The organism is Pannonibacter sp. I15F10I1, from assembly GCF_900185665.1.
GTDB classification, from domain to species: Bacteria; Pseudomonadota; Alphaproteobacteria; order Rhizobiales; family Stappiaceae; genus Pannonibacter; species Pannonibacter indicus.
Genome location: NZ_FYAN01000021.1, coordinates 1 through 57,671, shown reverse-complemented (window position 1 = coordinate 57,671; position 57,671 = coordinate 1). Strand labels below are relative to the sequence as shown.

The 57,671-nt window shown below is 63.4% G+C and carries 46 protein-coding genes (1 of these 46 running past the window's edge); 24 read left to right on the top strand and 22 right to left on the bottom strand.

Going from position 1 to position 57,671, the window contains the following annotated elements; translation table 11 throughout:
* The 7 genes from IF10I1_RS13175 to IF10I1_RS13145 all read left to right on the top strand — a co-directional run.
* Positions 1–412, top strand: the 3' portion of a protein-coding gene (locus IF10I1_RS13175) for an RNA polymerase sigma factor (RefSeq protein WP_208977146.1). The gene continues 89 nt to the left of window position 1, outside the view; 412 of the gene's 501 nt are visible here — the last part of the coding sequence; its start codon lies off the left edge, out of view; it ends in the stop codon at positions 410–412.
* A 20-nt stretch (positions 413–432) separates the two neighbouring features.
* Positions 433–1,443, top strand: coding sequence for a FecR domain-containing protein (locus IF10I1_RS13170; RefSeq protein WP_186393008.1), 1,011 nt, complete (start codon positions 433–435; stop codon positions 1,441–1,443).
* Positions 1,444–2,690: 1,247 nt separating this feature from the next.
* A complete protein-coding gene (locus tag IF10I1_RS13165; protein ID WP_208977642.1) occupies positions 2,691–5,090 on the top strand; it encodes a TonB-dependent siderophore receptor in 2,400 nt (799 codons plus the stop codon).
* 44 nt (positions 5,091–5,134) lie between these two features.
* Positions 5,135–6,040: an ABC transporter substrate-binding protein gene (locus IF10I1_RS13160; protein WP_186393009.1), complete on the top strand. Its 906-nt coding sequence runs from the start codon at positions 5,135–5,137 to the stop codon at positions 6,038–6,040.
* Positions 6,040–7,998: a Fe(3+)-hydroxamate ABC transporter permease FhuB gene (gene fhuB / locus IF10I1_RS13155; RefSeq protein WP_186393010.1), complete on the top strand. Its 1,959-nt coding sequence runs from the start codon at positions 6,040–6,042 to the stop codon at positions 7,996–7,998. Before IF10I1_RS13160 ends, fhuB begins: the two co-directional genes overlap by 1 nt.
* A gap of 72 nt (positions 7,999–8,070) precedes the next feature.
* Positions 8,071–8,691 carry a TetR/AcrR family transcriptional regulator gene (locus IF10I1_RS13150; RefSeq protein ID WP_186393011.1) on the top strand — a complete coding sequence of 207 codons (621 nt, stop codon included), beginning with the start codon at positions 8,071–8,073 and terminating at the stop codon, positions 8,689–8,691.
* A 5-nt stretch (positions 8,692–8,696) separates the two neighbouring features.
* Complete coding sequence (locus IF10I1_RS13145; protein ID WP_186393012.1) at positions 8,697–8,942, top strand: hypothetical protein; 246 nt, start codon at positions 8,697–8,699, stop codon at positions 8,940–8,942.
* A 107-nt stretch (positions 8,943–9,049) separates the two neighbouring features.
* Here the strand turns inward: IF10I1_RS13145 and IF10I1_RS13140 are convergent, their stop codons facing one another.
* From IF10I1_RS13140 to IF10I1_RS13120, 5 genes are all read right to left on the bottom strand, one after another.
* Positions 9,050–9,901, bottom strand: coding sequence for a fumarylacetoacetate hydrolase family protein (locus IF10I1_RS13140; protein WP_186393013.1), 852 nt, complete (start codon positions 9,899–9,901; stop codon positions 9,050–9,052).
* Between the two features lie 142 nt (positions 9,902–10,043).
* A complete protein-coding gene (locus IF10I1_RS13135; RefSeq protein WP_186424530.1) occupies positions 10,044–11,024 on the bottom strand; it encodes a VOC family protein in 981 nt (326 codons plus the stop codon).
* A 58-nt stretch (positions 11,025–11,082) separates the two neighbouring features.
* Entirely contained in the window at positions 11,083–12,087 is a 1,005-nt protein-coding gene (locus tag IF10I1_RS13130; protein WP_186393015.1) for a TRAP transporter substrate-binding protein, read from the bottom strand.
* Between the two features lie 105 nt (positions 12,088–12,192).
* A complete protein-coding gene (locus IF10I1_RS13125) occupies positions 12,193–13,494 on the bottom strand; it encodes a TRAP transporter large permease (RefSeq protein WP_186393016.1) in 1,302 nt (433 codons plus the stop codon).
* Between the two features lie 63 nt (positions 13,495–13,557).
* The gene (locus IF10I1_RS13120; RefSeq protein WP_050473799.1) at positions 13,558–14,067 is read right to left on the bottom strand and encodes a TRAP transporter small permease; all 510 of its coding nucleotides are present in this window, start codon (positions 14,065–14,067) and stop codon (positions 13,558–13,560) included.
* A gap of 121 nt (positions 14,068–14,188) precedes the next feature.
* On the opposite strand from IF10I1_RS13120, the gene IF10I1_RS13115 reads away from it, so the two are divergent.
* A complete protein-coding gene (locus IF10I1_RS13115; protein ID WP_371341222.1) occupies positions 14,189–14,977 on the top strand; it encodes a helix-turn-helix domain-containing protein in 789 nt (262 codons plus the stop codon).
* Here IF10I1_RS13115 and IF10I1_RS13110 read toward each other — a convergent pair.
* The 3 genes from IF10I1_RS13110 to IF10I1_RS13100 all read right to left on the bottom strand — a co-directional run bounded on the left by IF10I1_RS13110 (position 14,881) and on the right by IF10I1_RS13100 (position 18,245).
* Positions 14,881–16,554 (bottom strand): bifunctional 3-(3-hydroxy-phenyl)propionate/3-hydroxycinnamic acid hydroxylase, encoded by a 1,674-nt coding sequence (locus IF10I1_RS13110; RefSeq protein WP_186393017.1) that lies wholly within the window; start codon positions 16,552–16,554, stop codon positions 14,881–14,883. The genes IF10I1_RS13115 and IF10I1_RS13110 overlap by 97 nt on opposite strands.
* Positions 16,555–16,686: 132 nt before the next feature.
* Positions 16,687–17,925 (bottom strand): NAD(P)/FAD-dependent oxidoreductase, encoded by a 1,239-nt coding sequence (locus IF10I1_RS13105; RefSeq protein WP_186414939.1) that lies wholly within the window; start codon positions 17,923–17,925, stop codon positions 16,687–16,689.
* Positions 17,922–18,245 carry a 2Fe-2S iron-sulfur cluster-binding protein gene (locus IF10I1_RS13100; RefSeq protein WP_058901135.1) on the bottom strand — a complete coding sequence of 108 codons (324 nt, stop codon included), beginning with the start codon at positions 18,243–18,245 and terminating at the stop codon, positions 17,922–17,924. The genes IF10I1_RS13105 and IF10I1_RS13100 overlap by 4 nt, the downstream gene beginning before the upstream one ends.
* A 256-nt stretch (positions 18,246–18,501) precedes the next feature.
* On the opposite strand from IF10I1_RS13100, the gene IF10I1_RS13095 reads away from it, so the two are divergent.
* Together IF10I1_RS13095 and IF10I1_RS13090 are read left to right on the top strand one after the other, a co-directional pair.
* The gene (locus IF10I1_RS13095; RefSeq protein ID WP_186393018.1) at positions 18,502–19,686 is read left to right on the top strand and encodes a cytochrome P450; all 1,185 of its coding nucleotides are present in this window, start codon (positions 18,502–18,504) and stop codon (positions 19,684–19,686) included.
* Positions 19,687–19,701: 15 nt separating this feature from the next.
* Positions 19,702–20,262, top strand: coding sequence for a carboxymuconolactone decarboxylase family protein (locus tag IF10I1_RS13090; protein ID WP_244284706.1), 561 nt, complete (start codon positions 19,702–19,704; stop codon positions 20,260–20,262).
* Positions 20,263–20,351: 89 nt separating this feature from the next.
* On the opposite strand, the gene IF10I1_RS13085 is transcribed toward IF10I1_RS13090, so the two are convergent.
* The 6 genes from IF10I1_RS13085 to IF10I1_RS13060 form a co-directional block, all read right to left on the bottom strand.
* A complete protein-coding gene (locus IF10I1_RS13085) occupies positions 20,352–22,769 on the bottom strand; it encodes an aminotransferase class III-fold pyridoxal phosphate-dependent enzyme (protein ID WP_186414938.1) in 2,418 nt (805 codons plus the stop codon).
* Positions 22,770–22,953: 184 nt separating this feature from the next.
* Positions 22,954–23,757 (bottom strand): ABC transporter permease, encoded by an 804-nt coding sequence (locus IF10I1_RS13080; protein WP_186393020.1) that lies wholly within the window; start codon positions 23,755–23,757, stop codon positions 22,954–22,956.
* Positions 23,758–23,759: 2 nt separating this feature from the next.
* On the bottom strand, positions 23,760–24,650 hold the full coding sequence (locus tag IF10I1_RS13075; RefSeq protein WP_244284707.1) for an ABC transporter permease: 891 nt from the start codon (positions 24,648–24,650) through the stop codon (positions 23,760–23,762).
* A 5-nt stretch (positions 24,651–24,655) separates the two neighbouring features.
* The gene (locus IF10I1_RS13070; RefSeq protein WP_186393021.1) at positions 24,656–25,735 is read right to left on the bottom strand and encodes an ABC transporter ATP-binding protein; all 1,080 of its coding nucleotides are present in this window, start codon (positions 25,733–25,735) and stop codon (positions 24,656–24,658) included.
* Positions 25,736–25,757: 22 nt separating this feature from the next.
* On the bottom strand, positions 25,758–26,861 hold the full coding sequence (locus tag IF10I1_RS13065; protein ID WP_208977143.1) for a polyamine ABC transporter substrate-binding protein: 1,104 nt from the start codon (positions 26,859–26,861) through the stop codon (positions 25,758–25,760).
* A gap of 279 nt (positions 26,862–27,140) precedes the next feature.
* The gene (locus IF10I1_RS13060) at positions 27,141–28,040 is read right to left on the bottom strand and encodes a LysR family transcriptional regulator (protein WP_186393022.1); all 900 of its coding nucleotides are present in this window, start codon (positions 28,038–28,040) and stop codon (positions 27,141–27,143) included.
* Between the two features lie 234 nt (positions 28,041–28,274).
* Here IF10I1_RS13060 and IF10I1_RS13055 point away from each other — a divergent pair, with 234 nt between their 5' ends.
* The 3 genes from IF10I1_RS13055 (at position 28,275) to IF10I1_RS13045 (ending at position 32,209) form a co-directional block, all read left to right on the top strand.
* Positions 28,275–29,381 (top strand): PotD/PotF family extracellular solute-binding protein, encoded by a 1,107-nt coding sequence (locus IF10I1_RS13055; RefSeq protein WP_186393023.1) that lies wholly within the window; start codon positions 28,275–28,277, stop codon positions 29,379–29,381.
* A gap of 150 nt (positions 29,382–29,531) precedes the next feature.
* On the top strand, positions 29,532–31,202 hold the full coding sequence (locus IF10I1_RS13050; protein WP_186393024.1) for an amidohydrolase: 1,671 nt from the start codon (positions 29,532–29,534) through the stop codon (positions 31,200–31,202).
* Positions 31,203–31,360: 158 nt separating this feature from the next.
* Positions 31,361–32,209, top strand: a complete 849-nt coding sequence (locus tag IF10I1_RS13045; RefSeq protein WP_186393025.1) for a transporter substrate-binding domain-containing protein — start codon at positions 31,361–31,363, stop codon at positions 32,207–32,209.
* A gap of 66 nt (positions 32,210–32,275) precedes the next feature.
* Here IF10I1_RS13045 and ggt read toward each other — a convergent pair whose 3' ends face one another.
* The 4 genes from ggt to IF10I1_RS13025 form a co-directional block, all read right to left on the bottom strand.
* Positions 32,276–33,871, bottom strand: a complete 1,596-nt coding sequence (ggt, locus tag IF10I1_RS13040) for a gamma-glutamyltransferase (protein WP_186393026.1) — start codon at positions 33,869–33,871, stop codon at positions 32,276–32,278.
* Positions 33,872–33,940: 69 nt separating this feature from the next.
* Positions 33,941–34,633: an ABC transporter permease gene (locus IF10I1_RS13035; protein ID WP_186393027.1), complete on the bottom strand. Its 693-nt coding sequence runs from the start codon at positions 34,631–34,633 to the stop codon at positions 33,941–33,943.
* Complete coding sequence (locus tag IF10I1_RS13030; protein ID WP_186393028.1) at positions 34,630–35,343, bottom strand: ABC transporter permease; 714 nt, start codon at positions 35,341–35,343, stop codon at positions 34,630–34,632. The genes IF10I1_RS13035 and IF10I1_RS13030 overlap by 4 nt, the downstream gene beginning before the upstream one ends.
* A 236-nt stretch (positions 35,344–35,579) precedes the next feature.
* Positions 35,580–36,254 carry a GntR family transcriptional regulator gene (locus IF10I1_RS13025; protein ID WP_058901000.1) on the bottom strand — a complete coding sequence of 225 codons (675 nt, stop codon included), beginning with the start codon at positions 36,252–36,254 and terminating at the stop codon, positions 35,580–35,582.
* A 200-nt stretch (positions 36,255–36,454) separates the two neighbouring features.
* Between IF10I1_RS13025 and IF10I1_RS13020 the strand changes: the two genes are divergently transcribed.
* Positions 36,455–37,471, top strand: a complete 1,017-nt coding sequence (locus tag IF10I1_RS13020) for a sensor domain-containing diguanylate cyclase (RefSeq protein WP_186393029.1) — start codon at positions 36,455–36,457, stop codon at positions 37,469–37,471.
* Positions 37,472–38,499: 1,028 nt separating this feature from the next.
* Here the strand turns inward: IF10I1_RS13020 and IF10I1_RS13015 are convergent.
* Complete coding sequence (locus IF10I1_RS13015) at positions 38,500–40,602, bottom strand: TonB-dependent receptor (protein WP_186393030.1); 2,103 nt, start codon at positions 40,600–40,602, stop codon at positions 38,500–38,502.
* A gap of 341 nt (positions 40,603–40,943) precedes the next feature.
* Here IF10I1_RS13015 and IF10I1_RS13010 point away from each other — a divergent pair, with 341 nt between their 5' ends.
* Positions 40,944–41,729 carry an IclR family transcriptional regulator gene (locus tag IF10I1_RS13010; protein WP_186393031.1) on the top strand — a complete coding sequence of 262 codons (786 nt, stop codon included), beginning with the start codon at positions 40,944–40,946 and terminating at the stop codon, positions 41,727–41,729.
* Positions 41,730–42,083: 354 nt separating this feature from the next.
* On the opposite strand, the gene IF10I1_RS13005 is transcribed toward IF10I1_RS13010, so the two are convergent.
* Both IF10I1_RS13005 and IF10I1_RS13000 read right to left on the bottom strand, forming a co-directional pair.
* Positions 42,084–43,355: an NtaA/DmoA family FMN-dependent monooxygenase gene (locus IF10I1_RS13005; RefSeq protein WP_186393032.1), complete on the bottom strand. Its 1,272-nt coding sequence runs from the start codon at positions 43,353–43,355 to the stop codon at positions 42,084–42,086.
* Between the two features lie 26 nt (positions 43,356–43,381).
* Positions 43,382–44,173, bottom strand: coding sequence for an ABC transporter ATP-binding protein (locus tag IF10I1_RS13000; RefSeq protein ID WP_186393033.1), 792 nt, complete (start codon positions 44,171–44,173; stop codon positions 43,382–43,384).
* Positions 44,174–44,345: 172 nt separating this feature from the next.
* On the opposite strand from IF10I1_RS13000, the gene fepB reads away from it, so the two are divergent.
* From fepB to IF10I1_RS12960, 8 genes are all read left to right on the top strand, one after another.
* Entirely contained in the window at positions 44,346–45,326 is a 981-nt protein-coding gene (fepB, locus tag IF10I1_RS12995; protein ID WP_186393034.1) for a Fe2+-enterobactin ABC transporter substrate-binding protein, read from the top strand.
* 89 nt (positions 45,327–45,415) lie between these two features.
* Positions 45,416–46,375 (top strand): FecCD family ABC transporter permease, encoded by a 960-nt coding sequence (locus IF10I1_RS12990; protein ID WP_371328528.1) that lies wholly within the window; start codon positions 45,416–45,418, stop codon positions 46,373–46,375.
* 7 nt (positions 46,376–46,382) lie between these two features.
* Positions 46,383–47,420, top strand: a complete 1,038-nt coding sequence (locus IF10I1_RS12985; RefSeq protein WP_186393036.1) for an iron chelate uptake ABC transporter family permease subunit — start codon at positions 46,383–46,385, stop codon at positions 47,418–47,420.
* A gap of 75 nt (positions 47,421–47,495) precedes the next feature.
* On the top strand, positions 47,496–48,674 hold the full coding sequence (locus IF10I1_RS12980) for a PLP-dependent aspartate aminotransferase family protein (RefSeq protein ID WP_186414936.1): 1,179 nt from the start codon (positions 47,496–47,498) through the stop codon (positions 48,672–48,674).
* Between the two features lie 115 nt (positions 48,675–48,789).
* Positions 48,790–49,890, top strand: a complete 1,101-nt coding sequence (locus IF10I1_RS12975) for an IS481 family transposase (RefSeq protein ID WP_244293744.1) — start codon at positions 48,790–48,792, stop codon at positions 49,888–49,890.
* Positions 49,891–50,283: 393 nt separating this feature from the next.
* The gene (locus tag IF10I1_RS12970; protein WP_186414935.1) at positions 50,284–51,051 is read left to right on the top strand and encodes a hypothetical protein; all 768 of its coding nucleotides are present in this window, start codon (positions 50,284–50,286) and stop codon (positions 51,049–51,051) included.
* A gap of 71 nt (positions 51,052–51,122) precedes the next feature.
* The gene (locus IF10I1_RS12965) at positions 51,123–52,820 is read left to right on the top strand and encodes a PQQ-like beta-propeller repeat protein (protein ID WP_186414934.1); all 1,698 of its coding nucleotides are present in this window, start codon (positions 51,123–51,125) and stop codon (positions 52,818–52,820) included.
* The gene (locus tag IF10I1_RS12960; RefSeq protein ID WP_186393040.1) at positions 52,820–54,496 is read left to right on the top strand and encodes an ABC transporter ATP-binding protein; all 1,677 of its coding nucleotides are present in this window, start codon (positions 52,820–52,822) and stop codon (positions 54,494–54,496) included. Before IF10I1_RS12965 ends, IF10I1_RS12960 begins: the two co-directional genes overlap by 1 nt.
* Positions 54,497–54,505: 9 nt before the next feature.
* On the opposite strand, the gene IF10I1_RS12955 is transcribed toward IF10I1_RS12960, so the two are convergent.
* Positions 54,506–55,162, bottom strand: a complete 657-nt coding sequence (locus IF10I1_RS12955) for a TetR/AcrR family transcriptional regulator (RefSeq protein WP_186393041.1) — start codon at positions 55,160–55,162, stop codon at positions 54,506–54,508.
* Between the two features lie 124 nt (positions 55,163–55,286).
* Between IF10I1_RS12955 and IF10I1_RS12950 the strand changes: the two genes are divergently transcribed.
* Positions 55,287–57,323 (top strand): NADH:flavin oxidoreductase, encoded by a 2,037-nt coding sequence (locus IF10I1_RS12950; protein ID WP_186393042.1) that lies wholly within the window; start codon positions 55,287–55,289, stop codon positions 57,321–57,323.
* Positions 57,324–57,671 lie beyond the last annotated feature (348 nt).

The following is a 57,671-nucleotide window of genomic DNA, read 5'->3' as shown; positions in this document are numbered from 1 at the left end:
GGCGGCGGCATGCGATCTGGTGCAGGACATCTTCATGCGCCTGTGGGAGCGCATGCCCCTGCGCTGCTGCGGCGACCCGGCCTATCTCACCCGCTGCGCCCGCAATGCGGCGGTGGATCATCTGCGCGCCGAAAAGACCCGCCGCAGCTTCGTGGAGGGCCTGCTGCCGGACCAGTATGCCGCCGCCCCCGCCACGCCTCAGGACATTTTGCAGGCGCGTCAGGGGCTGGCGGGCGTTGATGCGGCGCTGGCCGCCCTGCCGGAGCGCACACGCCACGTCTTCCTGCTCAACCGCATTCATGGCAGAACCTTTGCCGAGATCGCCGCAGTGATGGAGATTTCCGAGCGCATGGTGGCAAAGCACATGGCCCGCGCCATGGCCGCCTGCCAGAGCTGCCTTTCTGCCGAGTGAGCGGACGCGAAAGAACGCCGATGAGCCCTGCCCCATCCACTCCGCCCGGCGAAGGCCCGGCCCATCGCACGGCACGGGACATCGAGGCCGAGGCCCGCGCCTGGTTTGTCGATCTGCTGCAGACGCCGACTGCCCGCAAACGCGCCGAATTTGAAGCCTGGCGGCAGGCCGACAGCGCCCATGCCGAGGCCTTCCGCACCATCGCGCTGGCCTGGGAAGCGGCCGAAGCGCCGGGGCGGCGGCTGGCGGAGGCCGAAGGCGAGGCGCTGGAGCGCTATCTGCAGGCGATGGATGCCCGCAAGGCGCGGCGCCGTACAACCCAGCGACTGACGGGGCTGACGCTGGCCCTGCTGGCGGTTCTGGGCGGGGCCATCTGGCTGGAGCGGCCGGAGTTGTTCGAGGACATGCGCGCCGATTACGTCAGCCCGCGCGGCAGCCGCACCACCATCACGCTTGCCGATGGCTCTGCCGTGCTGCTGGATGCCGGCAGCGCGCTGGCCGAGGATTTCACCCCCGGCGAAAGGCACGTGCGGCTGCTGCGCGGCACGGCCTTTTTCGATGTGGTGCGGGACGAGACCCGCCCCTTCACGGTGGCAGCGGCCGGCGGCAGCATCACGGTTCTGGGCACCCGTTTCGACGTGCGCCTGCAGGAGGACGGCGGCACCGTCACGCTGGATCATGGCAGCGTTTCCGTCACAGCCGAAGGCGCTGAGGCCGTGCTGAAGCCGGGCGAGCAGGTGGATTTCGGCGGCAAGGGCGTGTCCGCCCCCCGGCCGGTGGACCTTGACGAAACGCTGGCCTGGCGGAACGGGCGTTTCGTCTTCTACCGCGCCAGCCTCGGTTCGGTGCTGCAGGAAATCGGCCGCTACCGCAAGGGCCGCATTCTCGTCACCTCCGATGCGCTGGCCAGCGAAATGGTCAGCGGCAGCTTCCCGCTGGACGATACGGACGCCGCCCTCGCCGCCCTGCAATCCTCCGTCGGCTTTCGCATCACTTTAGTCGCGGGCCGGCTGACAGTGATCTCGCGGTAGATTGGTTTCGTTGAAAACAGAACCGCGAGCACAGCGCTGCCAACCGGCACTGAGTCACCCCGGCCAAGCGTGAGCCGGGGGCTACTCGTTTGCAGAGAAATGCCGTTGGCCCGAGCGCTGCGGCAGATGCCCACCCGCTGCAGAAGCTCCACACCCTCCGCGCCGTCCCGGCCTTGTGCCGGGACCTGTGAGGGACGCAGTGTGGCCCGCCGCCGCTGCAAGTGCTCGAGGAGAGAGGCCGCACCAGCCTTACAGGCCCCGGCGCAGGGCCGGGGCGGCGCGGTGGGTGGAATTGACGAAACGGCAAACCACCGGCGAGAGCAAACCTCTCCGCCGCAAACACATTTCACCGCTCTGGAAACGAGTGGTTCCCGGATCTCCGCTTCGCTCCGTCCGGGACGACTCAGAGTGTGTGGCGGGGCAGCGCCCTCTCATCTGCCGCTGATCCGCCCCAACGCCAGGCACAGTGCTGCCAACCCGCACTGAGTCACCCCGGCCAAGCGCAGCGCGAGCCGGGGGCTACTCGTTTGCAGAGAAATGCCGTTGGCCCGAGCGCTGCGGCAGAGGCCCACCCGCTGCAGAAGCTCCACACCCTCCGCGCCGTCCCGGCCTTGTGCCGGGACCTGTCAGGGACGCAGTGTGGCCCGCCGCCACTGCAAGTGCTCGAGGAGAGAGGCCGCACCAGCCTTACAGGCCCCGGCGCAAGGCCGGGGCGGCGCGGTGGGTGTAACTGACGACACGGCAAACGGCCGGCGAGAGCAAATCTCTCCGCCGCAAACACATTTCACCGCTCTGGAAACGAGTGGTTCCCGGATCTCCGCTTCGCTCCGTCCGGGACGACGCGGAGTGTGTGGCACGGCGTTTCAGCCCCCCTCCCCCTCGTGGGGAGGGGTTAGGGGTGGGGGGAAAGGCCTTTCCGTCTGGCAGAGTATCCATTGATTGCGGGCAGCTGCTCCTCGTGAGGCCTCAACAGGAAAAGTTTATTTTTCAAATCCTTGCAGGCGCAGAGCCCCCCACCCCTTACCCCCTCCCCCTCGTGGGGAGGGGGGCGGAGATGCACCGCCACAAATCCGATGCATCACTGCGGGGCAGCACCCGCTCATCTGCCGCCGGCCCGCACCAACGCCCCCTCAAAAAAAATCAAGAAAACCGCATCCGCCCGGTTCATGAAGCGCAGCTCTCATCCGTGAAGAGGATAGAGACACGGCAGGAAGGGGGCTTCCGCCGTGCGAAAGAGGACAGGTAACATGGCGTTGAACGGGTTGGGCAAATCGGGCGGACTGCGGCGGACGGGACTTCTTCTGGCGGCAACGCTGCTGACGCCGGTGGCCATCATGACGGCTGGAACCGGCGAAGCCAGGGCGCAGGCGGCAAGCCAGCAGTTCAGCTTCAACATCGCTGCCAAGCCGGTGCCGCAGGCCGTCAATGACATTGGCCGCATCACCGGCCTTGCCGTTGTGGTGCGCGAGAACCAGGCCATCACCCGCGCGGGCAACCCGGTGCGCGGCTCCATGACGGCGGCCGAAGCCCTGTCGCGCCTGTTGCAGGGCACCGGCCTTGCCTACCGCTTCAGCAACCCCGGCACGGTGCAGGTCTATGATCCCGCCGCAGCAGACGCGGGCACCAGCGCCACGGCCACCAGCGGCACCACGCTGGACAAGATCCAGCTGCAGGGCGACACCAACGGCGCCACCACCTTCGTTGCCACCAACGTGACCGGCGCCACCAAGATGGACGCCCCGCTCATCGAGGTGCCGCAGTCCGTGTCCGTCGTCGGCCGCAAGCAGATGGAAACCCAGAACGCCCAGAGCGTCACCGAAGTTCTGCGCTATGTGCCGGGCGTCGCCATCGAAACCTACGGCCCGGACCCCAAGGGCTATGACTGGATCATGATGCGCGGCTTCAATGCGCAGGCCACCAGCTCCTACATGGACGGGCTGCGGCAGGTCTCCAGCAGCTACAGCTTCTTCCGCACCGATCCCTACCAGCTCGACTCCGTTGAAGTGCTGCGCGGCCCCTCCTCCGCGCTCTTCGGCCAGAGCGATGCAGGCGGCGTGGTCAACAAGACCAGCAAGAAGCCGACGGAAGAAGTCATCCGCCAGATCGCCTTCGACTATGGCAGCCATGACCGCAAACAGGCGCAGTTCGACCTGAGCGGCCCGCTCAACGAAGACAAGACGGTGCTTTACCGCGTCATCGGCACGGCGCGCGATGCCAACACCCAGTTCAAGTATTCAGACGGCTCGAAGATCGGCGATGACCGGCTGATGATCGCCCCGGCGATCACGTGGAAGCCCAGCACGGACACCAGCCTGACCCTGAGCGGGCAGGTGCTGCGGGACGAGAGCGGCGGCACCATCATGCTGTTCACGCCGACGAACATCCTGCTGGGTGACCCGAACTTCAACCAGAGCGAACAGCAGCAGCAGACCATCGGCTACGAATTCGCGCATCGCTTCAACGACACATGGTCGGTGAAGCAGAACCTGCGCTATGGCCACACGGACTTCCTGCTCGACAACCTGTTCCTCTCGGGCATGAATTCCTCGGGCGTCACCCGCATCGCCCGCCGCTTTGACGAAAGCTTCGATGCCTTCACCGCCGACAATCAGGTGCTGGCGAAGTTCGACACCGGCCCTGCCTCCCATCAGGCGCTGATGGGCATCGACTACAGCTGGTCCGATGCGGATGTGAAGCGTTTCCAGGGGCTTGCACCCACGCTCAACCCCTTCAACCCGGTCTATGGCGTGAATGTGCCGGTGCCCACGGCGGCCTTCATCAACTATTCCGAGCGCTACCACCAGACCGGCCTTTACGCGCAGGACCAGATCAAGTTCGGTAACGGCTTCATCGCCACGCTTGGCGGGCGCTATGACTGGCTGAGCATGGACACGCACAACCGGCTGACCAGCACCACCACGAAGCTGGATGTGGGCCAGTTCTCGGGCCGGGCAGGCCTCAGCTATGTCACCGCCTTCGGTCTGGTGCCCTATGTCAGCTTCTCGCAGTCCTTTGTGCCGAATGGCGGCGTCGATGCGCTCGGCAACACCTTCGATCCTTCGCAGGGCAACCAGTGGGAAGCGGGTATCAAGTACCAGCCGCAGGGCTTTGACGGCCTCTTCACCGCCGCCTATTTCGACATCACCAAGAACAACGTGCTGAACTATCTTTCCAACGGCACGGCGGTCGCCACCGGCGAGATCCAGTCGCGCGGCGTCGAGCTGGAAGCGCGGTTCAACGTCACCCGCAACTGGGATTTCACCGCCTCCTACACCTACACCAAGGCGGAAATCACCAAGGATGCCGCTTCGGGCAACGTCGGCAACCGGCCGATGCTGGTGCCCGAGCATCAGGCCTCCGGCTGGCTGAACTACACCTTCACCTCCGGCGTGCTGGAAGGCGCATCGCTGGGCGCGGGCATCCGCCACGTGGGCGATGTGTTCGGCAACAACGCCAACACCTTCAGCGTGCCGAGCCGCACCCTGTTTGATGCCGGAGCCAGCTACCGCGTCAACGAGCACGCCAAGCTGCAGATCAACGCCACCAACCTGTTCGACAAGAAGTACTACACCACCTGCGACGCCAGCTACTCCTGCTATCAGGGCGACCGGCGCACGGTGATGGGCCGTCTGACCGTCGACTTCTGAGAAAGGCGCCCCTGCCGGATCACCGTCCGGCGGGGGCTCATTGCATGACGGACAGACGCACGCTCCTTGCCGCCGCCCTGAAGGGCACCCTCGCCGCTGCCATGCTGCACCTTGGCGGAGCGCCCTTGCGCGCCGATGGCAGGCGGCGGATTGCGGCCATTGACTGGGCAGCAGCGGAATCCCTCATGGCCCTTGGCCTGCCGCCGCTGGCGGTGGCCGACACCGGCTATTTCAACCAGCGCATGCCGCAGGCCCTGCCGCCGCAAACGCAGGACATCGGCCCCTTCTGGGCGGTCAATCTGGAGCTTCTCGACCGGCTGCGGCCCGATCTGATCTTTCTGGGCGCGCCGAGCCTGTTCATGACGCCGCTTCTCAAGGACATTGCGCCGGTGGAAGTGGTGGCCGAAGGAGACAGCGGCGGGCGCTCCGCCGCCATCCTGCTCCAATGCGCCGCAGCCGCCGGCCTGCCGGACACCGCCGCAACCGCCCTGCTGGCCGGGATTGCCAAAGAAACCGCCGCCCTTGCCGCCCGCCTTGCGCAGAGCCTTGCCGAGGCCCCGCCGGTCTGCATCCTCCTGCCGGACCAGAGCGGCGGGCGCGCCACGATCTACGGCAAGGGCAGCATGCCGGACACGGTGCTGACGCGCCTCGGGCTCAGCAACGGCTGGACCGGGCCGGTCAATGCCAGCGGCTTTACGCAGGCCGGGATGGACCGGCTGATGCCGCTGGAAGATGCCATCCTCATCCAGATCACCATTCCCTCGCTGGAGGCCCAGACGGAGCGGGCGCTCGGCAACAGCCAGATCTGGCAGCAGCTTCCCGCCGTGCAGCGGGGGCGGCTGGCGCGGATCAGCCAGTTCTATCCCTTCGGCGGCTGCCTGTCGGAGCTGCATCTTGCCCGCTCCGTTGCCAAAGCCGTGCTGGACCTGACGCGGGAGAGAAAATCCTGATGCCCACCGCCGGTCTTCCCGCTGATCCGCCGCCCCATGCGGCCCTTCGTGCTTCTCTCCTCACCGGCCTGCTGGCGGTGCCCGCACTGGCGCTGGCCGTTCTGGCCATCACCGGCACGCCCGATCCGCTGATCCTCACCTACAGCCTGCTGCCGCGCATTCTGGCGGCGCTGGTGGCCGGGGCGCTGCTGGGGCTGGGCGGAGCCGTGTTCCAGCGCGTCTTCAACAATCCCCTGGCCGAACCCTCGCTGCTGGGCATCACCGGCGGGGCGGCGCTGTGCATGGCCGCAACGCTGGTGCTGGCGCCCGTCCTGTGGTCGCAGGGCTATCAGATCGTGGCGCTGGCCGGGGCGGGGCTTGCCCTTGCCGCCGTGCTCGCCATCGCCTGGGGGCCGCATCTCAATTCGCAGAAGCTGGTGCTCGCCGGGGTGATGGTCAACCTGCTGTGCAATGCGGCCTATTCGCTGCTGGTGCTGTTCAACCACGATTTTCTCAGCAACCTCCTGACCTGGCAGGCCGGATCGCTGCAACAGAACGGCTGGGCCGCGCCGCTGCGGCTCACGGTTCTGGCGCTCTTTGCCATCATCCCCCTGTGGCTGCTGGAACGGCCGCTGCGGCTGCTGGCTCTGGGCGATGCCGGGGCCACAAGCCTTGGCCTGCCGGTGCGCGTGGTCAAGCTGCTGATGCTGGGCCTCGTTTCCTGCCTCGCCGCCTGCGTGACGGCGGAATTCGGCCAGATCGGCCTCATCGGTCTGGCCGCCCCGGCCCTTGCCCGGGCCATCGGCCAGCGGGCAAACTCCGGCCTTGCCACCGCCGCCCTCACCGGCGCGCTGCTGCTGCTCACCGCCGACCAGTGCATGCGGCTGCTGGCGCCCTTTGCCGGGGATCTGCCGGTGGGTGCGGCGGCGGGGCTCTTTGCTGGCCCCCTGCTCATCCTTCTCGCCCGCCGCGCTTCCGGCAGCGCGCCGCTGAATTTTCAGCTGCAGGCACCGCAGCGCAAGGCCGGGGCGCGCCTCCTGCTGCTTCTGGGCTTTGCCCTGACACTGGCCTTTGCCGCCGCCCTCATCGTGGGCCGCGTGCCCGGCGGCTGGTCCCTTGCGCTGGACGGCGGGGAGCTCGCCCGCATTTGGCAGTGGCGCCTGCCGCCGCTGCTCGGCTCGGCCAGCGCGGGCCTCTGCCTTGCCCTTGCGGGCCTGCTGCTGCAACGCCTGCTGCGCAATCCGCTGGCAAGCCCGGACCTGCTCGGCATCGGCCATGGCGCGGGCCTTGCGCTGGCGCTGGCGCTCGTCATCCTGCCCGCCGCCAGCGCCCCGGCGAAGCTGGCCGTGACGCTGACCGGCGCCGGGCTCGCCATGCTGGCGGTGACGCTGCTTGCCCTGCGCAGCCGCTTTGATCCGGCGCGCATGCTGCTGATTGGAGCGGGCATCGCCAGCACCGCCAATGCCCTGCTTGTGCTGGTAATGGCCGGCGGCGGCCAGCGGGGGGCGGCGCTGCTCGGCTGGTTCTCCGGCATCACCTCCTCCACCAGCCTGCCGGTGGCCGTGGCTGCCGCCCTCACCGGCTGTGCCTGCCTTGCAGGCAGTCTTCTCCTCAGCCGCAGGGTTGATCTTGTGGCCCTGGGAGAGCCTGCCGCCATCAGCCTCGGCGTCTCCGTGCGCCGCACCCGCATTCTGGGCCTGACGCTCGCCGCCCTTGCCACCGCCGCCGGAACGCTCGTCACCGGCCCCGTCAGCTTCATCGGCATCCTCGTGCCGCATCTCGTCACGCGCCTCGGCTTCCGCGGCACGGCCAGCGCCAGCATCGCCTGCGGCCTCAGCGGCGCGCTGCTGATGACGCTGGCCGAATGGGCGAGCCAGACCCTCGCCTGGCCCTGGCCCCTCTCCCCCGGCCTCCTCGCCGCCCTCCTCGGCGGCCCCTGTTTCCTCTGGCTCCTGCGGCGGCAGACGGCGCAGGGGTGAGAGGCTTCAGCCCTCTTGCACAGGCATCGGAAGTTGAATATAAAACGTTTGTCCGTTTTATATGAGTGAGCCATGCCCCGCATCAGCCCGGAAAAACTTGAGGAGCGCCGCCAGCAGATCCGTGCGGCGGCGGCGCGGTGTTTTGCGCGCAAGGGCATTCAGGCCACCACCATGCGCGAGATTTTTGCCGAAGCGGGCCTCAGCGCCGGGGCGGTCTACAATTACTACAAGACCAAGGATGAGCTGATCGCCGACGGCATCACCGCCAGCACGGCGGAAAGCGCGGAGGCGATCACGGCGGCCGCAGAAGTGTTGAGCTTTGATGAGGTCATCGGCCGGTTCCTTGCCGATCTGAAGGCTGCCGCCAGCGATGGCCGCGCCCGGGCGACGCCGATGATCCATGCCGAGGTGGCGGTGCGGCCGGATCTGCTGAAGGTGTTTCAGGAGGGGCGCAGCCGGATCCGCGATGCGCTGCGCGCGCAGCTCGCCCGCACAAGGCCGGACCTCTCGCCGCAAGAAACCGCAAGGCTCGCCGGTTTCGTCCTCGCCTTCTATCAGGGCCTCGTGTCGGAAGCCGCCCTCGGCAGCTTGCCGGATCTGGAGGCTATGCACGGCATCATCCGGCTGGTGCTGAGCCAGTATGGCAAGGCCCCTGACGCACCCCGCTCCCCTCACCTCTCACCGGAAGGATGAAGACCATGAACCCCGTTCACATCACCAAGCACACGGAAGCCGGGCCGGACCGGCACATCCGCATTCCCGGCCGCCTTGCCCTGCTGGCCACGCGCCTGATGCCCGGCCCGGCGGTGCGTGCCCTGACGGAGAAAGGCCTCAACCTGCCCGCGCTCGGCGCCGCCCTGCGCCAGAATGCGGCCTTCGAATGCGTTCTGGAAGTGCACGAGCACAAGGTGCCCACCACCGTGCGCATCAGCACCGGCGGGTGACGGGCACCCGGACGGCCCTCCCCTGGACAGCCGTCCCCCACCATGCCGGCAGCACAGCCCGGCGCTGGTGCCTGCCAGACGGCAAGCACCAGCGAGCCTCCCGCTTCTCAGTCTTCCGCCTGGATCATGTTGGCCAGCGTGCCGATGCCGGTGATCTCGACTTCGATCCGGTCGCCGGGCTTCATGAAGAGCTTCGGCTCCCGGAACAGGCCAACTCCGCTCGGCGTTCCCGTTGCGATCACGTCTCCCGGCAGCAGTTCCGTGACGGTGGACAGATATTCGATCAGCGCCGGTATGCTGAAAGCCAGATCGGAGATCGGCGTCGACTGGACAACCTCGCCATTGAGGCGCGTCGTCATGTGCTGCGCTTCAGGGTCGGCAAGCTCGTCAGCGGTCACAAGCCACGGCCCCATGGAGCCGCTGCGGTCGAAATTCTTCCCGGCCCAGAACTGGGTCGTATGACGCTGGAAGTCGCGGATCGACCCGTCGTTGAAGCAGGTGTATCCGGCGATGTGACCGGCCGCATCTGCGGCGCTGATCGCCCGCCCCGCTTTGCCGATCACCACGGCAAGCTCGCCCTCGAAGTCGAACCAGTCGGAAACCCTGGGGCGGATCAGCGGCACTCCGTGCCCGACGAGCGAGGACGGATAGCGCGTGAAGATCGAAGGCTTGGCCGGACGCTCGCGGCCCGTTTCCTGAATATGTGTCATGTAATTCAGGCCGATGCAGAGGATCTTGTCCGGCCGCGGAACCGGCGGCAGCAAGGTCACGCTGGCCGGATCAAGCGGTGAAGACGCCGCGGCCGCTGTTTCAAGGGACTGAAGCGCACCAGCCTCCAGAACAGACCGCAGATCGGGATAGCGTGCCCGGAAGGGGGCGCCGGCGTCAAAGATCCGGCCGTCCTTGATCAAGCCGTATGATGGCTGCCCGCCAGCGGTCTCATAGGAACAAACTCGCATGTGTCATTCTCTCCAGTCGGTAGGGTATGGGTGACGAAACGGCTCATGCCCGGTCTTGCGATGCGGGCGCATTCAGCCCCGTACCGGCTCAGCCGCCGCCGGGGTTTGGCCAGTATTTGAGGAGGCCGTCCGGGCGCTGGCATCATTCCTGGCGGATGATGCTGTCCAGCCAGGCACAGTTGCTGCCGGGATTGGGCGCGCGCAGACCCTTTTCCGCCGCGGCGAAGCGCATCTCGCGCAGGCGTGTACGGTCTGCGGATCCTTCGGGCATGTACAGGCGCTCATGGCCCCAGAAACTCGGCCCGTCGAAGGTCTCGTGCGGTGTCCAGCTTTCCGGTTCGATGACCGTCGCGCCCCAGCCGTATTCCACGAAGAAGCCGGAGGGCGAGTGAGCGTAAAAGCTCAGCATGTGATCGTTGGAATGGCGCCCGAGCGTATAGGCAAGGCGGTCCTGCTCCGCCTGCGCCAGATCATAGCCCTGCCCCACATCATCGAGCGAAAGCAGTTCGACCATGAAATGATGCAGGCCCTGACGTCCGGAGCCCACCATGGCAAAGCTGTGATGGCGCCCGTTCACATGGAAGAAATAGAGCTTGTAGGGCGTAACGCCGTAGTCGGTGACGCTGAACCCCAGCAGGTCGCGATAAAAGGGCAGCAGAATATCGGTATTCTGCGCATGCAGCACCGCATGCCCCATGCCGAGGGCGCCGGTCTTGAACCCGGAAATGGGCCGGCCGGGCCGGAAAGGATCGGTGGCAATCTCCGGGCCGCAGAAGACTTCGATCCTGTTGCCTTCCGGATCGTGAAACGAGATCAGCGCGCGCACGTAGCGCTGAGCGGCAAGGGCGGCAGGTTCGCGCTTGACCGCAACGCCTGCATTGTCGAGACGGCCGGCGAGCGTATCCAGGTCTTCAAGCGTAGCTGTTTCCCAGCCAAGGAAATCCAGCCCCTCCGGCGCTTCGCCCGAAACGATGAGCCGCTGCTTGCGGTCGTCCATGCGATAGGCCCGGACCGAGGCTGCTGCGTCGATCTTCTGCATGCCCAGAAGCTGTGTCGAAAAGTGATCCCAGGCTTCGGTCTGGCGCGAGCCGATACCGATATAGCCCAACCCTATGAGCGTCATGCCGATTGCCTTCCGGGGTGGGGCCGTCCGGCGGAGCGCCGGCCGGCCCGGTTGCGGTTCAGTTGGTGCCTGCGGCCTTCAGGGCGGCGGTGAAGGCGTCATAGATCTTCTGTCCGTCCGGGGTCCTGGCGAGCCAGTCGGTGGTTGCGACCTCGACCATCTGCTGCCAGGCGGCTGCCTGCGCCTCGTCCGGCGTAAAGATCTCGGGCTTGTTCTTTGCGGCGATGCGGTCCCTCGCCTCGGTCATGTAGGCATCAAAGGACGTGCCGAACCTTTCCGAAAAAGCCTCGCCTGCAAACTGGTCAATCGCAGCTTTGGCCTGCGGCGGCAGGCTCTCGTATTTCTGCTTGTTCATGATGACCAGCATCGGCGTGGCACCCAGCGGCACCTCGTTGTAGAAGGGCAGCACCTCGCCAAGCCGGAAGCTTTCGACCACGCCCCATTGCAGGAACGTGCCCTGGATCAGGTCGCGGCTCAGCGACTCGGCAAGCGCGGGCGCCGTAATCCCGCCCACGGGCACAGCGCCAAGAGCACTGATGGCCGACAGCATGGTCGGTCCGGGCGCCCGCATCTTCAGGCCCTTCATGTCGCCCGGCTCCCGGACCGGCCGCGTCGCGCCGATGAAGTTTGCCGGCGAAGAGCAGATGCAGAGCATTTTGAACTTGTCGTAATCGCCCTTGAACAGCCCCTCCTCATACATCTTCCACATGGCGGCCGAACCGGCCCTGGAGCTTCTGACGAGGAAGGGCAACTCGCCGACGGTGCCCTCGGCGAAACGGCCGGGGGTGTAGCCGGGGATGACCCAGGCAATATCGGCAACGCCCTGCTCGACCATCTGGATCTGCTGAGCCGGATCACGGCCCATCGTCCCGCCGGGGAACATCTGAATGGTTATTTCACCACCGGACGCCTCGCTGACGTCCTTTGCCCAGGGCGTCAGCACTTCCGCGGTGATGAAGGCGTTGGGCGGCTCGAAGCTCGAAAACCGGAGCGTCTCCGCCTGCGCCGGGGCAAGGTTCAGTATTGCCGCGCATCCGGCGGCGAGAATGACATTGAGTTTCATGATTCCTCCCTCTGTGTTTGTTCGTCTTGAGTTTCGATTTTAGGAGCGCCTGCACCCCCAGGCCCGCAGCCTGTTGCAACTGTCCGCGCTGCGGACAGCCACCCCCTATTGCAGGACGGACGGAAGCCAGAGGCTGAGCTGGGGAAAGGCGATGAGAATGACGAGCATGAAGATGCCGGCGCAGATGAAGGGCACGACACCCCGTATGATCACGCCCATCGGGATCTCCCGGTACATCGTGTTCAGGAGCATCACGTTGATGCCGATCGGCGGCGTCAGCATGCCGAGGCCGATCAGGATGATGTTGATCACGCCCCACCAGATCAGGTCGTATCCGAGATGCTGCATCAGCGGGATCACGAACGGCAGGGTGATCACCAGCGCGGCGACCTCGTCGAAGAATGCCCCCAGGAAGATGTAGACGCCGACCAGGCCGAAGATGATCACGACCGGGGGCACGGGCAGCACGGCGATGGCGTTGATGATGAAAGCGGCGGCGCCCGTGATCGAGATGAAATAGGAGAAGATGTTCGCGCCGAACACCATGATGTAAATCATCGCCGAAGCAGAGCTGGCATCGGCCAAAATGCGCACAAAGGTCTGCCGCGTGAGTTTGCCGCGCATCACGAGGAAGAGGAAGGCGATGAAGACGCCGACCGAAGCGGCCTCGTTCACTGTGAAGATGCCCGAATAGATGCCGCCCAGCACGGCGGTTGCGAGCACGATGACGCTCCAGGCCTTCCTTGCCGCGCGCAGTCTTGCAGACAGCGGCAGCATCTCGCCGGGAGGTGCGGCGTCCGGATCGCGCCTCACGGAGATCTGGATCGCGATGAGATAGGAGAGGACCGCAAGACCCGCAGGAATGATGCAGGCAGCAAAGAGCTGCAGGATCGATTGCTCGCTGAGAACGGAATAGAGGATCGCGATGCCTGAAGGCGGCACGATGATCCCGAGGGTGCCCCCCGCAGCGACCGCACCGGCCGCAAGACCCGGCTTGTATCCACGCGCAAGCATTTCAGGCATCGCGACGCGCCCAAAGGTTGCCGTGGTGGCAACTGCCGAGCCGCAGACCGAGCCGAAACCTGCGCTGGCCAAGATGGTCGTCGTCGCCAGCCCGCCCCGCCGGTGACCGATCAGGGCTTCCGCCACATCGTAGATGTCGGTTGCAAGCCCGCCTGCCACCGCCAGGCTGCCCATCAGCATGAACAGGGGAATGACCGAGAGATCCAGATTGGACATTGCCGATGCCGGTTCGCTGGCAATGAGGGAGACGGCCGCGCCCCAGCCGGCAATCTGAGCAAATCCGGTGACACCGCAAAGGGCCATGGAGACGCCGATCGGCACCCTGAGAGCTATCAGGGCAAGCATGATGCAGAACCCGGCCAGGGCAAGAATTAGCGGATCCATATGGATGCTCCGTCACAAGTCGCGTTGGTTTTCTTTTGAAAGTCCGGCATGTCCGTTCCACGCTCACTGGCTGGCGGACCGTGGCCGGGCCTTGAAGACGGAAAGCAGGTCGTCAACGGTGACGACGGCCTGAACGAGCGCTGCAAAGCTCAGCATGCCCGTCGCGGCGAGCCACCAGGGCCAGAGCGGCCAGTACAGCACCCACGTGGTATTGCCCGCCTCCTTCAGACCCCAGGTGTAGGGAATGAACTGCCAGGCGATCAGGCCGATGAAGACGAGCGTGAGAACGCTGGCAAAGGCCTCGAGGATCCGTTCGACGAAAGGGCCGGCCGCCGCCCCGAGCATTTCCACGCGGATATTCTGCTTGAATGCCAGATTGGCCGGGACACAGGAGGAGATGACGACGGCCATGACGACGGCGCTGACGTCGTTGACCCCCTGCAGCGGCATCGCCAGGACCCAGCGCATCAGGATGTCCAGGGACGTCATGCTGGCCAGAATGAAGAGGCCGAAGAAACCCACCAGCGCCAGCATCCGCGATAGGGTCTCCGAAAAATTGCGCAATCGGATCATCTGCTCCTCCGTGGCGGCGCCTCCTCGCGCTTCGCCACCCGCAGCATTGACATGGGTCAAATCAGGTGCAATTTCTCTGCCGGGAGTGTCCACTGCGTGGACGGACGAGGAGGGGCAGGCCATTTCAACCTTTAGCAGCGTCCGCTCGCTGGAGCGGGGCCTGGCTGTTCTCCAGGCCGTCAATCATCGCAATGGCATGAAGGCGGCAGACGTCGCCAAGGCGGCCGGCATCCCGCGGCCGACAGCTTACCGGCTGCTCGAAACCCTGGAATCGCTTGGCTTCGTCGTCCGGGGCTCTTCTGACGACACATGGCGCCCGACCCTGACAACCCGCACGCTGAGCTCCGGTTTCCGTGATGACTACTGGGTGTCGCAGATTGCCGTTCCGCAGATGATGAAGACGGCGCGGCGCGTGCTTTGGCCGCTCGATCTCGTCGTGTTCCGCGATTTCAAGATGGAGATCCGGGAGTCCACCCATTTCCTGAGCCCGTTCTCGGTGGATCACGGCATGGTGGGGCGGTGTCTTCCCGTGCTGGACACGTCCGGAGGACGCGCCCATATCGCCTTTTGCCCGGACGAAGAGCGCCTTCACATCCTGTCCGGGCTCGAAGCCGAGACCGGCATTTCCAAGCCCTACTACCTGCAGGACGGACCGCTCGACCATATCATCGAGCAGTCCCGCCGTCTGGGGCTCGGCTACCGGACCAAGGGCTTCAACGACAAGACGATGAGCATTTCCGCGCCGGTCCTGAAGGACGGGCGGCCGATTGCCTGTCTCACGCTGATCTGGATCGCCTCCGCCATGAGTTTCGATCAGGCGGTGGAGACCTGCCGCGAGGAACTGCTGAGCTGCGCGCAGGCCATTGTGGGGGAACTGTCCTCGTCCGCAGCGGCCGTGAGCGAGAGATAGCGGTCCAGTCCCGCCTGCAGCTCCGCGGGCGGGAAGACGGCGGCACAATAACGGTCGGGCCGTATCAGCATGACCTGATCGCGATGGGTGAGGAGCGGCCGGGCAATGGCGGCGGCCTCCGGCCCGGCCTGCCACGCCCCGGTCTGCCACGCCCCGGCCGAAGCGTTCAGGAAACCCGAAGAAAGGATGACCTTTGACAGGGGCAGGCCGAGCAGTTCCGTCCGGTCCAGCTGCTGCAAGGCTCCGGCGCCCGCATCGCTTTGGGCCAGAAGTGCAAAACCGGTGCCCAGGAGCCTGTCGAGCCTGACGGACCGCCCGTCACGGTGAACGGTGGGCTGCGGGATCATTTCCCCCACCAGAGAGGCTTCGAGCATCTGCGCGCCAAGGTCGAGATAAAGCCCGGCCTCATGCCGCGGCTTCGGCTTGAACCGCATCGTCATGAGGTAATCCTTGACCGCCGGAAACGGCCCGAGCGCCTTCAGGAGGTGATCCCGGAAGCGGATATCCTCTTCCCCCAGCGGCATGACGAAATTGCCCATGGAAACCGCGAGCAGGATCATGTCCCACGCCGGTTTGCGGCGTTCTGAATCGTAAGTGTCGAGGATCGACGGGCTGGCGCCGCCAAGAAGGCTGGCAGCCAGCTTCCACGCAACGTTGTGAGCATCGCGCAGGCCCGCATTCATGCCCTGCCCCGCAAAGGGCGGGGTCAGGTGGGCGGCGTCTCCCATCAGCAGGATCCGCTTGTCGCGGAACCTGTCCGCAATGCGCGCGTGGAATGTATAGACGGTCTTGCGCAGGACATGCGCCTCGTCATAGCTGCGGAAGGGCTTCAGCAGGTCAGTCAGGAAGCCGGTTTCCAGGACCTCCTCGCGCGTTTCGCCCGGAAGAAGCATGAACTCGTAGCGGCGCCCTCCGTTAGGTGCGGGCACGCTGACCGCCGGGCGCACGTTGCTGCAGAAGAATTTGGACAAGAGGGAGTGGTCGGGATCGTCCGTCATGTCGAGAACGATCCAGTCCTGCTTGTAGGTGTTGCCGGACATGGCGATGCCCAGCCTTTCCCGCATCGGGCTGCGGCCGCCGTCACAGGCTGCAACCCAGCTGGCGGAAATCGTATGCAGGCTGCCGCCGGGTGCCTTGACCGTAACGGCCGCCTCCCCGTCCCCGCAGGCGATGTCCACCACTTCCGAAGAATAGAACAGGGTGCCTGGCCGCTGCTGCTCCAGCCTTTCGCGCAGCGCCGCCTCCAGCTCGGGCTGGTAGATATATTGCCGCTTGGCGAAGCCGTATGTCAGCGGACCCGGCCCCGTTTCCGCAAAACACTCCCCCTTGTCGGTGAAGTAGCGCGAGCCGGCAGCTGCGACAGTCGACTGGAGGTAGCTGTCATCAAGGCCGAAAACCTGCATCGTTCTCGCGCCCTCGTCATCGAGAACAATGGCGCGCGGCAGGTCGAGGGGGCCGGGCTCCCTGTCCACGATGATGAAATCGACACCATATGCCGCAAGAAGATTGGCGAGCGTCAAACCGGTCGGGCCAGCGCCGATGATGACCACCGGGACCATGTGAGGATATTGTGTCATTTCAAACCTCGGCAACTGTCAAAGCGATTGGATAAACCCTTGGTATGCGCGGCCTCACCCTGGGGCCAGCCGAAGAGCAGCTGCGTTCGCAGTATGGACAAATGCGCGCTCAGGACGTTGCGGGCCATCCGCTCAGCCCTCCTTCGCGAGGGTCTGGGCAAGCCCCTTCAGGTCAAAGTCCCGCTCTTCGAGGTCCTTGCGCGACAGGGAGACCGGCGCCTGCAGGATCTTCCGTGCGGCCATGTGCTCCGCAGGCCCGTTCACGGTCTCAAGCGCCACGAACCTGCCGGACCTGAAGCGGAAAACAGAGAGCGGCCGGCCATCCCGTTCGATCAGAACCTCATCGTCACCGGGCAGCGAAAGACCTGCAATTTGCAGTTTCCATCCGCCCTGATCGCTCCAGAACCAGGGCAAGGCGCCATAGACCGACGCCTCCTGCTTCGCGATGTTTTTCGCGACCAGCCGCGCATGATCCACCGCCGCCTGAACGGACTCCAGCCGGACACGCCGCCCGGTGAAGGGATCTGGAAACGAAGCGCAGTCCCCAAGGGCAAAAATCTGCGGATCGGAGGTCTGCAGCGTCCTGCCGGCGCTGACACCGTTTTCAATCACCAGTCCAGCCGATGCGGCCAGTGAAACATTGGGGCGAACCCCGGTCGCCATCAGCACCAGGTCGCATTCGATCTGATCGCTGCCGAGCGCAACGCAGTAACCGCCTTGCGCTCCGGCCGTGATCTCCGTGACGCTCTCCGACAACCTCAGCGTCAGACCGGAAGCCTGATGGAAGCGTGCAAATGCGCTGGACAGGCTGGCAGATACCGCGCGCGCCATCAGCCGCGGCAGCGCTTCAACCAGGGTGACCGCGTGCCCGGCCTGCAGCGCCACCGACGCAAATTCGAGACCGATGAAACCGCCGCCGATCACCACGATGCGTCTGGCTGTCTTCAGCGCCTCGCGCAGTCTGTCCGCGTCCTTCAGCGAACGCAATTCGCAGATGCCGGGCAGTCCGGCGCCCGGAACCGGCGGCCGGAAGCAGGCGCTGCCTGTCGCCAGAACAAGGCTGTCATATGGATGACGCGCGCCATCTGCCGTGTGCAGGGTCTGGTTTTGCCGGTCGATCTCCAGCGCCGCATTCGGCATGCCGAGTTCAATGCCAAGCCGCTCGTAGAAGGCGCGGGGGCGCAATTCCAGCCGGGCCGCATCCCCCTCCTTGAGATAGGCCTTGGAAAGGGGCGGCCGCTGATAGGGCAGGCCGGGCTCGTCTCCGATCATCAGGATCGATCCTGCGAACCCCTCCTGTCTCAGACAGGCTGCGGTCTGGAACCCTCCCTGCCCCGCTCCAACAATGACCACCCGCCGGCCGGCGCTCATAGCTGGGCCTCGGGCAGGTGAATGACGAGACCCTCCAGTTCCGGCCCCACGGTAATCTGGCAGGAGAGCCTGCTTGTTGCCCTGACCGCGCTTGCGGCAGAGGCAAGCATACCGGCCTCCGGCTCCGATGGCGGCGTGACCCTGTCCTGCCAGGCCGGATCGACGTAGCAGTGACAGGTTGCGCACATCATCGAACCGCCGCACTCGGCCAGGATTCCCTCCACATCGTTGAGGATCGCCGCATGCATGACGCTGTCCCCGTCGCGGGCGTCGATGACGGTTTCAATGCCAGTTGCGGATATGAAATGGATCTTTGTCATTGGGTCCATCTTTGGCTGTTCGGCTTGAAGGAGGTTGCCGGCCTGCGGGCGGCGCAGGGCGCTGTCCGGCCCTGATCAAGCCCTGATATAATTCTTCAGGACTGCGCCCATCCTCATTCAGCGATGCGTCCACCCAGTGGACAATTGCGCCGCACGGGGTGTCCACTCCTTGGACACAGCCGGAATGGCCGTTGTTCCTGACCGGGTTTAGGCCCTAGCTGAAGAGGGCACCTTGAGCGAAACCGGGAGAAAACGCGTGAGAGCTGAAGACGTTAGACCCGAGTATGACGTGGACCTCTATGACGGGGACGTCTTGCGCGATCCCTATCCGCATTACGCGCGCATCCGCGATCTGGGCGCGGCGGTCTGGTTGCCCCGCAATGATCTCTGGGCGGTCGGGCGGCACGCCGATGTCCGCAAATGCCTGGCTGACCATGAGGTGTTTCAGTCCGGCAAGGGCGTTGCCGCCAACCGCCGGGCAAATGAGATGGCGCCCGGCAACCTGCTTGCCTCCGATCCGCCCTTGCATGACAAGCTGCGCAAGATCGTCGGCGCGCCCCTGACGGTGCAGGCCTTGCAGGAGGTGAAGGACAGGATAGCGTCCTCTGCCGAGGACCTGATCGACAGGCTGATCGCACGGGACACGTTCGACGGCATGCTCGATCTTGCGCAATATCTCCCGCTGTCGATCGTCACCGAGCTGGTGGGGATGCCCGACTTCGGCCGAGAGAACCAGTTGAAATGGGCCGCCGCGGTGTTCGACATGCTGGGGGGCGATAACGAGCGCGCGCAAAAGGCGCTTCCGGTTGTCCACGAAATGCGCGCATATACGAACGCAGGCGCCACGCAGGACAAGGTCCGGCCGGGCAGCTGGGTCGCAAAGCTGTATGATGCCGCCCGGGACGGGCTGATCGAAAGCAGCCGCGTGCAGGTGCTGATGCGCGACTATCTCGGCCCGAGTCTGGATACGACGATCTTCGCAACCGGTCATCTGATGTATCAGCTGGGCAAGAACCCGGAGCAATGGGCTCTTCTGCGGGAAACGCCGTCCCTGATTTCAAACGCCATCAACGAGGCCGTCCGGCTGGAATCGCCAATCCGGGGCTTCACCCGCATCGTGTCACGGGATACCGAACTGGACGGCATCCCTTTGCAGAAGGACGCGCGCGTTCTCATTCTCTATGCATCGGCCAACCGCGACGAAAGGCGCTGGACCAATCCGCAGGTCTTCGATGTGAAACGGCCCCTGCCGGATCATGTCGGCTTTGGACACGGCATTCACGCCTGCGCCGGAATGCAATTGGCACGCCTCGAAATGAAATCGATCCTGGCGGCGATGCTGAAGAAAGTTGCACGTATCGAGACCGGCGAGCCCACGCTCGCCATGAACAACGTTCTACGGGGCTTCTCGCGGCTGCCGATGCGGTTTGTGCCTGTCTGAAACGGGAGGAAGATCTTGGAATTGCATCCGATCGAGGATAAGGACTGGCCGGCATCGCTGGAAGAGGTGAGAGACACCTTCGCCGGGCGGCTCAACGTTTACCGCGTCATGGCCCATCATCCCGCGCTGCTTGCGGCCTGGGCGCCGCTGCGGGAGCATGTCGTCCTGAAAGGAGCCCTCGGCAAGCAGCGCAGTGAGATCGTCATCCTGCGCACGGGCGTCAGGACAGGCTCCTCCTATGAATGGGCGCATCACGTCAGCCGCGGCCGGGCCTGCGGCATCTCAGATGCGCGCCTTGCGTCCATCGCAGGCCCATTGGACGAAATGGAGCCCGGCGACCGGATCCTTTGCGCCGCCGTCGACGAGCTTTTCGCCCGTCACCGCCTCCCGCCCGCCCTTCAGGAAGAGGTTGTCCAGCTGGCCGGAACAGATGGCCTTCTGGACCTGATGGCGACAGTGGGTTTCTACACGGTGCTCGGCTTCATTCTGGGCAGCTTCAATGTCCCGCTTGAACCCGAAATCACGGAGGAACTTGCCAAAAACCCGCTCCCGGCCGGTGTCTCCCGAACGCCGTGAGGCTGGCGCCTTCCGCCCGTTACCGGGCCGGGCTGCAGAACGCCCCGAAATCATAGGGCATGGAGACAGCGCACGCGCCGCAGACGGGTTCAGTCAGCCTTGCGCAGTCCGGCGGGCACCTGTTGCAGCGCGCTGTCCAGCGCCTGCAGGCAGATCGCGGCATCGGCGGCGCTGAACACCAGCGGCGGCCTGATCTTGATGATGTTGCCGAGCGGCCCCGTCGAGGACACCAGAACGCCGGATGATTTCATGTGCTCGCGCACCCAGCGTGCCGCCAGCTTTGCGGGCGCCTTCGTCTCCCGGCTGGTGACCAGCTCCACACCGAGGAAAAGGCCGCGCCCCTGAATGTGGCCGATCAACTCATGGCGCGCCTGCATCTCCTCAAGGCCCGCCTTGAGGATCTCCCCGCTCCGCCTTGCGTTGCCTTGCAGGTCCTCGCCCCACAGCACGTCGAGACAGGCATTGGCCACCACGGAGGAAACGGTGTTGCCGCCGAAGGTGTTGAAGTAGCCCCCTGCCGTCTGCAGCCTTGCGGCAATCTCGCGCCGGGTGACAAGGGCTGCGACCGGGTGGCCGTTGCCCATGGGCTTGCCCATGGTGACGATGTCCGGCTCCACATCAAAGGCCTGGAAGCCCCACATGTGGGTGCCGGAGCGGGCAAAGCCCATCTGCACCTCGTCGGCAATCGTCAGCGCGCCTTGGCGGCGGGCGGCGGCATAGACCTGCTGCATGTAGCCATCCGGCGGCACGAGGGCCCCGTTCGCATCGAAGATCGAGTCGATCATCAGCCCGGCCAGCCCCTTGCCGTTCTGCGCCAGCCTGTCCGCCGCATCATCGAGATGAGCGGCATATTTCGCTGCGGCATCGTTGTCGCCCTGGCGGTAGAGGCCCCGGTAGAGGCCCCTGTAAAGGTTTGGCGGCGGCACGGTTTCCACCCACGCCGGGCGGCTTTCCGTGTCATAGTCGATCAGCGACAGCGGCGCGCTGACAGAGGTGTTGCCGTGATAGCTGTTTTCGGTGACGGCGATGCCTTCCTTGCCCGTCACCGCCCGTGCCATGCGCACGGCAAGGTCATTGGCTTCCGATCCGGTGCAGACGAAGATCCACGTGTCCAGATGCGGCGGCAGGGTCTGCGACAGGCGCTCGCCCAGCCGCACGACTTCCTTGTGCAGGTAGCGCGAGTTGGTGTTGAGCGTCGCCGCCTGCCGCGCCAGAGCCTCCACCACATAGGGGTGGCAGTGCCCGAGATTGGCGACATTGTTGTAGCAGTCGAGATATTCCTTGCCCGCCGCATCATAGACCCGGGAGCCCCGGCCCCGCACCAGTTCCAGTGGCTCGTTGTAGAAGGTGTAGGTCTTGCCGAGCACGGCCTCACGCTGTTGCAGCAGGGCCGGCGCCGGGCTTGCGCCGGTGGCGGCGGCAGGCAGGCTGACCGGCACGACGGAGGGCAGGATGCCGGCGGCAAAATCCGCCGCGCTCACCTTGGACAAGCGCTCGATCGCGCTCATGTAAAGCGGCTGCAGATCATCCAGCGGCACGCCGGAGCCGCTGGCGGCGGACTGATAGGAGACGATGCCCACCTGCAGCAGCAGCCGGGCCAGCACCAGATCGCGCAGCAGGGCCAGATCTTCGGCGGCCAGCGGCATGTGGCGCTGATAGCCGCGCGCCAGGCAGCTTGCGGCGAACACCGGGTCAGCACTCCAGTGGATCAGCGAGGCAATGGTCACCGCCAGATCCTGGGCCACAGGCCCGTAGACCATGTCTCCGAAGTCGATGATGCCCGCAACACGGAACGCCGGTTCAAACGCGGCGAGAATGTTGGACTCGTGAAAGTCGTTGTAGATCACCTGCCCGCGCAGCCGTGGCAGGGCCCCGCTCAGGCTGGCCTCCAGCTCCGGCAGAAGCGCGGCCGCCGTGGGGCGGATGCGGGCGGGCATGTGGTCCAGCAGGCCGGCGGCCAGAACCGCCGCGCTTCTGAGGTCCCAGGGCATGCGGTCCGGCGCGCCCCGGCCATGGAAGCCCTGCAACGCGCGCGCCAGGCGCCCGCTCATGGCGCCGAGGGCGATCAGCTCCGGCGCGCCAAGCGTCCGCTGCTCCGCCGCAATGGCGTCGAGCAGGATCTGCCCCGGCAGGAAGGTGAGGACGCGCAGCACATGGTCTTTTCCGCCCGCCCCGGCAATCGTGGCCATGGGCGCGCCCGCAAGGGTCCGCACCACGCGCGGCACGGGCAGGTCCGGGTCCATCCGGGCAATATGGTCCAGCGCCTCGATCTGGAACGCAAGGCTCCCGGCCGGCTCCTGCAGAGAGGCAATCTTGATCACGAACTGCACCCCCTCCGCGCTGGTCAGGCGGAAATTCTGCTCCCGCTCGCCGCCCAGCCGGCGCCATTCGCCGGTAAGGCCATAGACCGCCGCCACCCGCGCGCTGACAAGGTCAAGGGGAAGCTCCGGTGCGCCGATGCTGGCGAGCAGAGCATCAAGGGAGGTCTGCGTGGGCTGTGTCTGCATATGCACCGGACTACCTCGCGTTCTGGACGGAAAGACCCCTGACAGGCGGAGGCCGTTTCAACGTGAGCCTTGGGATGGCCGCCGCAGGCCGGAGCATGGGCGGAATATTCTAATGCGGAACAGGCGCGGATGGGAGCAGGGCCGGAATATCTCACTCCGGCCCCCGGAACAACCGCGCCCGGCGTCAGCGCCCGCCGGCCCCTGCCCCACCCCACCGCGAGACGGCAGCAGCAGCCAGAAGCCCGGAGGCGACGATGCCGAGGATCATCGTCGAAACGGCGTTGATCTCGGGTGTGACGCCGAACTTGATCTGGGAATAGATCTTCATCGGCAATGTGGAGGCGCCCGGCCCGGTCGTGAAGGTCGAGATGACGAGGTCATCCAGCGACAGGGTGAAGGACAGCAGCCAGGCCGATGCCAGGGCCGGAATGATGTTCGGCAGCGCCACCTTGATGAAGGCGGTGACGGGCGGGCAGCCCAGATCCCGCGCCGCTTCCTCCAGCGACGGATCCAGGCTGCCAAGGCGCGATTGCAGCACCACGGCCGCAAAACACATGGTGAAGGTGGCATGGGCCAGCGTGATCGTCAGCGGCCCGCGGTCGATGCCAAGGGCGACGAACATCAGCAGCATCGACACACCCAGCACCACCTCCGGCATCACCATCGGGGCGGTCAGGAGGCCGGTGAAGACCTTTCTGCCGCGAAACCGCCGGACGCGCACCATGACCAGCGCCGCAAGCAGCCCCAGAAAGGTTGCCAGCGTGGCCGAGACAGCCGCCACCGTGAAGCTGACACGGGCACCGTCAAGCAGGGCTGCGTTGGACAGGGCAGCGCCATACCATTGGGTTGAGAACCCTCCCCAGACGGTCACGAGCTTCGACTTGTTGAAGCTGAACACGATGAGGATCAGGATCGGCACATAGAGGAACGCCATGACCGCAAGGATCGACAGCCGGTTGAACCAGCTAGGACCGGGTGACTGACTCATGGTTAAACCCTCACCTTGGAAATCCGGGACTGCAACAGGGTGACCGGGATCACGAGCAGCAGCACCAGCAGCACGGTGACAGCCGCAGCGACGGGCCAGTCGCGGTTGTTGAAGAACTCGATCCAGATCGTCCGGCCGATCATCTGCGTGTCAGCGCCGCCAAGAAGATCGGGCACGACGAACTCGCCCACCACCGGAATGAAGACCAGCGCGCAGCCGGCCGCAACGCCCGGCAGGCTGAGCGGAAAGGTGACACGCCAGAAGGAGGAGAAGCGGCTGCAGCCAAGGTCGCGCGCTGCCTCGAGCAGCGACGGGTCGCGGTCCGAAAGGCTGGAGTAGACCGGCAGAACCATGAAGGGCAGATAGGTGTAGATGATGCCGATGTAGACGGCCGTCTGGGTGTGCAGGATCTGCAGCGGGTGCGAGATCAGCCCGAGCGCGAGAAGTCCGCTGTTCAGCAGGCCGTCATTGCTGAGGATGGCCATCCACGCATAGACGCGGATCAGCAGCGAACTCCAGAACGGCACGATCACCAGAAACAGCAGAACCGAGCGCCACGGACGCCTGCAGCAGGAGATGCCATAGGCCAGCGGGTAGGCGAGCAGGAACGTGAGGAAGGTCGCAACCGCTGCCGTCTTGAGACTGTTCAGATAGGCTCTCGCATAGAGCCCGTCCCGCAGGACAAACTGGAAATTCTCGAAGTTGAGGCTGATCGACAGCAGGGCGCCATCCCAGGTGAAGAGCGGCTCGTAGGGCGGCATGCCGGCGCGGGTCGAGGACAGCGCAATGGCCAGCACGAGAAGGGCCGGCAGCAGAAACATGATGCCGAGCCAGACGAAGGGCGGGAGGACCAGAAGCCTCTCGCCGGGACGGAACATTTGCCTTGCGATCATCCCGGTCACTCCGCAAGAAGATGGGCGGCACCGTCCGCCCACCGGGCAACGACCGCCTCACCGGTGGCGAAATCATCGCTTCCGCTGTTCACCCGCAGCGCGTCGAGCGTGCCGTTCGTGGCCAGCCGGACGCGGTAACGCCGCTGGGCGCCCATGCAGGTGATGTCCTCGACGACGCCGGGCACACCGGGACCGGAGGACGCAAGTTCGACGCGCTCCGGCCGGACCGACAGCCACAGGGGGCCGTCCAGGGGCACGCCTGCCGGAAGCCTTGCGCGGAAATGCCCCTCGAACCCGGCAAGCGTCAGGTCTGCCTGCCCGCTGGCGGCGCCGTGGGCCGCACTGGCGCCGGCCACCTCGAAGATGTTGGCCTCCCCGAGGAACTTCGCCACATAGCGCGAGACCGGGTCTTCATAGACCGTTCCCGGCGTTCCAATCTGAAGCACGCGGCCCGCCTGCATGATGGCGATGCGGGACGACATCGTCATGGCTTCCTGCTGGTCGTGGGTGACGATGATGAAGGTCAGCCCCAGTTCCTTCTGCAGGCGGACCAGCTCGTCCTGGGTCTCGGTTCGCAGGTTCTTGTCGAGCGCGCCCAGCGGTTCGTCGAGCAGCAGGATCTTCGGCCGCTTGACGAGGGCACGCGCCAGCGCCACGCGCTGCCTCTGGCCGCCGGACAGCTGCGACGGCTTTCTCCCCAGCAGCGGTTCCAGCTGCAGCTTGCGGACGGCATCGTCCAGACGGCGGGCGATTTCGGCCCCCGGCAGACGGTCCTGCACCAGACCGAAAACGATGTTCCTGGCCACGGTGAGATGCGGGAACAGCGCGTAGGACTGGAACATCATGTTCGTCGGGCGCTTTTCCGGCGCAAGCCCGGTCACATCGGCATCGTCCAGCGTCACGGTTCCAGATGTCGGGGTTTCGAATCCCGCGATCATGCGCAGAAGCGTCGATTTCCCGCAGCCGGACGGGCCCAGCAGGGAGAAGAACTCCCCCTGGCCCACGTCCAGCGACACACCATTGACGGCGAAGAAATTGCCGAAGGCCTTGCTGAGGCCTTCGACTTTCAGAAACGGCTTTTCCATATCGTGCCCCTCACCGGGATCTTCAGTTGCCAGCGCGGAAGGCGGTCCAGATCCGGGTCCGCTCCCGGTTCTGGCGGGGCGGCAGGGATCTGTCGCCGAACAGCTTTTCCTGAACTTCCGAGGGCGGATAGATGTTGGGGTCCTGCGTGATCGCCTCGTCCACCAGCGGCGTTGCCTGGGCGTTCGCATTGGCGAGGAACACGGCGTTGCTGATTTCGGCAACCACCTTGGGATCGAGAATGTAGTCGATGAACTCCAGCGCCTGATCCACATTGGCCGCACCGGCCGGAATGGCCATCGTGTCGAAGGAGACGATCGTGCCTTCCCTGGGCAGCGCGTAGCGGATGTCCTGTCCCGTCCCGGCTTCCACCGCACGGGCGGCGGCAATCCCCGTGTCACCGCTCCACATCACCGCGAGGCAGAGCTGCCCCGAGGCCATGTCGGCGATCAGCTTGCCGCTCTGCATGTGGCGGATGTTGGGACGCAGCGCCATCAGCAGATCCTGCGCTTTCTGCAGGTCTTCCGGCTTGGAGGAATAGGGATCAAGACCGAGGTAGTTCAGCGCCATCGGGATGATCTCGTTCGGCGCATCGACGATGCCGATGCCGCAATCCGCGAACTTTGCGGCCACCTCGGGATCAAAGACCATGGCCAGACTGCCGACAGGCGCATCTGGAAGGCGCTCCTCGATCATGGCCTTGTTGTAGGCCACCCCTGTGGTCAGCCACATGTAGGGCACCAGATAGGTGTTGCCCGCGTCATGTTCGCCCAGCAGCTTCAGCAGCTCGGGGTCCAGCGCGCCGTAGTTCTTCAGCTTGCTCTTGTCGATGGGCTGCAGGGCACCAGCCGTGATCAGCCGCTCCCCCACCGTCGCGCTGGGGAACACCACATCAAACCCGCTGCCGCCCGCCAGAAGCCGGGTTTCGAGGATTTCGAGCGAGTCGAAGTAGTCCACGCGGGTATCAATCCCCGTCGTTGCAGCGAAGCCGGAGATCGTGTCCGGCGCAAAATAGTCCGAAAAATTGTATACGAAGACCTGTCTGGTCTGCGCCATGGCCATGGATGGCAGCAGACAGCCCGCAAGAAGCAGGGCCCGGCCCAGATTTCCGGTCGTGTTCTTTCCCATAGGTGCGTTCCCCTCACCTTTGATTGCAGGATTTCCGCTTCCGGACGTGCCGGCAGCTGCCCCGGCCAAACCGGACGCTTGCCTCCCCTGCTCTGCGGCAGGGTGAGATGTGCGGCATCATCAAAAACGGGGAGAGGCCCGGCCTGTGCGGCACAGCGGACAGGACGCCTGCGGAAGGCTTGAAGCAGCCCGCAACCGGCCATGTCCCCTCTTTGCAACGGACGGTAGGACCGCCGCGCCTATGGGAAAATACCAATCGGGGAACCGGTACATTGAGATTTACAAATGTAAGCCGTGCGCATTCAGGATTGCTTCGGCAACATAGTTCACGTTGGCGGCCTGCTCGCCCGAACGCCTGGCGAGCTCGATATCCGCGAAATAGGTCTCTTCCTGCAGCGGTAGACGCCGCAGCCGCTGCTGGCTGGCAAATGTCTGGGCGTAGTGGACCGGCAGCACACCCAGATAGGCGCCTGACAGCACCAGAAGCATTTCGGCCTCGATGTCATAGGCCACACGGTGCTTCACCGGATCGCCGAAACGCTGCCCCCTGAGCCCGTTCCAGTAGCCGCGATGCACCCACGGATAGTCATAGCAGTCGGCAATCGTGAAGGCATCGCCGGGCAGCGCGAACAGGGGATGGCCCACCCCGCAATAGAGGGCATTTTCCTCCCGGTAGAGCAGCCGGCAGGTGAGGCCCGCGACCTTGATGTCCGAGCCGCCTATGCCAAGATCAATCTCGTTCGAGGCAACGGCCTTTGTAATATCGTTCGGCCGCATGATCCTGAGATTGAGCTCGATCTCGGGCGCCGCACGGGAAATGGCCGCGATGGCCCCGGCCATCTGCAGGGAAGGGTCGGTCGAAAGGCAGTCCACGACGCCGACGCTGACCTTGCCGGCAAGAGCACTGCGCAGGCAGGACAGGCGCGCGGAGCCTGCATCGAGCATCCCCGTCATTTCCACGCTGATCTCGTAGACCCGCCGCCCCTCATGGGTGAGCGAAAAGCCGCGCCGTCCGCGCTCGCACAGCTTGACGCCGATGCGCTGCTCCAGAGCCGTCAGATGGTTCGAGATCGTGGGCTGGCTGAGGGACAGCTCCATCTGGGCAGCCGAAATGCCGCCGTTGCGGACCACGCATTCAAACACGCGAAGCAGGTGAAGGTCTGAACCCGATATCTTCATGGACACAGAATGCACCAAATGCTCGCGGCGGCAAACTGCCATGCCCGGGCGCCACGGCCGGGCACCCTGCCCCAAGGATGGGGATGGGGATGGGGATGGGCAAGACCTTAACTGAGCACCGCAGCGGTGGAAGTTCGGGAATTGCCGAAGTGACCCTCCCCATATTCTTGTGTAATGACCCGGCCCGATCCGCCAGCATCCCCTTTAATCAAGCCTAAAAAAGAGGGGAACTTCATGACAAACGACAGCAATTCTGGCCTTTCCTTCCGCCGGCGCACCCTGCTGAAAGGCCTTTCGGGCCTCGCTCTGGCGCCCATGATCACCGGCTTCCCCAACATCTTGCGCGCCCAGGAAAAGAAGCTGCGCATCGGCGTTTATGGGGGCTATTTCAAGGACACGTTTGACGCCGAGATCTTCCCGGACTTTACGGCAGACACGGGCATCGCGGTCGAAAGCGTCGGCGAGCCGACCGGAGAAGTGTGGCTCATCCAGCTTGAGCAGGCCGCACGGGCCGGGCGCTCGCCGGTGGACATCTCGATGATGGCGGGCGTGCCCGTCATCCGCGGCGCCAACAGCGGCCTGTGGGCGCCGCTCGACCCGGCCAGGATGCCCAACCTCAAACACATCAAGCCGGAGCTGGTGCAGCGCGACGCGAAGGAGCAGATCGCCGCCATCGGCGCCGTGGGCTGGTACATCACGCTGGTCACCAACACGGATGTCTATCCGGAAGAGCCCAAGTCCTGGGCGGACATGTGGGACCCGAAATACAAGGACAGCCTCGGCCTCCTTGCCAATGTCGGCAACTCCTATCTGCTGGAAGTGGCGGCCAAGGTCTATTTCGGCGGCATCAGCCATCTGGACACGGACGAGGGCATCCGCGAGGCCTGCGCCAAGGTGGCCGAGCTGAAGCCCAACGTGCGGCTGTGGTACCGCGACGAGGCCCAGTTCGAGCAGGCGCTGAAGTCCGGCGAAATCCCGATGGGCCAGTATTTCCATGACGTCACGCGCCTTGCCGTGCGGGACGGCTTCCCCGTGCGCTCGACCATGCCGGTCGAAGGCGGCATCTATGACTACGGCAGCTGGGCCGTGACCAAGGCGGCGGCCTCATCGCTCGACCTTGCCTATGTCTACATGGATTACATGTCCCAGCCCTCGATCCAGTCCAAGCTCGCCCGCAAACTCGGCAGCGCGCCGGTCGTGGACCGGTCGGTCACGGACCTCACCGACGAGGAATTCGATGCCGTCTCCTCGACCATCGATCCGGTGCGGCCGCATTACGAGATGCAGGCTCTCAAGACCGACTTCATCAACCAGATCTGGACCGAGATGCAGCAGAGCTGAAGGCCCTGACGGGCAAGGCGAAGCAGCCGCCGGAGGGGGCAGGCGCGCAACAGGCGCCTGCCCCGAAACGGTGTCTGGCCCCATCTTTGGCCCCACTCTCTGTACCAGTCTCTCTCCGGGCACTTTTCATCATCCTTTCAGAGGACCAGCATGACCGCTTCTGCAGAAATGATCGTCACCAACGGGCGTATCCTGTCGATGAACCCGGACCAGCCCGAGGCTGAGGCGGTTGCCATTGCCGGCGGGCGCGTGCTGGCCATCGGCAGCGCCAGCGGGATCGCCGCCTACAGAACCCCGGCCACGCAGGTGATCGACGCGGGCGGCGCTTCCGTGACGCCCGGCATGAACGAAAGCCACATCCACATTTTCGGCGGATCGGGCGAGCTGGACCAGCTCTCGCTGTTCGCCATCAAGGGCTTTGACGCGGTGAAGGCGGCCATTCAGGCCTATGCCGCCGCACGGCCGGACGATCCGCTGCTGCTTGCCAATGGCTGCGATTACACCATTCTGGGGGAAGACCGGAACGTTGACCGGCATGCGCTGGACGCGATGATTGCTGACCGGCCTCTGGCCGTGATGGCGCCCGATCACCACACGGTCTGGGCGAACACCCTCGCCCTCACCAGGGCCGGGCTTCTGCAAGGGCGGGCGCTGCCCCCCGGCAACGAGATCGTGATGGGCAGCGATGGTCTGGCCACCGGCGAGCTGCGCGAGCATTATGCCTTTGATGACGTGATTGCCCTTGGCGCCATCGGCGGGCGCGACATGCTGGGCCTCAGCACCGGGGACGAACCCCATCCGGCGCCGGGCCCTGCCGAACGGGCCTATGACCGCGAGCTTCTCAAGCGCGGGCTGCAGCATCTGGCCGCCCATGGCATCACCAGCTTCCAGAACATGGATGGCAACCGCTATCAGCTGGAGCTTCTCGCCGAGATCGAGGCCGAGGGCGGCCTCATCTGCCGCGGGCGCATCCCGCTGCACTACACCGGCGGGGACATTGCCGCGCAGATGGACAAGGCCGCGCAGATGAATGCGGATTTCCAGGGCGAGTGGCTGAACTCGGGCACCGTCAAGATGTTCATGGACGGCGTGCTGGATTCCCACACGGCGCTGATGTGGGATGACTATGCCGACCGTCCGGGCTGGAAGGGCGAGCCCCGCTTCGATCAGGAGACCTTCGACCGCGTCTGCGTGGAAGCGGACAAGCGGGGGCTTCAGATCGCCGTTCACGCCATCGGCGACGGCGCCGTCGCCAGGACCATCGATGGCTATGCCGCCGCCGTGTCCAGCAACGGCCGCCGCGACAGCCGCCACAGGATCGAGCATCTGGAAGTCATCCGCGCCTCCGATCTGAAGCGGATGGCCGACATGAAGCTCATTGCCTCCATGCAGCCGACCGTGCCGCCCGGACAGATGGGCCTGCCGCTGGAGCCGACCCTGTCGCGCATCGGCCGCGGCAACTGGGCCCGGTCCTTTGCCTGGCGGGCGGTGCGCGATGCGGGCATCGACCTGATCCTCTCGACGGACTGGCCGGTTTCGCCCGTGTCTCCCATGCTGTCGATGCACTCGGCCATGACGCGCAAGCCCTGGAGCGATGATCTTCCGGACAACCGGCAGACGCTGATGGAGGTTCTGGATGCCTACACGGTGCGCGCGGCCTATGCCGAGTTCGCCGAGGGCTGGAAAGGCATGCTGAAGCCGGGCTTCGTTGCCGATCTCGTCATCTGGGACCGCGACCTCGTGGCCATCGAGGCCGAAGAGATGGCGGATGTGACACCGCGTTACACCATCTGCGGAGGCCGGATCACCTATGCCGCATAAGGCCGGCGGCTGAAAAGCCGCCCCTCCTTATGAGTCGAGTTTCTTTCGGGTTCTGGCCGGTCCTGTGCACCGGCCAGTCACAGGGTCCCGAGCCGGGGGGAACATCCGGCCGGAACAGGGGAACGCCGTCCTGGACGGCACACTTGAAGAGGAAAGCCATGAACATCATCCGTATGAGCGCATTCGCACTTATCTCCACGGTTACCCTTGGCTCGGCCGCTCTGGCGCAAGACCCGCCGAAGGAAATCACGATTGCAACGGAAGGCGCTTACGCACCCTGGAACTTCACCACCCCGGACGGCAAGCCAGCGGGCCTCGAGATCGATCTGGCCAACGACCTTTGCGCCCGCATGCAGGTCAAATGCACCATCGTGATGCAGAACTGGGATGGCCTCATTCCCTCGCTGCAGGTCGGCAAGTTCGACGTCATCATGGCGGGCATGTTCATCACGCCCAAGCGCCTGGAAACCATCGACTTCACCCAGCCCTATGCGGTGGATCCGGCCAGCTTTGCCGTTGCGAAGGACAGTGAGCTTGGCAAGCTCGGGCTTTCGGAGGAGAAGTTCCGGCTTGAGGACGAGGCCGCATCCAAGGCCGCCATCGACGGGCTCAAGCCCATGCTGAAAGGCAAGGTCATCGGCGTGCAGGCGGCAACGACCATGCAGGATTTCCTCAAGACCTATTTCGCCGATACGGTCGAGATCCGCGAGTACAAGACGACCGAGCAGCATGACCTTGATCTGGCCGCCGGCCGCATTGACGGGATCTTCGCGCAGCAGACGGCCCTTGCCACCACCTTGAACCGTCCGGAATTTTCGGACTTCACCCTGGCAGGCCCGGGCTTCGTCGGCGGGATCTTCGGCATGGGCACGGGCGCCGGCCTGCGCAAGACGGACACCAAGCTCAAGGAAATGATGAATGCCGCGCTTGACGCGGCCATTGCAGACGGCACCATCAAGCGGATCTCCGAACAGTGGGTCGGAACCGACGTGACGCCCGTCAAGTAATCGCAGGGCCAGAACGCTTGCGGCCGGGGCAGACGCTGCCCCGGCCGCTTTTTTTATGGCGCCGGATCAATACCCCAGCGCAATGCCATCCTTGCGCGGCTCCGACGCCCCCGTCAGCGTGCCGGTGTCCCAGCCGATGCGCACGGCCTGGGCGCCGCCGATCGGATCTTCGGCAGGAACGATCTCGAAGCCCCGGCGGGCCAGCTCCGCCAGCGTCTCCGGCGCCACCGTATGCTCCGCCTCGACACGGGGCTCCGCGCCGCCCACGGGGATGAGGCGCGGCAGGTCCATCGCCTCCTGCATGTCCATGCCGTAGTCGATCACCTTGGAAATCAGATGGGCGTGGCCCATGGCCTGATAATAGCCGCCCATCACGCCGAAGGACATTTCGGTGCGGCCGTCCCGCGTCACCATGCCCGGAATGATCGTATGCAGCGGGCGCTTTTGCGGCGCGATCATGTTCGGGTGGCCCCGCTTCAGCGAGAAGCTCTGGCCGCGATTGTGCAGGATGACGCCCGACCGGGGCGCCACAAGGCCGGTGCCGAAACAGTCGAAGATCGAGTTGATGAAGCTCACCGCATTGCGGTCCTCATCGATGATCGAGATATAGACCGTGTCCCGGTGCAGCGGCATCTCGAAGTCCGGCAATCCGGTGAGCGCGCGCGTCAGGTCGATCCTGTCCGCCAGCCCGCGTGCGAACTCCGGCGACAGCAGTTCGCTGACCGGCACATCCGCCTTGGCCGGATCGGCGATCCACGCATCACGCGCGGCATAGGCAAGGCGCGTGGCCTCGATCTCCAGATGCAGCCGGTCCGCAGACTGCGGCGGCAGGCTGGCATCGAAGCACGACAGGATGTTGAGGATCAGCAGGGCGATGATGCCCTGGCCGTTGGGCGGGCACTCGTGGATGGTGTAGCCCCGGAAGGTGGTGGTCACCGGGGTCACATACTCGCCCCCCGCCTCAGCGAAATCCTCCAGCGTGTGCAGGCCGCCGTGGGCGTTGAGATGGGCCACCATGTCTTCGGCCACCGGCCCCTTGTAGAAGCCGTCGCGCCCCTCGGCGGCGATGCGGGCAAGGGTTGCGGCAAGCTGCGGCTGGCGGTGCACCTCGCCGGTGCGCGGCGCGCGGCCGCCGGGCAGGAAAATCTCCGCAGCCGCCTTGTCTGCGGCAAGCAGCTTCTCCTCCTTCTGCCAGTCGCGGTGAACACGGGGGCTCACCGCATAGCCTTCCGATGCGTAGCGGATGGCCGGAGCCAGCACATCGGACAGGGGCAGGCGGCCGTGGTCGGCGTTCAGCCGGGTCCAGGCATCGATGGCACCGGGAATGGTGACGGCGGAGGCGGACTGGCGCGGCACTTCGGTGAGGCCGCGTTCCTCGAACCAGTCCACCGTCAGCGCCTTGGGCGTGCGGCCGGAGCCGTTGTAGGCGATGACTTCATCGCCGCCCTTCGGGGCATAAAGCACGAAACAGTCACCGCCGATGCCGGTGGAGCCCGGCTCCACCACGCATTGCACGGCGCAGGCGGCAATGGCCGCATCCATGGCATTGCCGCCGGCCCTCAGGATGTCGAGCGCCGCGAGCGTGGCATAGGGGTGGGACGTTGCCGCCATGGCCCTGGCCGACACCGCAGCCGATCGCGACGGCTTCTCGAAATTGCGCATTCCTTCAGGTCTCCTCATTGGTTTCCGGACATGTTTTCTGGCCGGACAAATTCGTGCGGCGGCCGGTCCTCAGCTGCGGGACCGGTAGGGTGTCAGCCTGACTTCCAGAGCCGTGAGGGCCCGGACGATCAGGAAATTCATGGACAGGTAGATGGCCCCGGCGGCGGCAAAGACCTCGATCGCGCGGTAGCTTTGCGAGATCAGCCCCTGGGCGATGCCCGTCACCTCCATCAGGGTGATGACCGAGGCGAGCGAGGTGCCCTTCACCATCAGGATGATCTCATTGCCATAGGCGGGAAGCGCCTGGCGGAACGCGATCGGCAGGATGACGAAGCGAAGGGTCAGCAGACGGGACATGCCGAGGGCCTGGGCCGCCTCATTGAGCGCGCGCGGCACATTGCGGATCGCGCCGCGCAGGATCTCGCTGCCATAGGCGGCCGTGTTCAGCGTCAATGCCAGGATCGCGCACCAGTAGGGCTCGCGGAACAGCCACCACAGCCCCATCGCCTGCAGGGAAGGGCGGAACTGGCCAAGCCCGTAATAGATCAGGAAGATCTGCACCAGCAGGGGCGTGCCCCGGAAGAGGGCCACAAAGCTGCGGACAGGCCAGACGATCAGCGGGTTTGACCCCTGCAGCACCAGCGCAAGGGCAAGGGCGAGCACGAAGCCGAGCAGGATGGCCGTGCCCGCCAGCTGCAGCGTCAGCGGCACGCCGGACAGAAGCTGCGGGATGATGTCCAGAAAGAAGCCGAAGTCGATCATCTGTGCAGGATCCCCCGTGCCGCGCGTATCTCCGCGCCCCGGAACAGCTGTCCGGTCATGCCTGCGATCACGAAATAAAGGCCCGCTGCGGCGAGGTAGAACAGGAAGGGCTCACGGGTGGAGCCCGCCGCGACCTGCGCCTGACGCATCAGTTCGACAAGGCCGATGACGGAAATCAGCGCGGAATCCTTGAGAACCAGCTGCCAGACGTTGCTCAGGCCCGGGATGGCATGCCTGAGCAGCTGGGGGATGATGACGAGCCGCAGCATCTGCAGCCGCGTCAGCGCCAGCGCCTTCGCCGCATCGAACTGCCCCCGCTCGATGGCGAGATAAGCACCGCGGAAGACCTCCCCCTGATAGGCCCCGGAAATGATCCCCAGCGCGATGACGCCGGTGGCCAGCGAGGGAAGGCCGATGAAACTGTCCGAGCCGAAACTGCGGGCCATCGCGGTGAGGGCGACACTGCCGCCATAATAGAACAGATAGATGGTGAGAAGATCCGGCACACCCCGGAAGACGGTGCCATAGGCGGAGGCCAGCACCCGTGGCAGGCGCCGCGACGACAGGCCGCCGCTGGCGCTCAGCGCGCCGAAAACCGTGCCAAGCGCAAAGCCCAGCACCGACAGCACCAGCGTGATGACAGCCGCCCCGAGCAGGGCCAGCCCCCAGCCGCCTTCGCCGAAACCGAGCAGATGCAGCTTTTCAAACATGCGCAAGCCCCCTCCCCTTGCCATGGCGGTGTTCACGGTGGACGCAAGGAAGAGGAATGCCCCCTCCCTTTTGCCGCAGCCCCCCTCTCCCCCCTTGAGGGGGAGATGTCATCGCAAGCTGACAGAGGGGGGTGCAGCGCCTCAGTCCGGCAGAACCCTGCGTATGAACAGACGGTCCGTTGCAGCACCGCCGCTTGCCTCCCGGGCGGCCGTCAGGCCGCCCCGGTTGCCAACCCTCAGCCCTGTCCGGGGCTGGCAAATCCGGCAATCAGGGAGGCGGTCTCGATGATGTGTTCCTGCATCACGGCTTCCGCATGCCGTGCATCGCCGGAGCGCAGGGCCTCGATCAGCTGCTGATGCTCCTCGCGCGCCGAGAGGGGTTTGACCGCATAGTCGAACCAGATGCGCATGTAGGGCTCGATCATCACATGCAGCCCGGTGATCTGGCGGATCAGCTTCGGACGGCCGCTCAGGCCATAGATGAAGCCGTGAAATTCCTGATGGCGCAGGACCCAGTCACTGCTGCCGGTCTGCCCGGCCCGCTCCATGCGCTCCAGCATCCGGTCCAGTTCCTCGAAGGTCTCGGCCTCCATGCGCGGCATGGCGAGGCGCACGGCCAGCCCCTCCAGCACCGACCGGATTTCGAAGATCTCGTGAATTTCATCGAGGGTGAGACCGGCGACGACACAGCCGCGATTGGGGCGGAGCTTCACCAGCCCATCCGCCGCAAGACGGCGGAACGCCTCCCGCACCGGCATGCGGCTCATGCCGATTTCGGCCGCGATGTCCTCCGGGATCAGCCGCTCGCCCGGCTTGTAGCGGCCAAGGCGCAGCGCCTGCTGCAAATGCAGATAAGCCTCCTGCTCTGCCGTGGAGGCAAGCGGCGCATGGGAAACGGAGGAAGCCGGCATTTTCTGGATCTCTGGATTTTTGTATCCACTTATCCAAACACCCACTTCCGGGTCCGTCAAGCGGTTTTAATCAAGCATGCGGTGAACGTGACATCCTCAGAAGACAAACCAGCAGCAGATACAGACAATTCCCAAGCCTCAGATGGAACAGTTTTTAAGCAGTCCCACTTATGCTGGTCCGGACAGCCTGGAGGGGGCAGATGACGATGCAGGACGTAGACAGGCAGAAGGTTCTGGATGGCTATCAGATCCTCGACAGCGGTTATGAAGCCGGGTTCGACAGGATCACCGAACTGGCGCGCACGATCTTCGATGCGCCGGTTGCCGTCATCTGCTTCATCGACAAGGACCGGCAGTGGTTCAAGTCCCACCCCGGCTTCGACAGGCGGGAAACGCCGCTGGAACATGCGATCTGCCGCTTCACGGTGCTGTCGGACAAGGCGCTGCTGATCCCTGACGCCCTGGCGGACGAGCGGACGCGGGACAACCCCTATGTCACCGGCCCGGACCACCTGCGCGCCTATGCCGGGGCGCCGCTGATTGCCCCCGGCGGCGTGCGGATCGGCACGGTCAGCATCTTCGACCGCAAGCCCCGCAGCTTTGAGCCCCGCGATGAAGACATCCTGCAGCAGCTGGCTGCCCTCGTGATGCACAATCTGGAACTGCGCCGCGTGGCCGACAATGACTGGCTGACCGGAGCGGCCGGGCGCGGCGCCTTCGAGCGGCGCAGCCGTGCCATCCTGTCAGGCAGGAGCGGGAAGCACCACCGGAATGCTCTGATCGTTTTCGATCTCGATTTCTTCAAACAGCTGAATGACACCTATGGTCATGCGGCCGGCGACGAAATTCTGCGGCAGGTCAGCCGCACCTGCCAGTCGTCCCTGCGCGAGCAGGATGTCTTCTCCCGCATCGGCGGCGAGGAGTTCTCCGTCCTGCTGCCCGGCACGGCGCCGGATGTGGCCGAAAAGGTGGCGCGGCGCCTGCAGCAGTGCATTGCCGCCATGCCCCGCGATCAGCTGTCGAAATATCTGCCGGAGACTGCGGGCATCACCGCCAGCTTTGGCGTGACGATGGTGCAAGACGGCGAAGCCAGCATCAAGCACGCCCTCCGGCGCGCCGACGCCGCCCTCTATGCGGCCAAGGAGCGCGGGCGCAACTGCGTTGTCTGTTCGTGGGATATTGCCGCCGCAGAGCCGTTTTACGGCAAGTCTCTGTGACCTGCCCGGTTTGACCGGGCGGCAGCGTTCCGGCGTTGTCAGGCCTGTATTCAAAGGGAATACTGCTGCCAAAGTGAATCATGCGCTGGGGCACGCGTGTCAAAATTTCAGATCTTTCCGCCAAATGACGCAGACTATCCGCTCACAGTGACCTGGGTGGAGGATCGCAAGGACCAGTACGTCAGGAAAGAGGAGGTCATTGCGGTTCTGAATGCAGCCTCAGGCTGGGTCAATATTTCGGCCCCTTTCCCGGCATCATCGACACTGCGGAAGAGGCACGGGGAGACAGGCTGAAGGGGCGCAAGGCCCTACTGGTGCTGCGCCAGGAAGCGGTAGCGCCCGTGCACACGCCGGGCGAAGCGGCTCCCTTGCGGGAAGACGCCAGCAAGCCGGCCGCAGACTAGGCCGCCCCTGTAGAGCCGCAAAAGCCGGAGCCGGAAAAGAAGAAGGCCGCGCCGGACCCGGAAGCCAAAGCTGCCAAGGCCACCAAAGCGTCACGGAAGTCCCGGCTTGGCTTTGGGGAACTTGCCCTGCTCGCCAGCCTCGCCCTCGTTGGCTGGACCACCTATGATCATTTCACCAGCCCCTATTCCGGCCCGCTCAGCAAGGAGGCGATAGCCGCCCGCAAGGTCAGTCCGGCTACCTAACCATCAGCACGAGCGAACCGCCCGCCTTTGTCGAGCAGACAATGCCGCTTCAGGATCTGGCCTATCCTCAGGAGGTGAAAGGCCTGCGCTACTAGAGCAGTGAGGGCCCCGCCTACGGGGAGGACACGCTTGTCGCGGTGCCGGGTGCGAAGGCCATCGCGTTCAATGGCACCACCTATCAGATGCAGCAGATCACGCTGGACGAGGTCCGCCTCGGCCTGATCGCCCGGGGCTGCCGCTGAGCTCCCGCTGCGCTGGCCCTTCCCCGCGCTGGCAAGACCAGCATCCGGGCAGTGTCGAGGGGCTTTTCCTCACTTCTCACGCAAACACCCGGCAGGCCAAGCCCGCCGGGTGTTCAATCAAGCGCACCGGACCTTTATGTCAGAAGGTGCCCTTGATGCCGATGCCGAACATGCGCGGCTCGGTCATGCTGGCTTCGGTGCCGCCGATGCCGCGGTTCTGCTGCATGTAGGTGGGTGAGCGCTCGTCGAAGACGTTCTTGACGTAGCCATAGAGCTGGAAGGCCTCGCGCAGCTGATAGGTTGCCCGCACGTCAGCCACCGTATAGGGGTCGATGGCATAGGCCGCCGTGTTGGCGGTGTCGGAGAAATAGCCATCCAGATGGCGGACCTGACCAGAGAGGTTCAGCTTGTCCGTCACGTCCCAGCTCAGGCCGAAAGTCAGCATGTAGCCGGGCGACTTGGCAAACTCGTTGCCCTCGTAGGACGCGTTGCTGGAAATCTCGTCGATCCGCGTCTTCAGCAGGCCCGCACTGGCGCGCAGCATCAGGTTGTCGAGAACCTTGTAATCCGCCCCCACTTCCAGGCCATAGGAATGGGCCTTTTCGGCATTGATCGTGTAGGACTGGGTAACGCCGGACGAAATCACCACCGGAATATTGTACTGGGCGTTCTTCAGGTCGGAATAGAACACATTGCCGTTCAGCATCAGCCGGTTATCCAAGAGGCTGGCGCGGGTGAACAGCTCGTAGTTCCAGGAGGTTTCCTCCTCGAAGGTCATCCACTTCCGGGCGCTGATGTTGAGCGAAACGCCGCCGGGATTGTAGCCCCGGCTGACCATGCCGCCCACGGTCCAGTCCGGCGTGACCGCATAGGCAAGCGTGGCCTTGGGCAAAACGGCCGTAAAGGTCTTGTCGAAATCGACCCGCGTGGGGGCATAGACGGAAAGGCCCTGACGCTGGATGATATCGTTCTGGAAGCGCAGGCCGCCCGTCAGCGTCAGCCGGTCCGTCATGCGGTAGCTGGTCTCACCGAAAATGCCGAGGTTCTGCTTGGTGTCATCGAAGGTCGAAATGCCGCTCAGATAGAGGATTTCGTCCTGATCGCTGTGGGAGTAGTAGATCCCGGCCATGCCGCTGATCACGTCTTCCTGATCACCATATGTCACGCGCATCTCGTCGGACACGTTGGTCTGCCAGACGCCGGCATCGCCGTTGTTCACCACGCCCGTCGTGCGGTTGGCATAGGTGTCGGAGACATGGGCCTTGTTGAACACCTGCCAGCCGTTGCCGAAGTCATAGCCAAGGTCGAGCACGCCGTAATGGGTGTACTGATCCCAGGTCGGCATCGTCGTGGTGACGTGGTTCAGGTCCTTGTAAGGCGCTGACGCGGCTTCCTGGCTCGGCCGGTTGCTGAAGGTATAGGCATAGGTGAACTTGGCCGTCAGCCCCGGCAGTTCCTCAGGCTCCCACAACAGCTTGAAGCGCGTGTTGAAGGCCTCGAAGTTCTGGTTTGTGCCGTTGCCCTGGAAGCCGGAGTTCACATAGTCGATGAAGGTATCCCGCCCCGAATAGTCCACGGCAAGGCGCGCGGCGAGCTGATTGGCGATCAGCGGCCCGGACAGGACGGCAGAGGCGCGGCGGGTGTTGTAGCTGCCAATCTCGGCCTGATAGGCGCCTTCCGGGGTGAAGGTCGGGTCCTTGGTATTGACGACAATGGCACCGGCAATCGCATTGGCGCCCTGCGACGTGGTCTGGGGCCCGCGGAACACCTCGATCGTGTTCACATCCCAGACCGAAGAGCTGCCGAAATAGAATTCGTTGTAGGTCAGGTAGTGACCGTCCACATTGATCGTCGCCCGGGGGACCGTTCCGGCGAAGAAGGCCGTGGCACCCGTGTTCGGCCCCTGCGTGTCCTGGCCGCGAATCACCGGCGCGCTGACGCTGTCGGGGAAGACGACATTCGGAACATCGGCGATCACTTCGGAAACCGACGCATCCCCCACCTTTTCCCTTTCGATTTCCTCACTGGTCTCCACGGTCACCGAACTGGCCGTGTTCTTCAGGTCACGCTCGACCTTCTCGCCGGTGATGGTGATCTTCTTCAGCTCCGTCACCGCGCCATCGGCCTGAACAGCATCCTGAACAGCATCTTGCGCGGCATTCTGCGCAACAGCCGGTGCGGCCACTAAAAGCGTCAGCGCAAGCAGGCTCACGCCATTGAGATAAAAACGGCTTCCAGACATCGAACGGCCCCGCCCAATTCTTGAGTTTCATACTCATGTTGGATTAGCGCAGGATGGCGATGTTCCGCAATAGAGAATATGTTCCACAGTGCGGCACATCAAAGACTCTTGAAACAGAGTCACACTTCTGCAACAGGCATGGCAGGATGCATCGGGGACCCTGTCCCGGCGTAAGACCAGCTCTCGTTGAGCCCGCCTCATCGAGAGTTGGTCAAGCCCGTGCGGCGCCTGAGCAATTTCAAGGCGTGATGCGTCAGCATCGAAAGCCCGGGTATAAGATTTCAGAGGTTGCGGCGCGGCACGAACGCAGCCATGAAGGACCGGTGAGGGAGAAGGACCGCATGACAGACGAGATGGAACTGCTGGATGAGGACGGCGGCAGCACGGGCGCAAAGCGTTCGGGCACGATCCAGTCCGTATCCATCGCCTCCCGTTTTCTGCAGATCCTTGCGCAGTCCGATGGCGCCCTGCCCCTTGGCGAGCTGGCCCGCCGCGCCAACACGGGCCGCTCGACGGCCCACCGCTACATGCAGAGCCTCGTGCTGGAAGGGCTGGTGTCGCAGGACGCGGAAACCGGCTGCTATGACCTGGGCCCCGCCGCGCTGAACATCGGCGTCAGTGCCCTGCGGCGGATCAGCCCGGTGGATGTCACCGCCCGCCACATGCGGAGCCTGTCATCGCGCATCGCCGCCAGCTGCGGCGTCGCCATCTGGACGGACAGGGGGCCGACCATCGTCCAGTGGTACCGCAGCGCCGCCTTTTCCATCAGCACCGTGTCGCTGGGCGATGTGCTGCCGCTGGACAATTCGGCCTGCGGGCTGGTGTTTCAGGCCTATATGGATCCGGAGCGGATTGAAGCCGTGCGCAAGGTGCAGCCCGCTTCCTTCCGGGGCAAGCCGCCCCGCCCCGGCATTCTGGAGCAGATCCGCCGGGAAGGCGGCGCCGATCTCGACGAGCACCTGTTTTCCGCCCTCACCGGCAAGGCCGCGCCCGTGTTCAACGTGCATGGCGAAATCGCCTGCGTTGCCACCACCGTCTCCTTCGTCGAGCGGGCAGAAGCCGAACATCACCGCGATGCGCTGTTCGCAGCAGCACTGGAAGCCACGCGGGACTCGGGCCGGATGTGAGTGACGGGCGGTGTTTGCTGCCGGAGACGGCGTTTCAGTTTCCCTGCCCGTTGAGGGCTGCCTGATTCACACATCAGGTTCGGAAACTGCCCGCAATGAGGCGTTTGCTTTTCAGGAGGACGCCTGCCGCCCCCCTCCCCCTGGTGGGGAGGGGTAAGGGGTGGGGGGCTCTGAGCCGAAAACTATATGAAAGACAGATAGATGCCTGAAGAGACATCAAGAAGAACGGCTGTCCGGAGCCAATGGATACTCTGCCAGACTGAAAGGCCTTCCCCCCACCCCTAACCCCTCCCCACGAGGGGGAGGGGAGCTGAAACGCCGTGCCGAAATGACCAGATTGCAAGCCCCCACCACTCAGGCTGCCAGATGCTCCCGCAGGGTCTTGCCGGCATAATCCGTGCGGAACAGCCCCTTTGCCGCAAGGGCCGGGACCAGTTCCTCAAGGAACAGGCGGCAGGAGTCCAGTGAGCCGCCGGGAAGCGCGATGACGCCGTCGATTGCCCCGGCCTCGTGCCAGCTGATGATGTCGGCCATCACATCCTCCACCGTGCCGACGGAAACCCAGTGGGCCGAGCCCACCACTTCGGGCCGGTCCAGCAGTTGGCCCAGCGTGGGGCGCTCGCGCTCGATGTAGCGGCGCAGCAGATCCGCATGGGTGCGGCTGCGCACCGGCTGATCCGGCTCGGGCAGAAGATCCGGCGTGATGACGGTTTGCAGATGATGGCCGGAGAGATCCGCGCCGAGGATCATCCGCACCGACTCGATCCTGTGGTCATGGGTCAGATGCGCATGGGCGCGCCGGTGCATGGCCCAGGCCTCCTCCCGCGTTTGTGCAAGGAAGAAGTAAAGCCCCGGCAGCACCTTGATGGCATCGGGGCTGCGCCCGCAGGCCTCGGCCCGGGCCCTCAGATCAGCCCGCAGATCCAGCGCGGCGGCCATGTCGGGCGCTGCGGCAAAGGTGGCATCGGCGACCGAGGCGGAGAAGGCCCGTCCTGCCTCCGACGCGCCGGCCTGAAACAGCGGCGGGCTTCCGGCGGGATGGCCCGGCACATTGAGCGGCCCGGCGACGGAGAAGAACTCCCCCTCGTGCGCAGCCGGTGTCATCGGTTTTTCCCCGGTCAGCGCCTCATAGGGGAAACTGTCCCACAGCGCCCGCACGGCCTGCGTGAATTCTGCGGCCTTGCGGTAGCGCTCTTCCGGCGCGGGCATCGGGTCCGAGCCGAAGTTTTCCGCCCCCTCGATGGAGGTGACGATGTTCCACCCTGCCCGGCCATTGCTCAGCCAGTGCAGGGTCTGCATCTGGCGGGCGATGACATAGGGCGGGTTGAAGGTGGTGGAGGCGGTGGTGACAAGGCCGACACGGCTCGTCTCCCGCGCCAGTGCCGCCATCACCAGCGTCACGTCGAGGCCCGGCATGGGGCGGCTGCGCCCCTTGCGCGGCATCACCCCCAGCGTATCCGGCTTGAAGATGAAATCGAGCTTCGCCCGTTCCGCAGCCTGCGCAAGCTCGATGCTCTGCGCCAGCGGATTGGCCACATGGCGTTCAAGGGCACCGGATTCCGGCTCCTGCCCGTTCATCCAGGTGCCTGTCAGGCAAAGTCCGATATGCATCTGCTTGCGGGTCATGGAGGTTCCTTGGGAAATCAGGGCTTTCAGGCGCCGTGGTGGCGGCCCTTCGGCACGATCAGCGGCGTGGCTGATATGGGGTCGGGAATGATGACGCAGGGCAGGCCGAAGACATCCTCGACCAGCTCGGGCGTCATGATATCGGCAGGCCTGCCTTCGGCGCGGATGCTACCGCCGCGCATGGCGATCAGGTGGGTGGCATAACGGCAGGCATGGTTGAGGTCATGCAGCACCGCCAGAACCGTCCGGCCCTTGTGGTTGAGATCGGCCAGAAGGTCCATCAGTTCGATCTGGTGGGCGATGTCGAGGAAGGTTGTCGGCTCATCGAGCAGGAGAATGGGTGTCTCCTGCGCCAGCACCATGGCAATCCAGACGCGCTGGCGCTGGCCGCCGGAGAGTTCATCGACGAGCGTGTCCGCAAGCGGTGAAACCCGTGTCGCCTCCATGGCCGCACCAACGGCTGCCTCGTCCTCCCGCGACCATTGCCGCAGGAAGCTCTGATGCGGATAGCGGCCGCGCGCCACGAGATCGGCAACCGTAATCCCCGCAGGAGCCACCGGGCTTTGCGGCAGCAGGCCAAGGCGGCGGGCCACTTCCTTTGCCGGCAGCGAGGCGATGCTGCGCCCGTCCAGCACCACATCCCCGGCCAGCGGCTTCATCAGCCGTGCCAGAGCCCGCAGCAGCGTGGACTTGCCGCAGGCATTCGGCCCGGCAATGACGGTGAAGGACCCGTCCGGCACCGAAACCGTCAGGTCCTTCGACACGGAGCGCTCTTCATAGGCAAGGGTCAGGGAGTTGGCATGCAGCCGGGACGTCATGGCTTTCCTTTCTGGCGGCCCCGCGGATGGGTGCCGAACGTATTGCATTGTGGAATGCGTTCTTCAATATGGACAAATACAAATACGGAGTATATGCCTCATATTTTATTAGGGCCACCTGCGCCAGCAGGCTGTAGGGTGGCTGTACAACCCAGCAGACACCGGATGCCATATGACCAGTCTTACCACCCGGTTTGCCGCTCTCGCGGCTCTGGCCATTTCCCTCGCCCTGCCGCTTCAGCCCGCCCGCAGCGCCGGTGACTGGCCGCGCACCATTGCTCATGAAGGCGGGGAGCTGGTGCTGGCTTCGGCCCCGCAGCGGATCGTGTCCACCACGCCCAGCCTCACCGGCATCCTGCTGGCGATGAATGCCCCGGTTGCCGCCAGCGCCGCCACCTCGCCCGGTCCCCTCACGGACAGCAAGGGCTTCTTCTCGCAGTGGGCAGCGGAAGCAGACGCACGCGGGGTGGAGGTGCTTTACAGCAATCTGGCCTTCGATCTGGAAGCCGTGATTGGCAGCGCACCGGATCTGGTCGTGGTGTCGGCAACGGGTGCCGACAGCGTGAAGGCACACCTGGACGAGTTGCAGGCGCAGGAGCTGCCGGTCATCCTCGTCAACTATTCCAACCAGAGCTGGCAGGCGGTTGCCCGCCAGCTGGGCGAAGCCACCGGGCTGGAGGGGGAAGCGGAAGCAGCCATCCGGCGCTTCGATGCCATGGCGGCGCAAACGGCACAGGCCATCGTGCCGCCCGAAGGCAGCGTCAGCATTGTGGGCTACAACATCGGCGGCAGCTACTCCATCGGCAAGCCGGACAGCCCGCATGCCCGGTTGCTTTCCTCCCTCGGCATGACTGTTTCGGGCCTGCCGGACAGCATGCGCGGACAGGTGACACGCTCCTCCGACTTTGACCTGATCTCGCTGGAAAACCTGCCCGCCGCCATTCAGGGCGAAACCGTCTTCCTGCTGCGCGCAACGGACAAGGATGTAGAGGCTTTCCTCGCCGATCCCATTCTGGCCAACCTGCCTGCGGTGCGCAGCCGCCAGGTCTATCCCCTTGGCCCCTCCTCGCACCGCATCGACTATTATTCCGGGCAGGAGATCATGAGCCTGATTGCGGCCAGATTCGCCCGTCCCAGATTCACCAACCCATGAGTCTCGTGGCAGAGGGGACTGCGCCAGCCGCAGCAAGGCCGGGCGCAGGCAGGCGAAGGCGCAGGATGTGGCTTGCGGCCTTGTTTGCCGTGCTTCTGCCGGGGGCCGTGGCCAGCCTGTTTGCCGGTTCGCGCCCGATGCCGCCCGCTGCCGTTCTGGAAGCCCTGCTGCGCTACAATGCGCAGAATGACCTGCACCTGATCATCAGGTCCCTGCGCCTGCCGCGCATGTGCGTTGCGCTCCTCACCGGCCTTGCCCTTGGCACCGCCGGCGCGCTGATGCAGGCGCTGACGCGCAATCCTCTGGCCGAGCCGGGGCTGCTGGGCATCAATGCGGGTGCTGCCCTTGCCGTCATGGCCGGCATCTCCCTCTTCGGGTTTGTCAGCATCTGGGAATATGTCTGGTTCGGCTTTGCCGGTGCGGGGCTCGCGGGCCTGGCCGTGTTCGCGCTGGGGCAGGCCCATGAAACGGGCACCAATCCCGTGCGGCTGGTTCTGGCCGGTGCGGGTCTTTCGGTCATGCTCGGCTCTGCCTCCTCGCTCCTCATCATCAACTCGCCGCCCGAAGTGCTGGACGGCTTCCGCAACTGGGCCGCAGGCTCCTTTGAAGGCCGCAGCCTCTCCGTTGCCACCGTGCTTGCACTGGCCACGCTTTGCGGTTTGCTGATCGCGCAGGTTCTGGCACCCGGCCTCAATGCGCTGGCGCTTGGCCGCGACACGGGCGAGGCGCTCGGGGTCAACACAAGGGCGCTGTTCACCGCCTCCTGCCTTGCCATCATGCTGCTGACAGGCGCGGCCACCGCCGCTGCCGGGCCCATCGGCTTCATCGGGCTCGTCGCGCCGCACATTGCCCGCAGCATCACCGGGCCGGATTACCGCTGGATCCTGCCATTCTCGGGGCTGATTGCGGCCATCCTTCTCCTCGCAGCCGATGTGGCAGGCCGCCTGATTGCCATGCCGGCCGAGATCGCAGCCGGCATCATTGCGTCTCTGGCGGGCGGGCCATTCTTCATTGCCATCGTGCGGCGCCTGCGCCTGCGGCAGATGTGAGGCGCTGATGAAACCATCCACGCAGATCACCTTCCGCACCGGCCCGCTTTCGCTGCGCCTGCGCCCCCGCACCGCCGCCATCTGCGCCCTGCTGGCAGCCGCCGTCCTCGTCCTGATGCTGGCGCTGCTGGCCACCGGCTCGCTGAAGATCAGCACGGCAGACATCGCCGCCAGCCTGCTGTCACCGGGCACGGACCCTGCTGTGGACAGGATCATCCTGCGCCTGCGCCTGCCGCGCGTGCTCACCGCCATGCTTGTGGGTGCCGCGCTCGGCATGGCGGGCGCCATCTTCCAGTCCGTCTCGCGCAATGCGCTTGGCTCGCCGGATGTCATCGGCTTCACCACGGGGGCTGCCACCGGGGCCATCGTCCAGATCATCCTGTTCAACGCCGGACCGGCTGAAACAGCCCTTGCCGCCGTGCTGTCGGGCATGGCAACGGCGGCGCTGGTCTTCGTGCTGTCGATGCGCGGGCGCAGCACCGGCAGCTACCGCCTCGTGCTCACCGGCATCGGCTGCGGTGCCATGCTCTCCGGCGTCAACACCGTGCTGCTGGTCATGGGAGATCTGGATCAGGCTGCCTCTGCGCAGCTCTGGCTCGCCGGCTCCCTCAGCGCCCGCACCTGGGCGCATGTGCTGCCGGCAGCCGCCGGGCTTGCCCTCGCCGCCCCCGTGGCGCTGCTGCATGCCCGCAGGCTCTCCCTGCTTGAGATGGGCGACGACACCGCCAACCAGCTTGGCCTTTCAACGGAGCGGCTGCGCCTGACCATGATTCTGGCTGCCGTGGGACTGACCGCCATTGCAACGGCAGCGGCAGGCCCCATCGCCTTCATCGCCCTCGCCGCCCCGCAACTGGTGCGCCGGCTGACCCGCGCACCGGAAGTGCCGCTATTTTCTGCCGCACTCATGGGGATGGTTCTGCTGATGGCCGCCGACCTGCTGAGCCAGCGCCTGCCCTTCCAGATCAACATGCCCATCGGCCTGACGGCAGGCCTTCTCGGCGGCTTCTATCTGCTCTGGCTGCTCTCACGCAGCCGGACCGTTTGAAGCAGCGCCGCACCGGAAGCTGGACGGCCGCCACCGCGCCGTGGTTTTCTGTCCGCCGGAACAGGAGACCTGGCAATGCATGACATGACCCGCTGCGTGGTGAAGCCGGATGTGCGCGAGGAGGGCTTTGCAAGCCTCACCACGCCGGTACACCGGGCGGCTACCATCGTCTTTGACACCGCGGAAGCCTTTGCAAGCCGCGGCGAGCGGGGGCTGGATGGCTACAGCTACGGCCTCCATGGCACGCCGACGACGCGGGCGCTGGAAGCACGGATCAACGCGCTGGAGGGCGGCTTCCACACCTTCCTCGCCCCCTCCGGACAGGCGGCCAATGCCTTTGCCATGCTGGCGGTGCTGAAGCCGGGGCAGAAGGTGCTCATCACCGAATCCTGCTATCCGCCGGTGCGGGACTTCGCGCTGCAGGACCTTGCCCGCCAGTCCATCACCGTGGACTTCTTCGATCCGCTTTCCCTGCAGGATCTGGAAGCGCGGCTGACGCCGGAGACGGGGCTCGTCTGGTGCGAATCCCCCGGCTCCACCACCATGGAGGTGCAGGATATTGCGGCGATTGCCGCGCTCGCCCACCGCTCCGGCGCGCTGGTCGCTTGCGACAACACCTGGGCAACGCCGCTATTGTTCAAGCCGCTGGCGCATGGCGCCGATATCGTCACCGAGGCGCTGACCAAATATTTCTCCGGCACGTCGGACATTCTCATGGGCTCCATCAGCGTGCGCGAACCGGCGCTGGCCCATGCCCTGCGCAGCCAGTTCGGCCGTTATGGCGTCGGCGTATCGCCCGATGATGCCAGCCACATCCTGCGCAGCATGGAATCCATGCCCCTGCGCCTTGCCCATGCCGGACGGGTCGCGCAGGAGCTGGCCGCCCGCTTTGCCGCAGATGATCTCGTGGAAGCCGTGCTGCTGCCCTCGCGGGCGGAATGCCCGGGCCATGACGTCTGGCAGCGGGACTTTGCCGGGGTCAGCGGTGTGTTTTCCGTGCTGTTCCGCCCTCAGGTCGTGGCGCATGTGGCCCCTGCCCTCGACGGGCTTTCCACCTTCGCCATCGGCGCTTCCTGGGGCGGCAGCCGCAGCCTGATGGCGCCGCAGCCCATCCGCGAGGACCGGACCAGCCCCCGCTGGCAGCACACCCGCTCTGCCCTGCGCATCAGCACCGGCCTCGAAGACCCGCGTGACCTGACGGCCGATGTCGAGGGGCTGCTGGAGAGGATCAGGGAGAAGACGGCGAGAATCTAGAATGTCCTGAGACGGTAATTACCTGACAGTTGGCTCACCTTTAAGGGTGTGGCCATGCCGCGTTGAAGCGGGTTTGATGGTGTCGCCAAACATCTCAAATCCGAGGACAACGAACATGACCACGAAGGACAAGATAGCACGGCGGAAGCTGTCTCTGCTGGACCTTGCGAGCGAGCTTTCGAATGTCAGCCGCGCCTGCAAGGTGATGGGCTATTCGCGCCAGCAGCTCTATGAGATCCGGCGCAATTTCCAGACCTACGGCGCCGAAGGCCTGATCGACCGGCTGCCCGGCGCGAAGGGGCCGCACCCCAACCGCATGCCTGCGGAGATCGAAGCGGCGGTGCTGGCTCATGCCCTTGATCATCCCTGTCACGGCGCGCTGCGCGTCGAGCAGGAGTTGCGGCTCAAGGGCCTTGCCGTCTCTACCGGAGGCGTACGCGGGGTCTGGCAGCGCCATGGCCTGCTCACCAAGCACGAGCGCCTGCTCAGGCTGGAGAAGGCTACTGCCGAGCGGACCTTCGAACTGAGCGAGGAGCAGACCCGGCTGCTGGAGCGCTTCTCGCCGGAGTTTCGCGAGCGCCATATCGAGGCCCCGCACACGGGCAGTCTTGTTGCCGTCGACACTTTCTTCGTCGGAACGCTCAAGGGGATCGGCAAGATTTACATGCAATCGGCCATCGACTGTCACAGCCGTTACGCCTGGGCCCGGCTCTATCCGTCCAAGCTGCCGGTGACCGCCGTTCACATCCTCAACAATGATGTCATACCCACCTTCGAGGCCCATGATGCCCGGATCGAGACAGTGCTGTCCGACAACGGCCGCGAGTTCTGCGGCCGGCCCGACCAGCATCCTTATGAACTCTTCCTGCAACTGGAGGAGATTGAGCACCGGACGACCAAGGTCAGGCGGCCGCAGTCGAACGGCATCGTCGAGCGCTTCCACCGCACCGTACTCGACGAACACTTCCGCGTCGAAGGCCGCAGAACCTGGTTCGACACCATCGAGGAGATGCAGGCCGTGCTCGACGAATGGCTCGCCCTCTACAACACTAGGCGACCCCATCAGGGCCGCAACATGGGCGGACGAACGCCCCTCAAGGCCTTCACCGACGGCCTGAAAAAAGCCCCCGAAACGCCACCGGAAAAAACGAAGGGAGAGACGCTGACAACCAGACCCAAACAGGCTTCAATGCAACCAGAAACCCGAGCCGCCTGAACCTGCTTCAAAACGCGGCACTGTCAGGTGAATACCATCTCTGTACATCTAGAAGATAACTAAAAACAAAAACTCACTCAATCAACATAATTATTCTATTAATCACTCAAGAAATACATATTATTGTCAAGATATATGTCTAAAATTATGAATAAAATTCCACAATAAAATAACTAATATAAAATTTTACATCCAAAATAAGCGAGATAACAACGTCAACAATGTCACCACAACCAATTTTCCAAGCACGGACAGATACAACCATGAATCGCATTTAAGCCACATTTCTCTGGTTGAATAGTTATGCTTTTGATCAACGCAAGAAAATATGATGAGTTTGGTCAATCGCTACATTGAAGTAACAATCCGAAAAATCGTCTATAGGAGTTACCAATGTCGAGCATCATTCGAATTGATCAGAATGTCACGCCAATCTCTAAGAATGAAAAATCCTTCAATGGATTAGTTGGCGCACTCCGTTATGATCCGCATCTCCCGCGGTGCTTCGAAAGCATCAAACACAACCTTGCTGCGGGACGGCCTGCTTTGATGAGACTGCATTGTGCAGCGAATTACCCAACCTCAGTTCACGACCGGTATGATATTGACCAGGAGGGACAAGCCGTTTTGATCGTTGGATACGATGATGAGCGGCGTCAATTTGCGATAGTTGACCCTTACCTCCGAAATAAAAATGAAGAAGTTAAAGTAAGTTGGATTGACTTCGACGAAATCGAGGTCACCATGGTTGACTCATCAAAAGGTTCAGAGTCACCAGTCGGTACATTGGATAGTGAAATCATCCTAACCGATGGAAATAAATTAACAATCAAAATTGGCCTTCCGTTCATGCGTGGCACCTTCATGGATCATGACTCTATGTTTCTTGAAGATATACACACTACAGTCTCGCTTGAAGCAGAAAACTGGAGCGATAGTCGTACAATGACGGCAGAGGGCACGTTCCGTTTCGGTCAGCAAGCGCGCTTCATACTGCACCTGCCGGATGCGTTACAAGGAAATGTTTCAGTTAAAACAGAGACAGTAGCATCTTTATGCGGCATCAGACCATACGAGTACCGCGATAAAATTGGCGTTGTACATGCCGAGAACTTTATTTGCACTGCAACTTATACAGATCGACTTTCCGTCAATAGTTGACACCATCTCAACTTGCAAAAGCGGGCGGTGTATTCAATGCCGCCCGTGAAAATAGGAGGGAGGTAACTGCGATGTTTGACAGATTTCTACTAAATGATGCAACTGGACGTCGCCTTCATATCAACTGGTCAAAATCCATTCCCGGCCTTGTAAGGGCGCCGTTATTCTCGCCCGAAATCGATCGAGGGTTTGTTGTATCTTACCTGGAAAAATCTCGCGAATACGAATTGATCTCGTTTCACCCAGAGAATGGAGATATCGATTGGAGCTGTAACCTTGTTAACGGGGGATATGGATCGCTGGCAGTCAGCCACAATGTTGTTGCTGTTCCAACGAAGTTTGTAGATGTTACTGGCGTTGATGCGCACAAGGGAGAAATTCTCTGGACTTGGAAAGGCTACGCCCGCGTACGTTCGCCGATAGCAGTCACCGAGGATGGATGCTTTCTCTTTTCATGCGGTTCAACCATCATCGTTGTTAACGCGGAGGGCAAAGAAAAACTAAGAATAGAGGAAAATGGTTCATTTTTTTATGGCCTTGTACACCAAATAAAGACAAGTTCAGGCAATATTTACATAAGTCACTTAACATGGACAAACTCGAAAGGTCGATCTCAGGTTGGAGTTGCTGCCTTTTATGATTCTGGAAAAATAAAATGGCGTATTGACTTGGGGGAGGCGCAAATAATAAGCTCAGATACTTCTGGTACTATCTTGAGCAATGATACATTATACTGTGCAGCAGGACGCCGTGTAGCTGCAGTAGACCCATTTACCGGTTATCTTCTCTGGTGCGTTGAGACCGATACATTAGTTGGCCGACAAATGCCTACAGTCGCCAAGGATCGCCTCTTCGTACCCAGCATTTCAGGGCATTTATATTGCCTAGATATAAATAATGGAGAAGAAATTTGGCGATTCATCGCAGATACTATTATTAATACCCCTGTTTCAATTCTTGGGGATCTAGCTATTGTCTCTGTCGACGGACAAGTTCATATGCTTCTCATGGAGAACGGAAACCCATTCGACAAAATTGCTACCGGCCATTCACCCTATAGTGCAATAACGTTCTATAATGGCCGCGCATTTCTAGGAGGAGGCGATCCTCCATATCATGGACGTCTTTACGCGTTCGATCTCGCCGATCGTTTAGCGCTCCCGCAATATGTCTGCCGTACAGAAGCCACGGGAGCACGTGACGATCGAACTGACTTCACTCTTCAGGTTGAGATAACGAACGCCCCCAGATCAATTACTGACATTTATCTCGATTCTTCAGTCTTAAGCGAAGAAATTACGAATGGCTCTCAAGGGAAGATAAATGAATACGAAAGATATGGAAATCACTTTGTATTTTCCGTGCCTATTCGAAATACAATAGTCTCTGGACAGTATTGCATTGATTTGGAAATCCACTTGAACGACGGATCTCTCATATCGCGAACCGCACTTGTGGAGATCAAGCCAACAAATAATCTACCAAAACGTGTATTATTACACGATATTACACCTATCTCGCAGATTTCACCGTGGCATAGTGGAGCCGCTGTTGTGGATATGGTGAAACGCTATTACGGTCAAAAGCCTGTAGATCAAGAGGCTTTTCGCCAACTCGTTGACAACATCCGTGAAGCTTCCGGATACGAACCATTTAATCTCTGGCGGATTGTGACACGCCGCGCACTCTCAACAGCTGCAGATCGATTCGAAGATTTGCCTGAGGTTAAAAACGGAAATATTAAAGTGAATACAGATGGAGTTGAGTAATGTCGCTCCGAGTCGCTCTCGAATTTATCAACTCCTCAATAACAAATGCAGCGAGAAAAAAAATCTTCACTGCCTTCGGAGCGACAGCAGCACATATTGCTGCGCTCTTGGTTCAACCTCTTTTGGTAGCAAAACTGGTAAGGGACGCCTCCAGTGGAGGTCTTTCTAGTCAGGATATGACCGAAACTTTAGTAGTACTTTCAGGTGCAATGTTAATCAGCGCCTTATTCGCGCGTCTGCAGGCACATTGCAGTAATCTTGTACTACAGGATATAAGACAATGCACGAAAGCAAACCTGTATGAAAATTTGCTGTCGCGCGCCCCTTCCTTTTTCCGAGATCGTAATGAAGGCTGGCTCGAAACCTCAATAGCAACAGCCTCTCAGGCTGCGCGGTCAATCGTCTACGACGGATTAACCGCGCTAGCAAGAGTGGCGCTCTTTATTACATTGTGTTCGATCATTTTAATCCTGATAAATCCGGGATTTGGTGCTATTTTTCTAATATTCTCGATAATATATATTATTATTTCGTATAAATTAGCTCACTCGGCATCTCATCTTGTCGGGGGCGCGGTTACAGCAACATCAAGATTGGCATCTAACGTGACAGATGTGTTCTCTAATATTGAACAAGTTCAATTGTCGAACACACAAAAAAACGAACTTGACAATCTAAGAGCTGACCTTGACGACGAACATACGGCTTATCGAGCCGCGCAGGGGCGAATCGATCGAAGTGAATTCCTTCAGAGACTTTATCTGATCGTTCTTTTCGGATTTTTTGTTCTTTCTACTGCATTCATAGCCGGCATGGATCCTTCAAATGCGGTATTATTCTATATAATTGGAATTATGGCATATGGACAACTAGATTCAACTGGAAAAGTACTGAACTCTATACTTGAAATGGCCTATAAACTCAATTCAGTCCTGGACGCGATCGGCCCCGTTTCACCAAGTAAATACGACAGTAAATCTGACGAAGAAGATAAAGAAATTTCCCTTCATCCATTAATAAAAATTTGCAATGTCAGCTTCTCATATACCGGCGAGAGTCATATTATACGCAACCTATCTCTCAATATTGCACCAGGCTCCCATATAATGATCACTGGTCGAAGTGGTTCAGGAAAGTCTACGCTTTTAAAGCTTATTTCGGGCATCAACATGCCCAACGAAGGGGATATATGCATAGGTGGAGTGTCAACCAGCACCATGACAATGGCTGAACGTGCGCGCGTTCTCTCATTCGTATCGCAGCATGCAACGATGTTTGATCGTTCGCTGCTAGATAACGTGCTTTATGGATGTACAGAAATAAGCCGGGAGCGGGCAGAGGACATACTTGTCAGGCTTGGTCTTGCGCATCTCAAAGCACGCGGCGGCATGGATTGGTTAGACCAGCGTGTCGATAAGAATGGTCTCGGTTTGAGTGGTGGTGAAAGACAGCGTGTCCTTATTGCCCGCGCAATCCTGAGAGGGCGGCCTATCATGATCTTGGACGAAGCGACATCCGCGCTTGATAATGAGAGCGAAAAACGTGTCTTTCGAACATTACACGACCTTTGCGCCAGCTCGACAATCATCGCAGTTTCGCATCACCCACATGCTGTGATGCAGGGATACCGGACGATCCAAATCAGCAGCGGCGTTGAGCAGGAACAGATGGAGTGATCAGATCCCTCATTCCCCCACAAACCCGTGCCTTGCGTGAAACCTTGCCAGTTCGCGCAGGGACGGGGGCTGGCCGGTGAAGATGGTGACATAGGCGGGGATGCGGTGCATGCGGGTGGGGAGGTCTTCCTGGGTCTGCATGGAGATGTAGCCGGTCTGGGTGAGATAGACCGTGCGGGCGCGCACGTCCGCCTCTGCCCCGCTGATGCCGAAGCGGGTGAAGAGGCCCGTCAGCGCCTCCAGCCGCAGGCGGTCGGCCTCCTGCACCTCCCGCAGAATGTCCGGCGATTGCAGCGCCCAGCTGCGCAGCGCAAATTCCAGCCGTGAATCGAACAGCGCCGGGTCGAGCCAGCAGTCGATGACATTCAGCATCGCCTCGGCCAGCGTCTCCGCATAGGCGCCCGTCTGGCGGAGGATGGCGCCGGTGTTCTTCTCCCGCCAGCGCGCCACCAGCGCGGCCAGAAGCGCCTCCCGGTCCTTGAAGAACCAGTAGAAGCTGGTGCGCGACAGACTGAGCTTCTTCGCCAGAGGCTGGATCTTCACCGCCTCCACACCCGCTTCCAGCAGCGCCTCAAGCGCCGCATCCAGCCACAGATCCGCAGAGCCGCGCCAGCCGGTTTCGCCCGTGATGCCGGTTTCCGCCATGATGTCAGTGTCCTGTTTCATCCCGCAAATCTAGCAGATGGCGCAGGCCCGTCAAAGAAAACGACACTCATGCACTGAAACTTGACACCAGTGAACATTTCCATTTTGCTGAAGAAAACCGCCCTTCCAGAGAGGCACAAGACCCATGTCCAGCGACCCGCTTCTTCAGCCGTTCCAGCTCAAGCATCTCACCTTGCGCAACCGGATCATCATCACCTCGCATGAGCCGGCCTATCCGGAAGACGGCATGCCCAAGGGCCGTTACCGCGCCTATCACGTGGAGCGGGCGAAGGCCGGGGTGGCCATGACGATGACCGCAGGCTCCGCCGCCGTATCGCGGGACAGTCCGCCCGTGTTCAACAACATCCTCGCGTGGAAGGACGAGGTGGTGAAATGGACAAGGGAGCTGACGGACGCGGTGCATGAGCAGGGCGCGGCCATCATGATCCAGCTCACCCATCTTGGCCGCCGCACCCGCTGGGACAAGGGCGACTGGCTGCCCGTCGTCTCCCCCTCCCATACACGCGAAGCCGCGCACCGGGCCTTTCCCAAGCAGCTGGAGGACTGGGACATCGAGCGCATCATCAAGGACTATGGCGATGCGGCCGAGCGCATGCAGGCCGGCGGCATGGATGGCATCGAGCTGGAAGCCTATGGCCATCTGATGGATCAGTTCTGGTCGCCGCTGACCAACACGCTGGACGGCCCCTATGGCGGGCCGCTCGATAACCGGCTGCGCTTTGCCTTCGACGTGCTGCGCGAAATCCGCAAGCGCACTGGGCCGGATTTCATCGTCGGCATCCGCTACACGGGCGATGAGCGGCTCGACGGCGGGCTGACGCCGGAGGACGGGCTGGAAATCTCCCGCCGCCTGAAGGACAGCGGCCTTGTGGACTTCCTCAACGTGGTGCGCGGCCATATCGACACGGATGCGGGCCTGACGGATGTGATCCCCATTCAGGGCATGGCCAGCGCGCCGCATCTGGATTTTGCCGGCAGCATCCGGGCGGAAACAAAGCTTCCGACCTTCCATGCGGCGCGCATTCCCGATGTCGCCACCGCCCGCCATGCGGTGGCCAGCGGCAAGGTGGACCTCGTCGGCATGACCCGCGCCCACATGGCCGACCCGCATCTGGTGCGCAAGATCATCGCCGGGCAGGAAGAGCGCATCCGCCCCTGCACCGGCGCCAACTATTGCCTCGACCGGATCTATCAGGGCGGCCTTGCCTTCTGCATCCACAACGCCGCCACCGGGCGCGAGGAGACCATGCCGCATGACATCGCCCCCGCCGCCCGCCGCCGCAAGGTGGTGATCGTGGGCGCAGGCCCCGCCGGGCTGGAAGCCGCACGGGTGGCCGGTGAGCGAGGGCATGAGGTGACCGTGTTCGAGGCCGCCGCCCGGCCCGGCGGGCAGATCCGCCTGACGGCGCAGAGCGAACGGCGGCGGGAGATGCTGTCGATCATCGACTGGCGCATGGCCGAATGCGAGCGGCTCGGCATCTCCTTCCGCTTCAACACCTGGGCGGAGAGCGCGGATGTTCTGGCAGAAAGCCCCGATGTGGTGATCATCGCCACCGGCGGCCTGCCGGATACGCAGGTTCTGAGTGCGGGCAATGATCTGGTGGTCTCCGCCTGGGACATTCTCTCCGGCGATGCGAAGCCCGGACGGCAGGTGCTGGTCTATGACGATGCGGGCGACCACACCGGCCTGCAGGCGGCGGAACTGATCGCACGGAGCGGCGCCAGCGTCGAGATCATGACCCCCGACCGCAGCTTTGCGCCGGAGGTGATGGCCATGAACCTGGTGCCCTACATGCGCAGCCTGCAAAAGCTCGGCACGCGCTTCACCGTCACATGGCGGCTGCAGGCGGTGGAGCGGCAGGGCAACCTGCTCACCGCCCATGTGGGCAGCGATTACGGCGGGGCCAGCGAGACGCGGACGGTGGATCAGGTCGTCATCAACCACGGCACCCTGCCGCTGGCCGATCTCTACTTCGAGCTGAAGCCGCTGTCGTCCAATCTTGGCGAGATGTCGCACGAGGCGCTGATCGCGGGCCAGCCGCAGGACATCACGCGAAATCCGCAAGGCACCTTCCAGCTCTTCCGCATCGGCGACGCCGTCGCCTCCCGCAACACCCACGCCGCAATCTATGATGCGCTGCGGCTGGTGAAGGACATGTGAGGGGGGATAGACCTGAAATCTGATCATTCCGGCACGGTGTCTCAGCCCCCCTCCCCCTCGTGGGGAGGGGTTAGGGGTGGGGGGAAAGGCCTTACCGTCTGGCAGAGTGTTCAATGATTATGGGCGGCAGCGCCTCCTGATGTGTTTTCAGGTATCTGTCTGTCTCTCATATCGTTCTCGGCCCAGAGCCCCCCACCCCTTACCCCTCCCCACCAGGGGGAGGCAGGGGAATCGCGTATGTCGAATAAGGGGTTGTTTTACTGAGGCAAATCGATTCATGAGTTCTCCGTCCCGGGAGGTTGCGATGAGTAGATTTGCCGCTTGTTTTGAAGCTTTGCCTGATCCGCG

Excerpts from the sequence above, each read along its gene's own strand:
- IF10I1_RS13150 (WP_186393011.1), top strand. The coding sequence starts at position 8,071 with ATGCCCCGCATCAGCCCGGAAAAACTTGAGGAGCGCCGCCAGCAGATC.
- IF10I1_RS13010 (WP_186393031.1), top strand. The coding sequence starts at position 40,944 with ATGACAGACGAGATGGAACTGCTGGATGAGGACGGCGGCAGCACGGGC.
- IF10I1_RS13145 (WP_186393012.1), top strand. The coding sequence starts at position 8,697 with ATGAACCCCGTTCACATCACCAAGCACACGGAAGCCGGGCCGGACCGG.
- IF10I1_RS13035 (WP_186393027.1), bottom strand. The coding sequence starts at position 34,633 with ATGATCGACTTCGGCTTCTTTCTGGACATCATCCCGCAGCTTCTGTCC.
- ggt (WP_186393026.1), bottom strand. The coding sequence starts at position 33,871 with ATGCGCAATTTCGAGAAGCCGTCGCGATCGGCTGCGGTGTCGGCCAGG.
- IF10I1_RS12980 (WP_186414936.1), top strand. The coding sequence starts at position 47,496 with ATGCATGACATGACCCGCTGCGTGGTGAAGCCGGATGTGCGCGAGGAG.
- IF10I1_RS12955 (WP_186393041.1), bottom strand. The coding sequence starts at position 55,162 with ATGAAACAGGACACTGACATCATGGCGGAAACCGGCATCACGGGCGAA.
- IF10I1_RS13050 (WP_186393024.1), top strand. The coding sequence starts at position 29,532 with ATGACCGCTTCTGCAGAAATGATCGTCACCAACGGGCGTATCCTGTCG.
- IF10I1_RS13000 (WP_186393033.1), bottom strand. The coding sequence starts at position 44,173 with ATGACGTCCCGGCTGCATGCCAACTCCCTGACCCTTGCCTATGAAGAG.
- IF10I1_RS13125 (WP_186393016.1), bottom strand. The coding sequence starts at position 13,494 with ATGGATCCGCTAATTCTTGCCCTGGCCGGGTTCTGCATCATGCTTGCC.
- IF10I1_RS12970 (WP_186414935.1), top strand. The coding sequence starts at position 50,284 with ATGTCGAGCATCATTCGAATTGATCAGAATGTCACGCCAATCTCTAAG.
- fepB (WP_186393034.1), top strand. The coding sequence starts at position 44,346 with ATGACCAGTCTTACCACCCGGTTTGCCGCTCTCGCGGCTCTGGCCATT.
- IF10I1_RS13070 (WP_186393021.1), bottom strand. The coding sequence starts at position 25,735 with ATGGAAAAGCCGTTTCTGAAAGTCGAAGGCCTCAGCAAGGCCTTCGGC.
- fhuB (WP_186393010.1), top strand. The coding sequence starts at position 6,040 with ATGCCCACCGCCGGTCTTCCCGCTGATCCGCCGCCCCATGCGGCCCTT.
- IF10I1_RS13005 (WP_186393032.1), bottom strand. The coding sequence starts at position 43,355 with ATGACCCGCAAGCAGATGCATATCGGACTTTGCCTGACAGGCACCTGG.
- IF10I1_RS13100 (WP_058901135.1), bottom strand. The coding sequence starts at position 18,245 with ATGACAAAGATCCATTTCATATCCGCAACTGGCATTGAAACCGTCATC.
- IF10I1_RS12965 (WP_186414934.1), top strand. The coding sequence starts at position 51,123 with ATGTTTGACAGATTTCTACTAAATGATGCAACTGGACGTCGCCTTCAT.
- IF10I1_RS13110 (WP_186393017.1), bottom strand. The coding sequence starts at position 16,554 with ATGACACAATATCCTCACATGGTCCCGGTGGTCATCATCGGCGCTGGC.
- IF10I1_RS13045 (WP_186393025.1), top strand. The coding sequence starts at position 31,361 with ATGAACATCATCCGTATGAGCGCATTCGCACTTATCTCCACGGTTACC.
- IF10I1_RS13065 (WP_208977143.1), bottom strand. The coding sequence starts at position 26,861 with ATGGGAAAGAACACGACCGGAAATCTGGGCCGGGCCCTGCTTCTTGCG.
- IF10I1_RS13140 (WP_186393013.1), bottom strand. The coding sequence starts at position 9,901 with ATGCGAGTTTGTTCCTATGAGACCGCTGGCGGGCAGCCATCATACGGC.
- IF10I1_RS12975 (WP_244293744.1), top strand. The coding sequence starts at position 48,790 with ATGACCACGAAGGACAAGATAGCACGGCGGAAGCTGTCTCTGCTGGAC.
- IF10I1_RS13160 (WP_186393009.1), top strand. The coding sequence starts at position 5,135 with ATGACGGACAGACGCACGCTCCTTGCCGCCGCCCTGAAGGGCACCCTC.
- IF10I1_RS12950 (WP_186393042.1), top strand. The coding sequence starts at position 55,287 with ATGTCCAGCGACCCGCTTCTTCAGCCGTTCCAGCTCAAGCATCTCACC.
- IF10I1_RS13085 (WP_186414938.1), bottom strand. The coding sequence starts at position 22,769 with ATGCAGACACAGCCCACGCAGACCTCCCTTGATGCTCTGCTCGCCAGC.
- IF10I1_RS13030 (WP_186393028.1), bottom strand. The coding sequence starts at position 35,343 with ATGTTTGAAAAGCTGCATCTGCTCGGTTTCGGCGAAGGCGGCTGGGGG.
- IF10I1_RS13075 (WP_244284707.1), bottom strand. The coding sequence starts at position 24,650 with ATGATCGCAAGGCAAATGTTCCGTCCCGGCGAGAGGCTTCTGGTCCTC.
- IF10I1_RS13135 (WP_186424530.1), bottom strand. The coding sequence starts at position 11,024 with ATGACGCTCATAGGGTTGGGCTATATCGGTATCGGCTCGCGCCAGACC.
- IF10I1_RS13055 (WP_186393023.1), top strand. The coding sequence starts at position 28,275 with ATGACAAACGACAGCAATTCTGGCCTTTCCTTCCGCCGGCGCACCCTG.
- IF10I1_RS12960 (WP_186393040.1), top strand. The coding sequence starts at position 52,820 with ATGTCGCTCCGAGTCGCTCTCGAATTTATCAACTCCTCAATAACAAAT.
- IF10I1_RS13105 (WP_186414939.1), bottom strand. The coding sequence starts at position 17,925 with ATGAGCGCCGGCCGGCGGGTGGTCATTGTTGGAGCGGGGCAGGGAGGG.
- IF10I1_RS13165 (WP_208977642.1), top strand. The coding sequence starts at position 2,691 with ATGGCGTTGAACGGGTTGGGCAAATCGGGCGGACTGCGGCGGACGGGA.
- IF10I1_RS13170 (WP_186393008.1), top strand. The coding sequence starts at position 433 with ATGAGCCCTGCCCCATCCACTCCGCCCGGCGAAGGCCCGGCCCATCGC.
- IF10I1_RS13120 (WP_050473799.1), bottom strand. The coding sequence starts at position 14,067 with ATGATCCGATTGCGCAATTTTTCGGAGACCCTATCGCGGATGCTGGCG.
- IF10I1_RS13060 (WP_186393022.1), bottom strand. The coding sequence starts at position 28,040 with ATGAAGATATCGGGTTCAGACCTTCACCTGCTTCGCGTGTTTGAATGC.
- IF10I1_RS12985 (WP_186393036.1), top strand. The coding sequence starts at position 46,383 with ATGAAACCATCCACGCAGATCACCTTCCGCACCGGCCCGCTTTCGCTG.
- IF10I1_RS13130 (WP_186393015.1), bottom strand. The coding sequence starts at position 12,087 with ATGAAACTCAATGTCATTCTCGCCGCCGGATGCGCGGCAATACTGAAC.
- IF10I1_RS13020 (WP_186393029.1), top strand. The coding sequence starts at position 36,455 with ATGACGATGCAGGACGTAGACAGGCAGAAGGTTCTGGATGGCTATCAG.
- IF10I1_RS13025 (WP_058901000.1), bottom strand. The coding sequence starts at position 36,254 with ATGCCGGCTTCCTCCGTTTCCCATGCGCCGCTTGCCTCCACGGCAGAG.
- IF10I1_RS13015 (WP_186393030.1), bottom strand. The coding sequence starts at position 40,602 with ATGTCTGGAAGCCGTTTTTATCTCAATGGCGTGAGCCTGCTTGCGCTG.
- IF10I1_RS13080 (WP_186393020.1), bottom strand. The coding sequence starts at position 23,757 with ATGAGTCAGTCACCCGGTCCTAGCTGGTTCAACCGGCTGTCGATCCTT.